This is a genomic window from Nonomuraea angiospora (assembly GCF_014873145.1).
Classification (GTDB): domain Bacteria; phylum Actinomycetota; class Actinomycetes; order Streptosporangiales; family Streptosporangiaceae; genus Nonomuraea; species Nonomuraea angiospora.
In genome coordinates, this window is the sequence record NZ_JADBEK010000001.1 from 10,362,852 (window position 1) to 10,418,842 (window position 55,991).

At 71.0% G+C, this 55,991-nt stretch carries 52 protein-coding genes (2 of these 52 cut by a window edge); 26 read left to right on the plus strand and 26 right to left on the minus strand.

Translation table 11 applies throughout. The annotated features are described in order from the left end of the window. Window positions 1-1,053, plus strand: partial view of a WD40 repeat domain-containing serine/threonine protein kinase gene (locus H4W80_RS47825; RefSeq protein ID WP_192791125.1) — the 3' end only. The gene continues 2,421 nt to the left of window position 1, outside the view; only the last 1,053 of its 3,474 coding nucleotides appear in the window; its start codon lies off the left edge, out of view; its stop codon occupies window positions 1,051-1,053. On the opposite strand, the gene H4W80_RS47830 is transcribed toward H4W80_RS47825, so the two are convergent. Continuing rightward, entirely contained in the window at window positions 1,054-1,806 is a 753-nt protein-coding gene (locus tag H4W80_RS47830; protein WP_192791126.1) for a Mut7-C RNAse domain-containing protein, read from the minus strand. On the opposite strand from H4W80_RS47830, the gene H4W80_RS47835 reads away from it, so the two are divergent. Beyond that, window positions 1,805-2,710: a TAXI family TRAP transporter solute-binding subunit gene (locus H4W80_RS47835; RefSeq protein WP_225964064.1), complete on the plus strand. Its 906-nt coding sequence runs from the start codon at window positions 1,805-1,807 to the stop codon at window positions 2,708-2,710. The two genes, H4W80_RS47830 and H4W80_RS47835, sit on opposite strands and share 2 nt — an antisense overlap. Here H4W80_RS47835 and H4W80_RS63100 read toward each other — a convergent pair. From H4W80_RS63100 to H4W80_RS47870, 7 genes are all read right to left on the minus strand, one after another. Next, window positions 2,701-4,029: a sensor histidine kinase gene (locus H4W80_RS63100; RefSeq protein WP_192791127.1), complete on the minus strand. Its 1,329-nt coding sequence runs from the start codon at window positions 4,027-4,029 to the stop codon at window positions 2,701-2,703. The two genes, H4W80_RS47835 and H4W80_RS63100, sit on opposite strands and share 10 nt — an antisense overlap. Beyond that, window positions 4,026-4,691: a response regulator transcription factor gene (locus H4W80_RS47845; RefSeq protein WP_192791128.1), complete on the minus strand. Its 666-nt coding sequence runs from the start codon at window positions 4,689-4,691 to the stop codon at window positions 4,026-4,028. The genes H4W80_RS63100 and H4W80_RS47845 overlap by 4 nt, the downstream gene beginning before the upstream one ends. A gap of 9 nt (window positions 4,692-4,700) precedes the next feature. Then, window positions 4,701-6,014 (minus strand): MFS transporter, encoded by a 1,314-nt coding sequence (locus tag H4W80_RS47850; protein ID WP_192791129.1) that lies wholly within the window; start codon window positions 6,012-6,014, stop codon window positions 4,701-4,703. A gap of 137 nt (window positions 6,015-6,151) precedes the next feature. Next, on the minus strand, window positions 6,152-8,281 hold the full coding sequence (locus tag H4W80_RS47855; protein WP_192791130.1) for a glycoside hydrolase family 6 protein: 2,130 nt from the start codon (window positions 8,279-8,281) through the stop codon (window positions 6,152-6,154). Between the two features lie 34 nt (window positions 8,282-8,315). After that, window positions 8,316-9,290: a GNAT family N-acetyltransferase gene (locus tag H4W80_RS47860; protein WP_192791131.1), complete on the minus strand. Its 975-nt coding sequence runs from the start codon at window positions 9,288-9,290 to the stop codon at window positions 8,316-8,318. A 42-nt stretch (window positions 9,291-9,332) separates the two neighbouring features. Beyond that, window positions 9,333-9,578: a DUF2630 family protein gene (locus H4W80_RS47865; protein WP_185071945.1), complete on the minus strand. Its 246-nt coding sequence runs from the start codon at window positions 9,576-9,578 to the stop codon at window positions 9,333-9,335. Window positions 9,579-9,831: 253 nt separating this feature from the next. Then, a complete protein-coding gene (locus H4W80_RS47870; RefSeq protein WP_225964065.1) occupies window positions 9,832-10,965 on the minus strand; it encodes an RNA-guided endonuclease InsQ/TnpB family protein in 1,134 nt (377 codons plus the stop codon). 366 nt (window positions 10,966-11,331) lie between these two features. Between H4W80_RS47870 and leuA the strand changes: the two genes are divergently transcribed. Beyond that, entirely contained in the window at window positions 11,332-13,038 is a 1,707-nt protein-coding gene (leuA, locus tag H4W80_RS47875) for a 2-isopropylmalate synthase (protein WP_192791133.1), read from the plus strand. A 256-nt stretch (window positions 13,039-13,294) separates the two neighbouring features. On the opposite strand, the gene H4W80_RS47880 is transcribed toward leuA, so the two are convergent. Next, on the minus strand, window positions 13,295-13,918 hold the full coding sequence (locus tag H4W80_RS47880) for a Uma2 family endonuclease (RefSeq protein ID WP_192791134.1): 624 nt from the start codon (window positions 13,916-13,918) through the stop codon (window positions 13,295-13,297). Between the two features lie 162 nt (window positions 13,919-14,080). On the opposite strand from H4W80_RS47880, the gene H4W80_RS47885 reads away from it, so the two are divergent. Genes H4W80_RS47885 through H4W80_RS47895 form a run of 3 tightly spaced genes read left to right on the plus strand, consistent with a single transcriptional unit; the run spans window position 14,081 to window position 18,414 of the window. Beyond that, window positions 14,081-15,466 carry an MDR family MFS transporter gene (locus tag H4W80_RS47885; protein WP_192791135.1) on the plus strand — a complete coding sequence of 462 codons (1,386 nt, stop codon included), beginning with the start codon at window positions 14,081-14,083 and terminating at the stop codon, window positions 15,464-15,466. Beyond that, window positions 15,463-17,817, plus strand: coding sequence for a PEP/pyruvate-binding domain-containing protein (locus H4W80_RS47890; protein WP_318787392.1), 2,355 nt, complete (start codon window positions 15,463-15,465; stop codon window positions 17,815-17,817). The genes H4W80_RS47885 and H4W80_RS47890 overlap by 4 nt, the downstream gene beginning before the upstream one ends. A 6-nt stretch (window positions 17,818-17,823) precedes the next feature. Further along, window positions 17,824-18,414, plus strand: a complete 591-nt coding sequence (locus H4W80_RS47895; RefSeq protein ID WP_192791136.1) for a TetR/AcrR family transcriptional regulator — start codon at window positions 17,824-17,826, stop codon at window positions 18,412-18,414. On the opposite strand, the gene H4W80_RS47900 is transcribed toward H4W80_RS47895, so the two are convergent. Beyond that, window positions 18,401-19,279, minus strand: a complete 879-nt coding sequence (locus tag H4W80_RS47900; RefSeq protein WP_192791137.1) for a hypothetical protein — start codon at window positions 19,277-19,279, stop codon at window positions 18,401-18,403. The genes H4W80_RS47895 and H4W80_RS47900 overlap by 14 nt on opposite strands. A gap of 163 nt (window positions 19,280-19,442) precedes the next feature. Then, window positions 19,443-20,135: a TetR/AcrR family transcriptional regulator gene (locus H4W80_RS47905; RefSeq protein ID WP_192791138.1), complete on the minus strand. Its 693-nt coding sequence runs from the start codon at window positions 20,133-20,135 to the stop codon at window positions 19,443-19,445. Between the two features lie 113 nt (window positions 20,136-20,248). Here H4W80_RS47905 and H4W80_RS47910 point away from each other — a divergent pair, with 113 nt between their 5' ends. Genes H4W80_RS47910 through H4W80_RS47920 form a run of 3 tightly spaced genes read left to right on the plus strand, consistent with a single transcriptional unit; the run spans window position 20,249 to window position 22,400 of the window. Further along, window positions 20,249-20,602 carry a YrdB family protein gene (locus H4W80_RS47910; protein ID WP_192791139.1) on the plus strand — a complete coding sequence of 118 codons (354 nt, stop codon included), beginning with the start codon at window positions 20,249-20,251 and terminating at the stop codon, window positions 20,600-20,602. 2 nt (window positions 20,603-20,604) lie between these two features. Next, window positions 20,605-21,516, plus strand: coding sequence for an NAD-dependent epimerase/dehydratase family protein (locus H4W80_RS47915; protein ID WP_192791140.1), 912 nt, complete (start codon window positions 20,605-20,607; stop codon window positions 21,514-21,516). Beyond that, window positions 21,513-22,400 carry a Gfo/Idh/MocA family protein gene (locus tag H4W80_RS47920; RefSeq protein WP_192791141.1) on the plus strand — a complete coding sequence of 296 codons (888 nt, stop codon included), beginning with the start codon at window positions 21,513-21,515 and terminating at the stop codon, window positions 22,398-22,400. The genes H4W80_RS47915 and H4W80_RS47920 overlap by 4 nt, the downstream gene beginning before the upstream one ends. Here the strand turns inward: H4W80_RS47920 and H4W80_RS47925 are convergent. Genes H4W80_RS47925 through H4W80_RS47940 form a run of 4 tightly spaced genes read right to left on the minus strand, consistent with a single transcriptional unit; the run spans window position 22,384 to window position 26,763 of the window. Continuing rightward, window positions 22,384-23,205, minus strand: a complete 822-nt coding sequence (locus H4W80_RS47925; protein WP_192791142.1) for a trypsin-like serine peptidase — start codon at window positions 23,203-23,205, stop codon at window positions 22,384-22,386. The two genes, H4W80_RS47920 and H4W80_RS47925, sit on opposite strands and share 17 nt — an antisense overlap. A gap of 57 nt (window positions 23,206-23,262) precedes the next feature. Beyond that, a complete protein-coding gene (locus H4W80_RS47930) occupies window positions 23,263-24,267 on the minus strand; it encodes an acetamidase/formamidase family protein (protein WP_192791143.1) in 1,005 nt (334 codons plus the stop codon). Next, window positions 24,267-25,631 carry an APC family permease gene (locus H4W80_RS47935; RefSeq protein ID WP_192791144.1) on the minus strand — a complete coding sequence of 455 codons (1,365 nt, stop codon included), beginning with the start codon at window positions 25,629-25,631 and terminating at the stop codon, window positions 24,267-24,269. The genes H4W80_RS47930 and H4W80_RS47935 overlap by 1 nt, the downstream gene beginning before the upstream one ends. Window positions 25,632-25,683: 52 nt before the next feature. Then, window positions 25,684-26,763 carry a substrate-binding domain-containing protein gene (locus H4W80_RS47940; RefSeq protein ID WP_318787393.1) on the minus strand — a complete coding sequence of 360 codons (1,080 nt, stop codon included), beginning with the start codon at window positions 26,761-26,763 and terminating at the stop codon, window positions 25,684-25,686. 49 nt (window positions 26,764-26,812) lie between these two features. Between H4W80_RS47940 and H4W80_RS47945 the strand changes: the two genes are divergently transcribed. Beyond that, complete coding sequence (locus H4W80_RS47945) at window positions 26,813-27,259, plus strand: MarR family winged helix-turn-helix transcriptional regulator (protein WP_192791146.1); 447 nt, start codon at window positions 26,813-26,815, stop codon at window positions 27,257-27,259. A 359-nt stretch (window positions 27,260-27,618) separates the two neighbouring features. Here the strand turns inward: H4W80_RS47945 and H4W80_RS47950 are convergent, their stop codons facing one another. Then, window positions 27,619-28,896: a Glu/Leu/Phe/Val family dehydrogenase gene (locus H4W80_RS47950; RefSeq protein WP_192791147.1), complete on the minus strand. Its 1,278-nt coding sequence runs from the start codon at window positions 28,894-28,896 to the stop codon at window positions 27,619-27,621. A 206-nt stretch (window positions 28,897-29,102) separates the two neighbouring features. On the opposite strand from H4W80_RS47950, the gene H4W80_RS47955 reads away from it, so the two are divergent. The 4 genes from H4W80_RS47955 to H4W80_RS47970 all read left to right on the plus strand — a co-directional run bounded on the left by H4W80_RS47955 (window position 29,103) and on the right by H4W80_RS47970 (window position 33,348). Continuing rightward, window positions 29,103-30,650, plus strand: a complete 1,548-nt coding sequence (locus H4W80_RS47955) for an alkaline phosphatase D family protein (protein WP_192791148.1) — start codon at window positions 29,103-29,105, stop codon at window positions 30,648-30,650. A 5-nt stretch (window positions 30,651-30,655) separates the two neighbouring features. Next, window positions 30,656-31,369 carry a class I SAM-dependent methyltransferase gene (locus H4W80_RS47960; protein WP_192791149.1) on the plus strand — a complete coding sequence of 238 codons (714 nt, stop codon included), beginning with the start codon at window positions 30,656-30,658 and terminating at the stop codon, window positions 31,367-31,369. A 91-nt stretch (window positions 31,370-31,460) separates the two neighbouring features. Beyond that, entirely contained in the window at window positions 31,461-32,039 is a 579-nt protein-coding gene (locus H4W80_RS47965; protein ID WP_318787394.1) for an RNA polymerase sigma factor, read from the plus strand. Further along, window positions 32,032-33,348 carry a CU044_5270 family protein gene (locus H4W80_RS47970; RefSeq protein WP_192791151.1) on the plus strand — a complete coding sequence of 439 codons (1,317 nt, stop codon included), beginning with the start codon at window positions 32,032-32,034 and terminating at the stop codon, window positions 33,346-33,348. The genes H4W80_RS47965 and H4W80_RS47970 overlap by 8 nt, the downstream gene beginning before the upstream one ends. Before the next feature lie 202 nt (window positions 33,349-33,550). Here H4W80_RS47970 and rocD read toward each other — a convergent pair whose 3' ends face one another. The 3 genes from rocD to H4W80_RS47985 form a co-directional block, all read right to left on the minus strand. Next, window positions 33,551-34,765: an ornithine--oxo-acid transaminase gene (gene rocD / locus H4W80_RS47975; protein WP_192791152.1), complete on the minus strand. Its 1,215-nt coding sequence runs from the start codon at window positions 34,763-34,765 to the stop codon at window positions 33,551-33,553. 2 nt (window positions 34,766-34,767) lie between these two features. Then, on the minus strand, window positions 34,768-35,565 hold the full coding sequence (ddaH, locus tag H4W80_RS47980; protein WP_192791153.1) for a dimethylargininase: 798 nt from the start codon (window positions 35,563-35,565) through the stop codon (window positions 34,768-34,770). 123 nt (window positions 35,566-35,688) lie between these two features. Then, window positions 35,689-36,174 carry an Lrp/AsnC family transcriptional regulator gene (locus H4W80_RS47985; protein ID WP_192791154.1) on the minus strand — a complete coding sequence of 162 codons (486 nt, stop codon included), beginning with the start codon at window positions 36,172-36,174 and terminating at the stop codon, window positions 35,689-35,691. Between the two features lie 91 nt (window positions 36,175-36,265). Between H4W80_RS47985 and H4W80_RS64050 the strand changes: the two genes are divergently transcribed. Beyond that, the gene (locus H4W80_RS64050; RefSeq protein WP_192791155.1) at window positions 36,266-38,611 is read left to right on the plus strand and encodes a GH1 family beta-glucosidase; all 2,346 of its coding nucleotides are present in this window, start codon (window positions 36,266-36,268) and stop codon (window positions 38,609-38,611) included. A gap of 75 nt (window positions 38,612-38,686) precedes the next feature. Next, entirely contained in the window at window positions 38,687-39,670 is a 984-nt protein-coding gene (locus tag H4W80_RS47995) for an isopenicillin N synthase family dioxygenase (protein ID WP_318787395.1), read from the plus strand. 5 nt (window positions 39,671-39,675) lie between these two features. Here H4W80_RS47995 and H4W80_RS48000 read toward each other — a convergent pair whose 3' ends face one another. Further along, on the minus strand, window positions 39,676-41,067 hold the full coding sequence (locus tag H4W80_RS48000; protein WP_192791156.1) for a glycoside hydrolase family 16 protein: 1,392 nt from the start codon (window positions 41,065-41,067) through the stop codon (window positions 39,676-39,678). 144 nt (window positions 41,068-41,211) lie between these two features. Here H4W80_RS48000 and H4W80_RS48005 point away from each other — a divergent pair, with 144 nt between their 5' ends. Then, window positions 41,212-41,394 carry a DUF397 domain-containing protein gene (locus tag H4W80_RS48005; protein WP_192791157.1) on the plus strand — a complete coding sequence of 61 codons (183 nt, stop codon included), beginning with the start codon at window positions 41,212-41,214 and terminating at the stop codon, window positions 41,392-41,394. 278 nt (window positions 41,395-41,672) lie between these two features. Then, entirely contained in the window at window positions 41,673-42,836 is a 1,164-nt protein-coding gene (locus H4W80_RS48010; RefSeq protein WP_192791158.1) for a methyltransferase domain-containing protein, read from the plus strand. A 493-nt stretch (window positions 42,837-43,329) separates the two neighbouring features. On the opposite strand, the gene H4W80_RS63105 is transcribed toward H4W80_RS48010, so the two are convergent. Next, window positions 43,330-44,052 (minus strand): DUF5941 domain-containing protein, encoded by a 723-nt coding sequence (locus H4W80_RS63105; RefSeq protein WP_192791159.1) that lies wholly within the window; start codon window positions 44,050-44,052, stop codon window positions 43,330-43,332. Further along, window positions 44,049-45,566 (minus strand): CDP-alcohol phosphatidyltransferase family protein, encoded by a 1,518-nt coding sequence (locus H4W80_RS63110; RefSeq protein ID WP_192791160.1) that lies wholly within the window; start codon window positions 45,564-45,566, stop codon window positions 44,049-44,051. The genes H4W80_RS63105 and H4W80_RS63110 overlap by 4 nt, the downstream gene beginning before the upstream one ends. 140 nt (window positions 45,567-45,706) lie before the next feature. Here H4W80_RS63110 and recO point away from each other — a divergent pair, with 140 nt between their 5' ends. From recO to H4W80_RS48040, 4 genes are all read left to right on the plus strand, one after another. Beyond that, the gene (gene recO / locus H4W80_RS48025; RefSeq protein WP_192791161.1) at window positions 45,707-46,441 is read left to right on the plus strand and encodes a DNA repair protein RecO; all 735 of its coding nucleotides are present in this window, start codon (window positions 45,707-45,709) and stop codon (window positions 46,439-46,441) included. Then, window positions 46,438-47,211 carry an isoprenyl transferase gene (locus tag H4W80_RS48030; RefSeq protein ID WP_192791162.1) on the plus strand — a complete coding sequence of 258 codons (774 nt, stop codon included), beginning with the start codon at window positions 46,438-46,440 and terminating at the stop codon, window positions 47,209-47,211. Before recO ends, H4W80_RS48030 begins: the two co-directional genes overlap by 4 nt. Before the next feature lie 111 nt (window positions 47,212-47,322). Beyond that, complete coding sequence (locus H4W80_RS48035; RefSeq protein WP_192791163.1) at window positions 47,323-48,948, plus strand: ABC transporter permease; 1,626 nt, start codon at window positions 47,323-47,325, stop codon at window positions 48,946-48,948. A gap of 42 nt (window positions 48,949-48,990) precedes the next feature. After that, the gene (locus H4W80_RS48040) at window positions 48,991-49,752 is read left to right on the plus strand and encodes a phosphotransferase family protein (RefSeq protein ID WP_192791164.1); all 762 of its coding nucleotides are present in this window, start codon (window positions 48,991-48,993) and stop codon (window positions 49,750-49,752) included. Between the two features lie 12 nt (window positions 49,753-49,764). Here H4W80_RS48040 and H4W80_RS48045 read toward each other — a convergent pair whose 3' ends face one another. Further along, window positions 49,765-50,619: an LLM class flavin-dependent oxidoreductase gene (locus H4W80_RS48045; protein WP_192791165.1), complete on the minus strand. Its 855-nt coding sequence runs from the start codon at window positions 50,617-50,619 to the stop codon at window positions 49,765-49,767. Between the two features lie 159 nt (window positions 50,620-50,778). Continuing rightward, complete coding sequence (locus tag H4W80_RS48050) at window positions 50,779-51,162, minus strand: winged helix-turn-helix transcriptional regulator (protein WP_192791166.1); 384 nt, start codon at window positions 51,160-51,162, stop codon at window positions 50,779-50,781. Between the two features lie 61 nt (window positions 51,163-51,223). Between H4W80_RS48050 and H4W80_RS48055 the strand changes: the two genes are divergently transcribed. Next, window positions 51,224-51,601, plus strand: a complete 378-nt coding sequence (locus H4W80_RS48055) for a YybH family protein (protein WP_192791167.1) — start codon at window positions 51,224-51,226, stop codon at window positions 51,599-51,601. A 39-nt stretch (window positions 51,602-51,640) separates the two neighbouring features. Here the strand turns inward: H4W80_RS48055 and H4W80_RS64055 are convergent, their stop codons facing one another. Next, window positions 51,641-52,318 (minus strand): PaaI family thioesterase, encoded by a 678-nt coding sequence (locus H4W80_RS64055; protein WP_318787396.1) that lies wholly within the window; start codon window positions 52,316-52,318, stop codon window positions 51,641-51,643. Window positions 52,319-52,681: 363 nt separating this feature from the next. Between H4W80_RS64055 and H4W80_RS48065 the strand changes: the two genes are divergently transcribed. Further along, entirely contained in the window at window positions 52,682-53,788 is a 1,107-nt protein-coding gene (locus tag H4W80_RS48065) for an alpha/beta hydrolase family protein (protein WP_318787397.1), read from the plus strand. Then, on the plus strand, window positions 53,785-54,021 hold the full coding sequence (locus H4W80_RS48070; RefSeq protein ID WP_192791169.1) for a hypothetical protein: 237 nt from the start codon (window positions 53,785-53,787) through the stop codon (window positions 54,019-54,021). Before H4W80_RS48065 ends, H4W80_RS48070 begins: the two co-directional genes overlap by 4 nt. Window positions 54,022-54,606: 585 nt before the next feature. Here H4W80_RS48070 and H4W80_RS48075 read toward each other — a convergent pair. Beyond that, window positions 54,607-55,134, minus strand: coding sequence for a CGNR zinc finger domain-containing protein (locus H4W80_RS48075; protein ID WP_318787646.1), 528 nt, complete (start codon window positions 55,132-55,134; stop codon window positions 54,607-54,609). A gap of 92 nt (window positions 55,135-55,226) precedes the next feature. On the opposite strand from H4W80_RS48075, the gene H4W80_RS48080 reads away from it, so the two are divergent. After that, a protein-coding gene (locus H4W80_RS48080; protein WP_225964067.1) for a DMT family transporter crosses the window boundary here: on the plus strand, window positions 55,227-55,991 show its 5' portion. Its footprint extends 162 nt past the window's final position; 765 of the gene's 927 nt are visible here — the first part of the coding sequence; its start codon is at window positions 55,227-55,229; its stop codon lies beyond the right edge, outside the window.

Below are 55,991 nucleotides of genomic sequence, written 5' to 3' on the forward strand. Positions count from 1 at the left end.
CGGCAGGCGCTGCGGCTGCTGGGCGACGGCGGGGCCGTCTACACGATGGACGTCTCCATGCTGTTCGACCGGTCGATCAGCGGCGGCGGCGAACAGGGCCAGGTCCTGCTCGACCCGTCGGCGCGGATCCTGGCGGCCAAGGGCCACGACGCCCTCACCCTGTGGGACACGGCGACGGGCCGCCCGCTGGCGGCCCCGATCAGGTGGCGGGGCACGGGCGCGGCCATGGCGTTCAGCGGCGACGGCCGCCGCCTGGCCTTCGTCGAGGACGACACCGTGCACGTCATCCAGGTGCCGCCGGAGGCCGCGGCCCAGGAGTTCCGGATCGCCACCAAGGGCGCGAACGGGGTCGACGCGGTCGCCTTCAGCCCGGACGGCCGCACGCTCGCGCTCTCGCCCTGGGGCGCCGGCGGCGGCCTGCCGGTGGAGCTGCACGACCTCGAACGCGGGACCTCCAGGACCGCGACGGTCCCGGGAGCGGGGCAGCTGGCCTTCCGGCCGGACGGGCGCCTGCTGCTGGCGGGCATGACACCGCGGCTCATCGACCCTCTCCGGGCCGCCGGACGGTCGCTCGCCCCCGGCGCCGGTCAGCTGGAGGGCGCCTTCGCCTTCAGCCCCGACGGCAGGCGGGTGGCGTTCTCCGGACCCGGCCGGATCACCGTCTGGGACGGGGACGTCACCACCCGGCTGGCGAGCTTCCCCGCCGTGCCGGACAGCGACGTCGCGCAGCTCGCCTGGTCGCCCGACGGGCGCACGCTGGCCGCGTACGAGGGGGGCGACCGCGTCCGCCTGTGGGACGTGCCGCACAACCACCCGCTGGGCGTGCTCTTCGACGGCCTCCAGTCGTTCCAGGCGGCAGGGAGCGGCCGGCTGGCGTTCTCGCCGGACGGCGGGAGGATCTACAGCGTCACGCCGGACGGCACGCTGCGCACGCACGAGCTCGACGGGGACCGGGTGGCCGGCGCCGTCTGCCTGCGCGCCGGACGTGGCCTCACCGCCCAGGAATGGGCCCGCCACCTGCCCGGCGTCGAGCCCTTCGCCCTCTGCCCCTAGCTAGGCGGTCCAGGCGCGGGCCGACCTGACGATCTCCTCCAGGTGGTCGCTGTGCGCGCCGCGCCAGTAGACCTGGCCGCACTCGCCGCACCGCCCGTACGCGTCGTAGTTGCGCTCCGTGCCCGCCTCCAGCAGCGACGCGATCTCCTCCTTGGCGACCGGCCGCAGCTCGCCGTTGCACGCCGTGCACCGCGTCCACGGGCGCAGCGGCGGGGTGAAGCGTTCGAGCAGGTCGCGGAGCTGGTCGGCGGGGCGGGAGCCGCGTACGTACGCGCCCAGCCACAGCGCGCGGCGGCGCAGCAGGCCGCGGTCCTGCGTGAGCAGCACCCGGTGCTCCTCGTTGGCCTGCACCACCAGCGAGGGGTCGTCCATGTCGTTGTGGTAGGCCGTGTCGATGCCGAGCAGCCGCAGCCGCCGCGCCAGCGTGCCCAGGTGCACGTCCAGCAGGAACCGCGGCTCCTCCGGCAGCGGCTGCGGGCGGGGCACCGGGTGGACCTCCACCACGTCGCCGGCCACGAGCTGGTACGACGGCGGCACCCCGCGGCCGCCGGCGACCATCGGCCCCACCTCGGTCAGCGGGATGCCGAGCGACTCGACGTGGTGACCCAGCGTTGAGGTGCCGTCCAGCGTCACCCGCTGCCACTCCTGGCGCCTGCTCACCGGCAGGAACATCGTCAGCTCTGAGGCGATGAGTAGGCGTGCGTCCCGTTCGCTCACATGTCCATTCTGGTGGACCGGATAACGTGATTTCATGCCGATATCTCGCCGCGCCTTCCTGGGGCTCGCCGCGCTGGCGGCCGGGTGCTCGGCGGCCGACGGCAGGCGGGCCGAGCTGCGGCTGGCGACCGGCGTGACGGGCGGGATCTACGAGCAGCTCGGCGACGGGCTCGCGCGGGAGCTGCGACAGGACGGGCTCATGGTGCGGGTGATGAAGACCGCGGCCAGTGTGCAGAACCTGACGATGATGACCGACGGGCGGGCCGACGTGGCGTTCGCGCTGGCCGACAGCGCCGACGACGCCGTCAGGGTGCGCCACCAGCCGGTCTCGGCGCTGGCCCGGGTTTACATGAACTACGTCCACCTGGTGGTGCGGCGGGGCTCCGGCATCGTGGCGGTCAAGGACCTGGCGGGGCGGGCGGTCTCCATCGGGCTGGAGGGCTCGGGCACGGCGGTGACCGCCACCCGCGTGCTGGCCGTGGCCGACCTGACCGAGCCCGCCGAGGTCGCCAGGCTGGGCCTGGACGAGTCGGTCAAGGCGCTGCGCGACGGGGGGATCGAGGCGTTCTTCTGGTCGGGCGGGGTGCCCACGCCGGTCCTGACCTCTCTGGAGGACATCGAGCTCGTGCCGCTGGAGCCGCTGGTGACGGTCCTGCGCCGCCGGTTCGGCCCGCTCTACGAGCACGGGCTGGTGCCCGCCGGCGTGTACGGCAGCGGCCGGCCGGTGCCGACCATCGGCACCCCCAGCTACCTGATGTGCCGGACCACGCTCCCGGACGATCTGGCGTACTCGATCACCGAGATCCTCTTCGGCGCCCGCGACCGCCTCCAGGCCCCGTCGGCGCCGGGCGGGCGGCTCGACATGCGCTACGCCATCGGCACCGGCGTCGTCCCGCTCCACCCGGGCGCCGCCCGCTACTACCGCTCCGCCTACGGCTGAGCCCTCAGGCGCAGCTCCACGACCAGACCGTGCGGTACGGCGGGCAGCAGCGCCAGCGTGGCCCCGCACGCCCTGGCCAGCTCGGCGGCGATGGCCAGGCCCAGTCCGCTGCCCGGCACGTTCGCGTGGGCCCCGGACCGCCAGAACCGCCCCAGAGCCTCCGCCCGCTCCTCCTCGCCGAGCCCGGGCCCGTCGTCCGCGACCCGCAGCACCCCGTCCTCCAGGGTGACCGTGACGGTGCCGCCCTCGGGCACGAACTTCTGGGCGTTGTCGAGCGCGATGTCCGCGACCCTGGCCGCCGCCTCCGGAACGACCGCCACTTCCGGAATTTCGGTTATGAGGTGGACGCCCTTGGCCGCGTACACCTCCCGCCACGCCCCCAGCCGGGGCGCCAGCGGGATCTCCTTGCCCTCGACGCCCGCGCCCGCCTCCACCTTCGCCAGCGCCAGCAGGTCCTCCACCAGCAGCGTCAGCCGGTCCAGCTCCGCCATCGCCTCCTCGAACTCGGCCGTGCCCTCGCCCCGCAGATGCGGCTCCAGGTTCTCCAGCCGCAGCCCCAGCACCGTGAGCGGGGTGCGCAGCTCGTGGGAGGCGTCCGCCACGAACGCCCGCTGCCGCTCCATCGCGCCGGAGACCGCGTCGGCCATGGTGTTGAAGCGCTCCTCCAGCCGCCGCAGCTCGGAGGGCCCCGCGCCGGGATGCGCCCGCGCGTCGAGCCTGCCCTGCGCGATGGCCCGCGTGGTGCGGTCGAGCTCGGTGACGGGCCGCAGGATCCAGCGGGCCAGCCGCCTGGCCGCCAGCGCCGAGTAGCCCAGCGCCACCAGCGCGCCGACCAGCAGCGCGCCCCACACCAGCGACACGTCCTGCCTGGCCCGGTCGGTGGGGGCCTCCAGCAGCACCACGCCGGACAGCTGCGCGTCCCGGCCCGCCGGTTCGGCCAGCAGCACCGTGGCCGGCCCGAACGGGCTGATCGTGGGCAGCTCCTCGGTCGTGCGGCCGGACAGCGCCAGGCGGGTGGCCTCCCGGTCGTCGGCCTCGAAGCGGCCCGCGGTGGCCAGGACGGAGCCGTCGCGGTCGCGTACGCGCACCGCCGCCCCGTAGAGCTCGGCGTAGCGGTCGATCTCGGCGATCAGCCCCGAGCGGTCGTCCTCCCTGGCCGCCTGGTCGGCCAGCTCCGCGAAGCGGGTGGCGTCGGCGCGGCGGTCGAGGAGCAGGCGGTTCGTACGGTGGGAGGCGTAGGCGAGGCCCAGCGGCACGGCCAGCGCCGCGATCAGGAAGACGATCAGCGTGGTGAACGTGACCACCAGGCGGGAGTTCACGCCGTCGAGCCCAGCCGGTAGCCGGTGCCGCGCAGCGTCTCCACCAGCCCAGGGCGGCCGGTCTTGGAGCGCAGGTTGGCCACGTGCACGTCGAGCGAGCGGGACGCCGACAGCAGCGGGTCGCCCCAGACCTCGTCGAGGATCTCCTCCCGGCCGCGCACCACGCCGGGCTCGCGCGCCAGCATCGCCAGCACGTCGAACTCCCGCCTCGTCAGCGTCACCGGCTCGCCGGCCACCGTGACCTGCCGGGACTCAAGATCGATGCGGACGTCGCCGACGCTCACCACGTCGTCGCGGGCCGGCATCGGCCTGGTGCCGCGCCGGACCACCGCCTCCATACGGGCCATCAGCTCCACCGTGCGGAACGGCTTGACCAGGTAGTCGTCGGCCCCGGACCGCAGCCCGCGCAGCACCTCGCGCTCCTCCGTGCGGGCCGTGACCACGATGAGCGGCACCGCCGACACCCGGCGCAGGCGGCGCAGCACGTCGAGGCCGTCCATGTCGGGCAGACCGAGGTCGAGCAGGACGAAATCGACGCCCCCCGCCAGGCGGAGGGCGTCGACGGCCAGCCCGGCACGGGTGACCTGATGGCCGTGCCGGGCGAGGGCCGTGGTGAGCGCGGACGCGAGCCGATCGTCGTCCTCGACCAGGAGAACTCGCATGGCCCCAGGTTAGACGCGGGCCGTGACCACATCCTCCGAAGCCTGCTCGGCGCGGGAGAGGGCGGCGTCCCTGGTCTCGCGCATGGTGAGGTAGACCACGAGCGACACGGCGGCGCAGGCGGAGACGTACCAGAAGTAGCCGGACTCGATCTTGTTGTTCTTGAACCACAGCGCCACGTACTCGGCGGTGCCGCCGAACAGGGCGTTCGCGATGGCGTAGGGGAGGGCGACGCCGAGCGCGCGCACGTTCGTCGGGAACAGCTCGGCCTTCACCACCGCGTTGATCGAGGTGTAGCCGGTGACGATGATCAGGCCGATCAGGGAGAGCACGAGCGCGCCCGCGAACCCCGTGACCCCGCCGAGCGCCGTCATCAGCGGCACCGTGCCCAGCATCGACCCGATCCCGAACGTGATCAGCAGCGGCCGGCGCCCGATCCGGTCCGACAGCCCACCGGCCAGCGGCTGCAGGCACATGAAGATGAACAGCGCGCAGAAGCTCACCAGCGTGGCCGTCTCCTTGGGCAGGCCGGCGCTGATGCTGAGGTATTTGGTGAGGTACGTGGTGTAGGTGTAGTACGCGACCGTGCCGCCCATGGTCAGCGCGATGACCAGCAGCGCCTCCTTCTTGTGGGCGAGCAGCTGCTTGATCGTGCCGCGGCCCTGGTGCTCGACCTCGCGCTCCTCCTCGTCGTACGCCTCCGTCTCCAGGAGGTTGCGGCGCAGGTAGAACACCACCGCGGCGCCCAGGGCGCCGATCACGAACGGGATGCGCCAGCCGTAGGAGTCGAGGGCCTCCGTGGACATCGTGTTCTGCAGGATGATCTGCAGGCCGAGGCCGACGAGCTGGCCGGCGGTCATGGAGACGTACTGGAAGCTCGAGGCGAAGCCGCGCCGGCCGCGCGGGGTGGCCTCGGTGAGGTACGTGGCGCTGGCCGCGTACTCGCCGCCGACCGACAGCCCCTGCAGCAGGCGGGCCACCACCAGCACCACGGCGCCGAAGTAGCCGACCGTCTCGTACGTCGGTGCGATGGCGATCAGCAGCGCGCTGGCCGACATGAGGGTGACGGTGAGCGTGAGCGCCGCCTTGCGGCCCTTCCTGTCGGCGTAGCGGCCGAGCAGCCAGCCGCCGAGCGGGCGCATGAAGAAGCCGACGGCGAAGATGGCCGCGGTGTTGAGCAGCTTCGCCGTGTTATCGCCCTCGGGGAAGAAGGACGCGGCGAAATAGACGGCGAAGCTGGTGTAGACGAACCAGTCGTACCACTCGACCAGATTGCCGACGGAGCCGCCGATCACTGCCTTCCACGGCACGCGTGCCTTGCTCACGGAGACCTCCTGTGTGGTGCCTGGGGGGAGTAGGTGCAGGCCAGAGCCTCTCCGCAGAAGGATGTTCGGACAAGGGCAGGTGGCCGAGATCTAACGTCCGCTTAACATGGGCGCAACCTCGGGCCCACCCCGGCCCCTCACAATGGCGGGTTGGCCTTCTCGGCCCTCTCCAGCGCCAGATCCGGCCACCACTCGCCGGCCTCCGGGGACACCACGCCGCGCTCGGGGTCCTTCTCCCCGCCCTCCCCGCGCCTGCACCGGCCGCTGGACGAGCCCGCCCGCGCGATCCACAGGTAGGCGTCCACCAGCTCCTCGCCCGTGTCGGTCGTGGGCCGGTCGCCGGCGCCCCGGCCCGGCGGGTTGCACCACGTCTGCGGGTCCGGGTACTTCTTCGGCGGCGGGGTCCACGAGCCCTGGCCGTTCCTGGCGGTGTCGACCACGAAGTGGGGCGTCGTCGCCGGGTCCACCTTCCCGTCCGACGGGCAGTCCTTGACGCCCGTGGCCCGCTGGACGCTGATGCAGGCCGACAGCGCCTTGCCGTACGCGACGCTCTTCTGCGTGGGCTGGTAGGCCGCCGTGTTGAGGAAGAAGCCGTCCGCCCGGTCGATGCCCGCTCTGATCAGCCGCTCGGCCATGATCGCGGTGCCCGGGTAGTAGTCCTGGCTGCCGTCGAGGTAGACGGCCGTGTTCGGGTTGGCCTTGAGGGTCTGGACGGCCTGGCGGAGGTCCCTGTAGCGCTGGTCCACCGAGCCCTGCGGGTCGCACTCCTTGACGCCGGGGACCTTGACCGTGGCGCCCGGCTCCAGGATCACCACCGCCCTGGCCTGGCCTATCGTGCTCGCTATGCCCTTGATCCACTCCTGGTACGTCGCCAGCTCGGCGGCGGTCGCCGGGCGGCACTCGCTGCCCGGCAGGGAGTTGATCAGGAACACCGGGACGCCGCCCGCCTGCCCGGCCGCGGTGACGGTGGCGTCGACCTCCGGCCTGACCTCGGGTCCCTTGAGGCGGATGGCGTGGGGGACGGCGGCCAGCCTGCTCATGAGCTCGGCGTCCTTCGGGCGGTCCTTCTTCCACTGCTCGGCCTGGCGGCTGGCGGCCGGCTCAGGCGGGGAGTAGAACGTGATCTTGCCTGGGGCTCTGAGCGGGTTCTGGGGCCTGGCCTGCTGGTCCGAGTGGGCGGACTGGGCGGTGGTCGTCTGGGCCGGGGTGCGGGCGCTCGACGAGGTGCCCAGGGTGCGCCAGGCGACGGCCACGGACGCGCCTGCCACGGCCACGGCGACGGCCGCCGCCGCGGCGAGCACCCTCCTCCGCCTGCCCGCCACCTTCGGGCCGGGGAGTAAGGGGCTGCCGGGCGGTTGGGGGTCGTCAGACGGCGCCGTCGTCACGTCGGCGCGCGCCGGGTGACCGGTCGCGTCCGTGGATGCCGGGGTGCCGCTTGCGTCCGTTCCCGCGCCGAGGTTCGCGCCCGGGTCCACCAGGCTGAGGCGGTCCATCAGGTCCTGGGCCGTCGGGCGTTCACGCGGGTTCTTCGTCAGCGAGGCGAGCACCAGATCGCGCAGCGGGCCCGAGAGGCCGTGCAGCTCAGGGGCTTCGTTGACGATGCGCAGGAGGATCGTGGGGACCGAGCCCGAGCCGAACGGCGGTTTGCCGCTCGCGGCGTAGGCGACCGTGCAGCCCCACGAGAAGATGTCCGAGGCCGGGCCGATGGTCGCGCCCGACACCTGCTCGGGCGACATGTACGACGGCGTCCCCACGATCGCGCTGCTCATCTCCGCGTCCATGAGCTGTGCGATGCCGAAGTCGATGACCTTGGGTCCCACCTGGGAGAGCAGCACGTTGGACGGCTTGAGATCGCGGTGCACGACCCCCGCCCCGTGGATGGCGCGCAGGGCCATGGCCATGGCGGCGGCCAGGCCGTCCAGCGCCGAGCCCTTCAGCGGCCCCGACTCCCGGACGGCGTCCCCCAGGCTGGGCCCCTCGACGTACTCGGTGACCAGGTACGCCACGTCCCCCTCGACGTCGGCGTCCAGGACGGGAGCGGTGCAGAAGCGGGCGACCCGCTTGGCGGCGGCCACCTCGCGGGCGAAGCGGCGCCTGAAGTCCGCGTGCGCGTCCATCCTGGCGTGGATGAGCTTGACCGCCACCCGGGTGCCGTCCGGGGCCTGGCCCAGGTAGACGACGCCCATGCCGCCCTCGCCCAGGCGGACCAGGAGCGTGTACGGCCCCACCTGGCGCGGATCCCCGTCCCTCAACGCCTCCAAGGTCATAAAGGGTCAGGTTAGCCCCCCGCCCCCGAACGGCCTACAGTTCCAGCCGCCATTCGTTCCATTCGTCGAGCAGCTCGAAGCCCATGGCCTCGTTGATGGCCAGCATGTGGGCGTTGGAGGTGGCGTTCCAGGTGATGATCCGCTCCAGGTGGGGCTCCTGCTCGTGGAGCCAGAGCAGGTTGGCGAGCTTGAGCAGCAGCCCGAGGCGGTGGCCCCGGTGCCCGGCCAGCACGGTCGTGTCCGCCTGGTGCCCCCAGCCGTCGGAGCCGCCGGCGCTGAGGTAGACCCGCGTGTATCCGGCGGGAGCCCCGTCGGACTCGCGGCGTGCGATCATCGAATAGCTGGTGAACCCGCGCTTCTTGATGCCCTCCTCGCGGTCGAGGATGCGCTCGGAGCTGAAGTCGAAGTCCTCGATGCCGGCGTCGCGCGGGGCGTCGTTCATGCCGTTCATCAGGGTCGAGAGGTCGGGGATCAGGCCGGGGTCCGCCGGGCCGGTCCAGCGTTCGAGACGGTAGCCCTCGGCGGTGGGGAGCATGCGTTCCAGGGCGTGCCAGTCGGCCTTGCGGAGATCCAGCACGCGGCGGGCCTCGGCGACCGCGACCGTCATGCCGTGGGCGAGCGCGAAGCGGGCGCCCACGCCGGTGGTCGGCGTCTCCGTGAGGAGCAGGCTTCTGCCGTGGTGGCGCAGCCTCTCCAGCGCGTGCTCGAACAGCGCCGAGCCCAGCCCCCGGCCGCGCCGCTCGGGGCGCACGACGAGGGGGAAGAGCCAGCCCATATGCGTGTTGTCGAGCTGGGAGAGCGACAGGCCGTAGCCGCCGACGACCTCCCCGTCCTCGACGACCGCCCACAGCTCGACCCGGTCGCCCGGCGAGTGCCTGGCGATGTCGTGGCGGAAGTGGGCGAGCGACATCAGGGGGCCCGGATCGTCGGAGTAGGCCACCGTGTACGCCTCGTGCAGGCCCGTGACCAGGTCGCCCGGCCGGTCGAGGTCGATGGGCTGGATCCACATGTGCCCAGCAAATCGCACGGACGACGGCCGGGGCGAGCGAATTTATTGGCGGTAGTTCTCGACCTCGTTGGCCGGGCGGGCGGCGGCGTTGTCGGGGTCCTCGCCCGCGCTCCGCCTGGCCCGGCGCTGCCTGAGCAGGTCCCAGCACTGGTCTAGCGCCGTCTCCAGCTGCTTGATGCGCTCCTGCTCCTCGTCCGTGGTCACCTCGCCTTGGGTCAGCCTGTTGCGCAGCTCGTGCTCCTCGTCGACCAGAGCACTGATCCTGGTGAGAATTTCGTCGTCCCGCATGTCTGAACTCTAGTCACCGTCACCACCTTCCGCCCCGGGGGCCCGTTCCCCGCCGCACTTCGGCTGAGGTCCTTAGGGGACGAGGCACACCTCCGATGGCGGGAGGTCGGCGCGCACCAATGACGAGGGGATCGCGCAGCTCACGGGCCTGTGGATCTTCTGACCGGCGTGCTGCACGTCAGCTTCTCGGCCTAAACTAAACGACCGAGCTTGCAGCTCCTCGCCGTCGATGGCGTCGACGGTCCGGTCCGCGTCAGGCAGCGTGACTCACTGCCCAGCCCGCCGCACCGCGTGAGGCGATGTTGCGGGCTGCGTTGACGTCGGCGTGCTCAGCGAAGCCGCACGACGTGCAGGAAAAGGTTTCCTGATCGAGCCGGTTGTTCTTGTCCACGTGCCCGCAGTGCGAGCATTGCTGGGAGGTGTAGGACGGGTCCACGTGGATCACAGCGACCCCGGCCCGGGCCGCCTTGTAGCCGATGAAGGCTCCCAGTTGCTGGAAGCTCCACGAATGCAGCGTGACCCGCTGGGGCTTGCGAAGCCGTACCCGGTCGCGGATGCCCTGGAGGTCCTCCAGAGCGATCCCTTGTCCGGTGCGTTCTGCCTCGGTCACGACTTGCTTGGCGATGACATGGTTGACGTTCGCGGCGAAGCGGGACTCCTTACGGTGGCGCCGTTTCAGCAGCCGCTTGGCCGACTCGGTGGCCTTGGTCTGCAGGCGGCGACGCAGCTCACGGTTGCGATGCCGGACCGCGTTCAGGCCCTTGCCGCTGTGCCGGACGCCGGTGCTGGTGGTGGCGATGTTGGCGATGCCCAGATCCACCCCGAGGAACCCGTCCGGCGCGATGATGGGGACGTCCGGCACGTCGACGGTGGCGTGCAGGAACCACATGTCCTCCCGCCACACCAGGTCGGACTCACCCTTGCGATGCTTGCTCAGCAGCGTGAGCTGCTGGTCGGAGCCGGTGAACGCGAGGCTGCGCAGCCGCCCGGCCGTCGTCCAGATTGACACTGTCCGATCCCCGTGCTGCCAGGACAGGCACCGGTCGTCGTATGGCTGGGCCGCCTGGGGGCGGAAGGAGATCGGTTTGCCCTCGGCTTTGACCCGCCGCGCCGATCCTGGCTTGCCCAGGTGTCCGGCGGCCAGGTTGGCATGCAGGGTGCGGTAGGCGTCGCAGACCTTCTTGATCACGTGCTGAGCGGCTTGCGCGGCCAGTCCGAAGGCGGCCTTGACGTGCTCGTAGGTGTGCTTACGCAGGTCGAAGTTACGGAAGCACTGCTGCTGGAAGGCGACCCGTGAGACGAGGTCGGCGGCCTTGTTGGCGGCGCGCAGCGTGGCCTCCAGGGCCGCCGCCTGCTCGGGTGTCGGCAGGAGCTTCACCTGCACCATCAGCCTCACAATCGAACACATTACCGTATAGCCCATGTCGCCGCGATCGGAACCGGACGTACATCGAGAACCAGAGGCGTCCCGACTGACGTTCCGAATACAAGCCCAGGTCAGGGAAGCGTTCGAGCGGCTGGAAGGATGCGTGACCTGCCTCAGCGTCCTGGTACCGGACTGAGGGCGACGCGCCGCCTTCTCAGGATCTGAGATCCGGAGCAGTGCACCGCGAGACGTCTGGTAACGTGCAGGGCATGCTGCGCGGACTGCTTCTTAGCTGCCGCGGCGGGGGCCACTGAGGCCGGCTCCCTCGCCGCGGAGCCAGTCATGCGCGTCGGCCGCTTTCTTCCGACCGACGAGGAGCCAGCAGACATGACCGCCCAGCAGCCCAGCCCTATGCCGACCCATCGCTATCAGGCGTTCGAACCCATCCGCCTGACCGACCGCACCTGGCCCGACAAGGTCATCACCAAGGCGCCCCGCTGGTGCGCGGTGGACCTGCGGGACGGCAACCAGGCCCTGATCGACCCGATGGACTCCCATCGCAAGCTGCAGATGTTCGAGCTGCTCGTACGCATGGGCTACAAGGAGATCGAGGTCGGCTTCCCGGCCGCCTCGCAGACCGACTTCGACTTCATCCGCCAGATCATCGAAGAGGGCCGCGTCCCCGACGACGTGGTCATCCAGGTGCTGACCCAGGCCAGGCCGGAGCTGATCGAGCGCACCTTCGAGGCCATCGAGGGCGCCAAGCAGGCCATCGTCCACCTGTACAACTCGACCTCCACCCTCCAGCGCCGCGTCGTGTTCGGCCTGGACAAGGAGGGCATCACCGCCATCGCCGTCGAGGGCGCCAAGCTGGTCAAGAAGCTCGCCGACGCGACCGACGTCGACGTCTACTTCCAGTACTCTCCCGAGTCGTTCACCGGCACCGAGCTCCAATACGCCGTCGAGGTGTGCGACGCGGTCAACGACGTGTGGCAGCCCACCCCCGACCGCAAGGTCATCATCAACCTGCCGGCCACGGTCGAGATGGCCACCCCCAACATCTACGCCGACCAGATCGAGTGGATGCACCGCAACCTCAAGCACCGCGACTCGATCGTCCTGTCGCTGCACCCGCACAACGACCGCGGCAGCGCCGTGGCCGCCGCCGAGCTGGGCTACATGGCGGGCGCCGACCGCATCGAGGGCTGCCTGTTCGGCAACGGCGAGCGCACCGGCAACGTCTGCCTCGTCACCCTGGGCATGAACCTGTTCTCCCAGGGCGTCGACCCCGAGATCGACTTCAGTGACATCGACGAGATCCGCCGGATCACCGAATACTGCAACCAGCTGCCCGTGCACCCGCGCCACCCGTGGGGCGGCGAGCTGGTCTACACCGCCTTCTCCGGCTCCCACCAGGACGCCATCAAGAAGGGCTTCGAGCACCTCGAGCGCGACGCGGCCGCGGCGGGCGTGCCGGTCGACGCGTTCACCTGGGCGGTGCCGTACCTGCCGATCGACCCGAAGGACATCGGCCGCACCTACGAGGCCGTCATCCGCGTCAACAGCCAGTCGGGCAAGGGCGGCGTCGCCTACATCATGAAGGCCGACCACCAGCTCGACCTGCCGCGCCGGCTGCAGATCGAGTTCTCCAAGGTGGTGCAGGCCCGCACCGACAGCGAGGGCGGCGAGATCAGCCCCACCGCGATGTACGAGATCTTCCGCGACGAATACCTGCCCAACCCGGCCAACCGCTGGGGCCGCCTCAGCCTGATGGCCCACCGCCACGAGTCCACGGTGGACGACAAGGACCGCATCGGCGCCGACGTCCGCCTCGACGGGGAGATCCGCGAGATCGCGGGCGCGGGCAACGGCCCGATCTCGGCCTTCATCGACGCCCTGGCGGGGGTCGGCATCCAGGTGCGCGTGCTCGACTACGTGGAGCACGCGATGAGCGCCGGCTCCGACGCCAAGGCCGCCTCCTACCTGGAGTGCGAGGTCGACGGCAAGGTGCTGTGGGGCGTCGGCGTCGACGCCAACACCACGACGGCCTCGCTCAAGGCCATCATCTCCGCGGTCAACCGCGCCTCGCGCTGAGCACAAGCGTCACACCGGACCCCGCATTGACCTGCCTGGCCGGTGCTTGGCATGCGCCCACAAGGCCACGCCCGAATCAACTCGACCGCGCCCCGATCAGGGAAAGCGCGGTCGAGTCGTTTCTGCCAAGGAAGGGTTCGACCTTCTACGTGCCGGGAGTACACGCGTACGTCTCGCCGTAGCGCTTCTGGGCGATGCGCATGAGCTGATCATGTCCGTGGATCCACGAACCCCGAGCGAGGTGCTCGGTAGGGCTTCAGAATTGCAGGTCCGCCCAGTCGATGGTGAGCGGCAGCGGGTTAGTGATCGCAGGGGCGGGATCGGCCTCTTTCATGAGTGTTCCCACATGTTTGTAGAGCATTGAGGCGAGGTCGAGCCGGTAGCGCTCGATGGTGGACACGCCGATCTGGTCGAGGCGCACGATCCAGTAGTGAGGAATACCGGCCTTGGCATACTCGCCAAGCTTGTCGGTTGTGTCCTGGGTTTCCGAGCCGGGTGACACGATCTCAACGACCAGCAGGGCGTGCTGCGCACGGAGTTTCTCTCCGCGCTCCCGGTCCAGGCATCGATACATCACGACGTCGGGGCGGCGGTTGAGTAGCGGTACGTCTCGCAGCCGGAGGTCGACGTCGTTGTTGACGGTGAGGCACTCATGTCCACGGCTCATCGCGTCCCTGGCGTAGCGCTCCAGGAGGTTGGCCAGCCGCCTGCCTGCGCTCTGATGATCGGGAGCAGGGGCCTCGCAGTAGACCACGTAACCGTCCACGATCTCGATCGCCCTTGCGATCTCCTCCGGGAGCTCCTCGTACTCCTCGGCTGTGACCCTGCTGGGTTGAGGACGGATGCTGTGGAGCCAGCTGTCTTCCGGCAAGGCTGTCATCGGCAACTCCTCGATCGCAGGCGGCAAGGCAAGCTTACGGAGTCCGGGGGTTGCGTGAGGCTGTTGCCCAGCAGCCTCGCCTTCGGCATTAGTGAACGTTGCGTTTCTTCAAGTTGAACCCTATGCTCCTTAGAGAACGGCTCGTTCTCTAAGGAGGGCCTCATGGGCGCCGTGCTGTCCGGCTTGATGCTGGCGATGCTGCTGGGCGCGCTCGATCAGACGATCATGGCGCCCGCGCTGCCGGCCGTGGCGGGCAGCCTGGGCGGGCTGGGCCAGATGCCCGCCGTCGTCAGCGCCTACCTCGCCGCCGCCACCGTGGTCATGCCCGTCTACGGCAAGCTTGGCGACCGGTACGGCCGCAAGCCCACCATGCAGGCCGCCATCGTCGTGTTCGTGACCGGGGCCGTGCTGTGCGCGATGGCCACGTCGATGCCCCAGTTCATCGCCTTCCGCGCCGTGCAGGGCCTGGGCGGCGGCGGGCTGATGATCGGGGCGCAGGCGATCATCGGCGAGGTGGTGAGCCCGCGCGAGCGGGGCCGCTACCTCGGGCTCATCGGGGCCATGTACGTGGTAGCCGCCGTGGGCGGGCCGCTGATCGGAGGGTTCTTCGTCGATCGGCTGAGCTGGCGGTGGATCTTCGCGATCTACCCGCCGCTCGGGGTGCTGGCGCTCGTCGTGCTGAGCGTCACCCTGCGGCTGCCGAGACCGCGCGGGCAGGCGGGTCGGGCGCCGCTCGACGTCGCCGGGGCCGTCACGCTGGCCGTCGCCGTGGTCGGGGTGGTCCTGCTGGGGCAGACCAGGAACCCCGTCTACCTCGGCGTGGCGGCCGCCGGGGCGCTGGCGTGGCTGGTCAGCGCCCGGTTCGCCAAGGACCCGATCCTGCCGCTGCGACTGTTCCGCGACCGGGCGTTCGCGGTGCCGGTGTCGATCAGCCTGCTCATCGGGTTCGCGTTGTTCGGGACGATCACGTACATGCCGGCCTACCTGCAGATCGCACTGCGCTCCAGCGCGACGGGGGCGGGGCTGCTGGTGACGGCGCTGATGGCGGGTGTGCTCGCCACGACCGTCGTGTCCGGGCGGCTGATCACGCGGACCGGGAGGTACCGGCCGTACCCGATCGTGGGCACGGCCGTGGCCGCCGCCGGGCTCGGGCTGATCGGCCTGACGGGCCGCGACCCGCTGGCGCTGGCCGGCGCGATGCTGGTGACCGGGCTGGGGGTCGGGCTCGTCATGCAGACCATGGTGCTGGCCGCCCAGAACGCCGTGGAGTACGCCGACCTGGGCACCGCCACCTCGTCGGTGACTTTCCTGCGCCAGATCGGCGCGTCCGCCGGGGTGGCGCTGGTGGGCGCGCTGATCACGCTGAGGTCGGGGATCTCCGCCACGAACCCGTCCGACGTCCCCGACAGCATGCGGGACGCTTTCGCCGCGGCCGTGCCGCCGGTTTTCGCGGCCATGGCGCCGCTGCTGGCTGTGGCGTTCTTCCTCGCGCTGGCGCTGCCGGCGCGTCCGCTTCGTACCACCGCCTACGCCGAGGAGAGATCGTGAAACTCGTCGCACCGCTGGACTCCTTCGGCCGGGGCGACCTGGCCATGGCCGGGGGCAAGGGCGCCAACCTGGGCGAGCTCGTCAGGAACGGCTTCCCCGTCCCCGGCGGCTTCGTCGTCACCACCCACGCCTACGACGTGATCGCCCAGGGGCACGGCACGCGGGCGTACTTCGAGCAGGTCGAGCTGCCCGACGAGCTGCGGGAGGCCGTCGCGGGCGCGTACGCCGCCCTCGGCGGCGGGCCCGTGGCCGTGCGCTCCAGCGCCACCGCCGAGGACCTGCCGGGGGCCGCGTTCGCCGGCCAGCAGGACACGTACCTGAACGTCGTGGGAGAGCAGGCGGTGCTCGACGCCGTACGCCGCTGCTGGGGCTCGCTCTGGACCGACCGCGCCGTCGCCTACCGCGCCCGGCTCGGCATCGACGACTCCGAGGTGCGGATCGCGGTCGTGGTGCAGAGCATGGTCGAGGCGGACCTGGCGGGCGTCATGTTCACCGCGAACCCGGTCACCGGCGACCGCGCGCAGCTCGTCGTCGACGCCAGCAGCGGGCTCGGCGAGGCAGTCGTGTCCGGCCTGGTCACGCCCGACCACTACGTGATCTCCGACGCCGGCACGGCCTTCACGCCGGGGCGCCGCGAGGTCGTCATCAGGGGCGCGGCGGACGGGGGAGTGACGCGAGAGACAGGCTCGGCCGCTCAGGAGCGCCTGCCCGACGCGGCGCTTGGGGAGCTGGTCAGGCTGGGGAAGGAGGTCGCCGCGCACTTCGGGCGGCCCCAGGACATCGAGTGGGCGTACGCGGGCGGTCGCGTCCACCTGCTGCAGGCCCGGCCCATGACCGCGCTGCCGCCGCCCCCGCTCGGGAGGCTCAACCCGGCCCAGCGTCGCGTCGCCAGCGTTCTGATGGAGTACCTCCCGGAACGGCCCTATCCGATCGACATGACGACCTGGATCCCGTACGGCCCCGTCGGGCTGATGGCCAGGGTGGCGGCCGGCTTCGGCATAGCCGGCGTGTTCGAGGGGTTCCTGCGGGAGGAGGACGGCGTCGTCTACCAGCTCGTTCCGCAGAGTCCGCGCCCCACCAGGAACCTTCCGGCCGTCCCGTTCAGCCTGCTGGCCAGGGCCAGGAAATTCGACCCCGCCCGCTGGACCGAGGACCCGCGCTTCCGCGCCTACCTCGCCGGGGTCAGGGAGCTGGCCGCCCGCGACCTGGCGGAGCTGCCGTGGGCGGAGCTCGTCCGCATGCCCAGGCAGGCCCTGGACCTGGTGGGCCCGGTGACCGGCCTGCGCGCGGACTACCTGCCCGGCACCGGGCTCGCGCTGCTGCGGCTGCTGGTGGCGGTCAAGCTGCTCGGGCGCGGCCGCCTCTTCGGCGACCTGCTGCACGGGGCGCGTACCCGCACCACCGACGCCAACCAGGCGCTGGAACGGCTGGCCGAGCTGGCCAGGCGGACGGGCGCGCTCGACGGGGGCCCGAGGCCGGCCGAGTTCGAGGAGGAGCTGCGGGCCTTCCTGGCCGAGTACGGCCACCGCGAGACCTCCAGCCCGATCCTCGTCACCACGCCCACCTGGTCCGACGCCCCCGGGACCGTCATCGACCTGATCAAGGCGCTGACCGCCGGGCCGCCCGCGCGGAAGGACGGCGACGACGCCCTCGACCGGCTGCTCCGCCACCCGTGGCTGACAGCCGGCGGCCGCGCCCGGATGCGGCGGCGGGTGGAGGCCGCCCGCGCGGGCGTCGCCTTCCGCGAGGACAGCCACTTCTACTTCATGATGCCGCAGCCCATCCTGCGCAGGTCCCTCCTGGAGATCGGCCGCCGCCTGCGCGGGCAGGGCCTGCTCGACCGGCCGGAAGACGTCTTCCACCTGCGGCTGCCGGAGCTGGAGGCCATCCGCGACGTGACCGCGACGGCTGGCGCGGACCGGGAACGGCTGCGTGAGGCGGTCCGGGCGCGGGCGGCCAAGCGGGAGGAGCTGTCGGGCGTGCGGCTGATCGACCCCGCGGCCGTCTTCCCCGTCCGCGAGACGGGGGACGCGCTGGTCACCGGCTCGCCGGCCAGCGGCGGCGTGACGACCGGGCCGGTTAAGGTGATCAGGGAGCCGAGCGAGTTCGCCAAGCTGGAGAGCGGCGACGTGCTCGTCTGCCCGTACACGAACCCGTCGTGGACGCCCCTGTTCCAGCTGGCGTCGGCCGTGGTCGTGGACGCCGGCGGCGCGGCCTCGCACGCCGCGATCGTGGCCAGGGAGTACGGCATCCCGGCCGTCATGGGCACCGGCAGGGCCACCTCCGTGCTGGCGGACGGCCAGCCGGTAACCGTGAACGGCGACACCGGTCGCGTCACCCGGGCTCTCTAAGATGCCATGGTGACCGACCACCGCAAGCTGCCGCGACGCCGGGGCGAGGCGCTGAACACCGCGATCTTCCAGGCGACGCTCGACGAGCTGGCCGAGGCCGGCTACGCCGGGCTGACCATGGAGCGCGTCGCCGAGCGGGCCAAGGCCAGCAAGGCGTCGCTCTACCGGCGCTGGCCCACCCGCATCGAGCTGGTGATGGACGCGGTCTACAACTCGCTGCCCGCCCCCGGGTCGGCGCCAGACACCGGCAACCTGCGCGACGACCTGGTAGCCATGCTCAGGATGACGTCGAAGGCGCTGTCGGGCCCGGCGGGCGAGGCCATGCGCGGGCTGCTCGGCGAGGCGCTGAGCAGCGGCTCCCCGCTGCGCGCCCTGCGCAAGGACTCCCAGAGCACCACCAGGAGGCTGATGGCGGAGGTCGTCGGCCGGGCGGTCGAGCGCGGTGAGGTCGCCCCCGAGGCCGTCACCCCGCGCCGCCTGGACGCCGGTCACGCCCTGCTGCGCCACCACTTCCTCTTCGAGGGCTCGCCCATCCCCGACGAGCTCGTCGTCGCGATCGTGGACGAGGTGCTGGTGCCGCTGTTCACGCGGGGCTGAGCTGGCCCATCACGGTCCTGCCACGCCTGATCGCGCTCCTCGCCACCAGCGCGGCCATCCACACACTCACCAGCGCGCTCGTCGTCACTGTCCCCACGAACGACCACCACACGTTCTCCCGGCCCATCACCAGCAGAATCGCGACAGGCACCCAGGCGAGCGTGTTGCAGATGGCCGCCGTCGCGAGGACCTGGCCCATGCGGCGCACCTCGGCGCCGAACGCGGTCGAGTCCGCCGCCGTCATGGGCAGCGCCAGCACCAGCGCCATGATGGGCGGGACCAGGAAACCGCCGACCATCGCCTCGCCCAGCGGTCCGGTGGGATAGCCCACGTCCAGGTACGCCATGCTGACGAAGCCGAGGCCGACCAGCCCGACAGGTATGACGAGCACCACGGCCGTCACGATCACCGTCCGCGCCGTCATCCGGGTGATCGGATCCTGTGCGGAACGCCGCCGGGCCGCGAAGCAGGCGGAGAGCAGCGGCGTCACCGAGAGCACGGCCATGGCGCCCGCCCCGGCGTGGAGCAGCCGCGCCAGGTCGTGCAACCGGCCGGCGATCGAGCCCGCGCCCGCCGCCCCGGCCCATGCGCCACGCATGCTGACCAGGTCGGCCGTGTCGCGCAGGCCAGGGTTCCACAGGAGCAGGAGCGCCGCCCCCATGCAGGCCAGGACCGCCGCGAGCGGAACCGCCAAGGTCCCGGCCCCCGGGACCCGCCGGTGGTGCAGCCACGCGTCGGCCGCGCCCGAGACCAGGTCGAGCACCGTGCGCACGCCTGCCGGGCGCGAGGCGACCAGATCGGCGACCTCCTCGCCGTAGCGCTCCCGCCACGCCTTCGGGTAGAGGCTGAGCATCGCCATTGCCATCGCGCATCATGCGAGCCCCCAAACCGCTCCCGTGCGCCTGGCCCCTGCCTGCTCGATGCGGCGCAGGGTGGCGAGCTGCTCGCCCAGCGCCGAGCGGCCGCTCTCGTGATCCGGTACGGCTTGCGTCGCTCGGCCGACTCGACCGGCTCGATCCAGCCGCGTCTTACTGAGCAAGCCCGAAGGTCGAGCCCGCCAGCCGCATCGAGTGCTCGAACGCCGCGCGCCTGTTCTCGATCGTGTTGTTGAACTGGCCGAACACCTCGAAGTTGACCCACCCGTACAGTGCGGTCCACGCGGACAGGCCGCGCCAGAGCATGTCGTCGGGCACGCCGGGCATGAGCCCGCGGAACGCCTCCGCCTCCTGCGCCAGCTCGGGCGGGGCCTGGCCGGCAGGGGGCTGGAGCGCGCCCGCGGCCCAGGCGTCGGAGACGATCCGGCCCAGCACGGTGACGTCGCGCACCCGGGCCGCGATCGTGTCCTGGGGCGCCTGGTAGCCGGGCACGGGGGAGCCGTAGAGCAGCGCGTACTCGTGCGGGTGCGCCACCGCCCAGTCGCGTACGGCGTGGCAGGCCGTCATCCACCGGCGCGGGTAGTCGTCCTGCCGGCACTCGGCGTCGGCGCGCTCAACGCTCTCGCCGAGCGCGTTGTAGCCGTCGATGATCAACGCGGTCAGCAGGTCGTCGCGGCTCGGGAAGTAGCGGTAGATGGCCGAGGAGACCATGCCCATCTCCCGGGCGACGGCCCGCAGCGACAGGCCGCCGGCGCCCTCGGTGGCGAGCTGGCGGCGCGCGATGTCGGTGATCTCCCTGGTGAGCTCGGCCCTGACGCGTTCTCTGGCGGTACGGCTGGCTGTCATGGGAGCAGGCTATCAGAGCGGTGCAAAAAAACGAGAGCACTGCTCTTGACGATCGCTGCTCTCTTGAGAGAGCATTGCTCTCGTAAGCGAATGACAGTTCACGGAGGACCGTAATGCTCGGCACAGTCAAAGGCGCCAACGCCGTCCTGATGTTCTTCCTGGAGCTCGGCGTGCTGGCCTCCGTGGGCTACTGGGGCTTCACCCTGAGCGCCGCCTGGTGGATCAAGCTGCTGGCCGGAGTGGGCGCCCCGGCGCTGTTCATCGCCGCGTGGGCGCTGTTCGGGGCCGGCGGGGGCGCCAACGCCACGTTCCCCCTCACCGGCCTGGCCCGCGCCGCGCTGGAGATCCTCTGGTTCGGTGGGGGCGCCGCCGCGCTCTACGCCTCCGGCCTGGTGACCCCCGCGGTCGTCTTCTTCGCTGTGTTCGTCGTCAACGCGGTTCTCCGCATCGTCTGGAAGCAGGTCTGATCATGGGTAAGCACGTCGTCGTGGGCTCCGGCCAGGTCGGCACGCATGTGGCGAACAAGCTTCTCGCGCAGGGACACGAGGTCACCGTCGTGACCCGCTCGGGCAGCGGTCCCGAAGGGGCCGTCAAGGTGGCCGCCGACATCTCCGACAAGGCCCGGCTGATCGAGGCGGCCAAGGGGGCCGACGTCCTCTACAACTGCGTCAACCCCCAGTACCACCGCTGGCTCACCGACTGGCCGCCGATGGCCGAGTCGTTCCTGGCCGCCGCCGAGGCGAGCGGCGCCGTCTACGTGATGCTCGGCAACCTCTACCCGTATGGGCCCGTCGACGGCCCCATGACCGAGGACCTGCCGCTCGCCTCCGCCAACCCCAAGTTCCGGGTGCGGGCGAAGATGTGGCGGGACGCGCTGGCCGCGCACGAGGCGGGCCGGATCAGGACGACCGAGGTGCGCGGCTCCGACTTCTTCGGCCCGGGCGCCAGCGACCAGTCCTACCTGGGCGACCGCTTCCTCGTGCCGCTCAGGGAGGGCAAGACCATCCAGCTCGTCTACCCCCCGGACATGCCGCACAGCTGGACCTACCTGCCCGACGTGGCGGACGCGCTGATCGTGGCCGGCGGCGACGAGCGGGCCTGGGGCCGGCCGTGGCACGTGCCCACCGGCGACCCGCTGAGCTTCCGCCAGCTGGGGGAGCGGATGGCCGCGCTGCTCGGGCGGCCCGCGCCCAAGTTCGCGCGGCTCCCGTGGCCGCTGGTCAGGGTGGCCGGCCTGTTCTCGCCCATGATCGGGGAGCTGGGCCACGTCAGATACCAGTTCACGCAGCCGTTCGTGCTCGACTCCTCGGCCTTCCAGACCACGTTCGGTGTCGCGCCTACGCCGATCGAAGTGGCGCTCAAGGCTACGCTCGAGGCGTGAAGATAGCCGTGATCGGCCTGGGTGACATCGCGGAGAAGGCCTACCTCCCCGTGCTCGCCGCCCAGCCCTCCCTCGACCTGCACCTCTGCACGCGCAACCAGGCCCGCCTGGACCGGCTCGGCGACACCTACCGGATCGCCGGGCGGTCCACGAGCGTGGACGAGGTGATCAAGGCGGGGGCCGACGCGGCGTTCGTCCACGCGGCCACCGAGGCGCACCCGCAGATCGTGGAGCCCCTGCTCAAAGCCGGGATCCACGTCTACGTCGACAAGCCGATCGCCTACACGCTCCAGGAGTCGGAGCGGCTCGTACGGCTCGCGGAGAGCGAGGGGAGGTCGCTGATGGTCGGCTTCAACCGCCGGTACGCGCCCGGATACGCCGGGCTCGCCGCCCATCCCCGGCACCTCGTCCTCATGGAGAAGAACCGCGACAACCAGCCCGACGAGCCGCGACGGGTGATCTTCGACGACTTCATCCACGTGGTGGACACCCTCAGGTTCCTCGCCCCCGGCCCGGTGACCGGCACCAGGAGCCGGATCCGCGTGAAGGACGGCCTCCTCGAGCACGTCGTCCTGGAGCTGACGGGCGACGGCTTCACCGCCATCGGCGTCATGAACCGGGCGAGCGGGGCGAGCGAGGAGACCTGCGAGGCCATGGGCGACGGCGCCAAGCGCCGCGTGGCCAACCTCGGCGACGTCGTCGACTACCGGGGCGGCGAGACGCTCGCCCGTCGCCCCGACTGGGTGCCGGTCGCCAGGCAGCGCGGCATCGAGCAGATCTGCCTCGACTTCCTCGCCGCCGTGCGCGAGGGCCGCCGGATCGCCGCCGACGACGCCCTGGCCACCCACGCCCTCTGCGAGGAGATCGTCAGCCGGGCAGCTTGAGCATCTCCTTGTCGGCCCTGGCGAACATCCGCCCGAACACCGACTCGCCCAGCCTGGTCAGCACGGTGTACCCCTGGGTGTCGGTCATCGGGCTGGAGGAGGACACAACGCCGGCCAGCGCGTCGCCGTACAGGGCGGGACCGCCGCTCCCGCCGGCGGCGGCGTGGCAGTTGCGCGTGATCATCAGCCCGGGCCCCTCGGAGAGTCCCTCGGTCGCGTCGCCCACGCACCGGTACATCTTCGTGCCCGGATAGCCCTTGCCCGCCGGATAGCCGAGCAGTTCGAGCCCGCGCAGCTTCGTGCCCCTGGTGGTGGGCATCGGCCGCACGCCCTTGCCGGTGACGGCCTCCAGCGGGCGCTCGCGGCGCTCCACACCGACCAAGCCGACGTCGTACGGCAGCAGACTCGCCGAGTACGGCTCGGTGCGCCACTTGGCCGGCACCCACACGCGCACGGCGGGCCAGACCCCCAGCTTCGGTTGCCCCAGGTCGTAGCCGGGCAGGAAGGTCACCTGCTGGAGCGAGCGGCCGTGCTGGTAGAGGCAGTGCGCCGCGGTGACCACCAGGCTGCGGCTGCGCGAGCCGATCACCGTGCCCCCGCACAGCACGTTCGCCCGCGTCACGGCGTCACGGCCGAGCAGGACGCCCGTGAGCCGCCGCGCCCCCGTGTAGGGGCGCGGGACCGGCGCGTAGCCCAGGCGGTCGCCGTCGGGGGTCAGGACGCTCGGGACGGGGACGTTACGTTGCGGCACCTCGGCGACGGCGGTGGGGTCGAGCAGGACCAGAGACAGCACCAACCTGAGCACACTCCCACCTTAAGGCGACGATGATCAGTGCTCTGACCTGCGACATCAATCTTTACCTCAACTTGTGTACCGAGAGCCCAGCGCGCGCAGCCGGGCGTGCGCCGACTCGTAGACGGCCGGCCGGCCCAGATACGCCTTGGGCAGTTTCGCGACCATCGTGTAGTTGGTGTCGCAGACGTTGCCGACGGGCGCCTGCCCGGCCTGGCTGACGAGCTGGTAGGCGTCCAGCGTGTCCAGGCCGGTCAGCTCCGACGTCCAGGTGACCAGATCGTGCTGGCTGATCCGGTACGCGTCCTCCAGCGGCCTGGCCGAACCGGTGGACATCAGGTGCAGATCGTCCTCCAGTCGCGGCCACGGCGTCGCCACCCCCTTGATCAGCTCGACCGCGACCACGGTGTTCATGGCCGACTCCACGGCGGTGCCGCAGACCTCACCGTGCCCCTGCAGCCCGTGGCCGTCGCCGATCGAGAACATCCCGCCCTCGACGTTGACGCCCAGGTAGACGGTGACGCCCGCGCGCAGCTCCGGGGTGTCCATGTTGCCGCCGTGCGCGTCCGGGGTGATCGTCATGCGGGCCTCGTTCGCGGCGGGGGCCACGCCGACCGTGCCGTGCATCGGGTCGAGCGGCAGCGCCACGCTGAAGTCGCTGTTGCGGGCGTGGTAGACGGCCACGCCCTGGTCGAGGTCGATGTCGTACCGCCAGACCCGCTCCTCCAGCGGCGGCTGCAGCATGGCCGTGGTGTGGGTGCCGGTCAGCGCGCCGAAGTGGGGGAACGTCGTCGACACCGCCCAGTCCCTGGCCGGGGTGATTCTCACGAAGTGCAGGGCCAGCGTGTCGCCGGGCTCGGCGCCCTCGACGTGAAAGGGGCCCGTCACCGGGTTCAGGTAGGGGAACTCGCACACCTGCGACGGCAGGTCGTCCACAGTCCGCACGCGGCCGCCGAAGCAGTCCTCGGTGTAGAGCTCCAGGATCGTGCCCGGCCGCACCTTGCCCACGGCCGAGCGTCCCCCGAAGGTGTAGCTCAGGTCCTCCGGGGAGGGGCGGTAGGAGACGACGTTCATCAAACCTCCGAGGGGAGTGCGGGCCGGCGGCCGAGGGCGTACGAGATGCCGAGGACGAGGAGGCCGACGGCCAGCCAGATGCCGCCGGCCCACTGGGCGTAGACGCTCTGGTTGAGGACGACGGCCACCAGGACGACGATGCCGGCCACGGGCACGACCAGGTGCGCGAGCCAGTTGCGGCTGCGCCGCCTGATGACGTAGTGGACGACGACGGAGACGTGCAGCAGCAGGAACGCGGCCATGGCGCCGAAGTTGACCAGCGAGCTCAGCTCGCCGATGCCGGTCGGCCGCGTGCTCATGTAGACACCGATGATCAGCGAGAGCGCGGCCACCACGAGGGTCGCGTTGACCGGCACCTTGTGCCTGGGGTCCACCTTCGCGAGGAACGAGGGGAGCTGGCGGTCGCGGCCCATCGCGAACAGCAGGCGCGAGGTGGCCGCCTGCGCCACCAGCGAGTTGGCGAACCCCCACGCGACGGCGGTGGCCACGGCCGTCAGCACCGACAACCAGTGCCCGCCGGCGAACTCCGCGGTGGTGTAGAACGCGCTGCCCGCCGGGTCGTCCTTCGCGATCAGAACGTCCCGGCCGGGGGTGAGGAGCGCGGCGACCCAGGTCTGCGCCACGAACAGCACCGCGGCCAGCCCCAGCGCGGCCACCATGGAGCGGCCGAGCCGGCGGGCGTCCTCGCGGTTCTCCTCCGCCAGCGTGGAGATGCCGTCGAAGCCGAGGAACGACAGCACGGCCACGGACGCGGCGGCCAGGACCACGCTCCAGCTGAATCCGGCGGAGTCGAAGAACGGGGTCAGCGCGCCGGTCTGCGCCTTGCCCTGGGCCAGCGCGACGCCGCCGACCACCAGGAAGATCGCCAGCACCGCGAGCTCGGCCACCAGCATGATCCGAGTGATCCTGGCGGTCATCTGGATGCCGAGGTAGTTCACGACCGTGTTGAGCGCGACGAACGCCACCAGCCACAGCCAGACGGGCACGGCGGGCACGAACGAGTTCATGGCCACGCCGGCCACCAGGTAGAGCAGCGAGGGCACGAGCACGTAGTCGAGCAGGATCGACCACCCGGCGATGAACCCGACGGGGGCGGCGATTCCCCGGCCCGCGTACGTGTAGACCGAGCCGGCCATGGGGAACGCGCGGGCCATCTGCGCGTACGACAGTGCCGTGAACGCCATCGCGACCAGGCCGATGATGTACGCGAGCGCCACCATCCCGTGGGAGACGGCGAAGACGTGGCCGAAGATGCCGAACGGGGCGATCGGCACCATGAAGATCAAGCCATAGATCATCAGGTCGGCGAAGCCTAAGGAACGCCGGAGTTCCTGGCGGTAGCCGAACTGCTCGACTGTGCTCATGCACGGCTCCTAGCTGCGTGGGGGGCGATTCGCACCCTAGGGCCAAAGCTTTCTACTGAAAAGGTTTCTCTAGAAAGAATCCCAGGCCGTCCGCCCTGGCCAGGTGCACGGGATGGCGCACCTGGCGGCCGATCAGCGTGAGCGTGCCCCGGGCGCTGGTGATCTCGGTGCCGTCGGCGACCGCGTCGAGCGCCGGCACGGCCAGCGACCCCGCCCGCGCCGCCAGCGCGGCCAGCATCGCCACGGCCTCGTAGCAGCCGTGGCCGTGGGCGTTCAGCATGGGGGCGTCCGCGCCGAACCTGGCCGCGTACCGCTCGGCGAAGTCGAGACCGGCGTCGGTGGACAGGTCGCGGAAGTAGCCCATGGACGCGTACAGCTCGCCGGTGACGTCCCCGCCGGCGCCCAGCAGGCCGTGCTCCTCCAGCGCCCCGCACAGCCGGGCCGCGCCGAGCCCGGCGGCCGCGTACGCGCGGTTGAACGCCATGAGGTCGCTGCCGATCAGCGTCAGCAGGATGGCGTCGGGCCGCGCGTCCGCCACCCGGTCGAGGAGGCTGACGGCCCCGCCGTACGGGACGAAGCTCTCGCCCACCACGCTCGCGCCCCGGGCGCGCAGCCGCCTGCGGGCGCCGGCGTGCACCAGGCGCGGCCAGACGTAGTCGTTGCCCAGCAGGTACCAGCGGCGGGCCCGGCGCGTGCCGGCCAGCCACTCGATGCCCGGCGCGAGCTGCCTGCCGGGGGTCTCGCCGAGGAAGTAGACGCCCGGCGCGTGGCCGCCGCCCTCGTACGGGGGCGCGTAGACGAACGGCACCCGCCCGGCGATCGCGGCCACGACCTTCACCCGCACGTCGCTCGCGTGGGCGCCCGCGACGGCCTGCACCGTCCGCGAGCCGACCAGCCCGGCCACCTCGGCCGCCACCTGGCGCGCGGGCCGGCCGCCGTCGATGAGCACCAGCTCGACCGGCCTGCCCAGCACGCCGCCCCCGGCGTTGACCTCCTCGGCGGCCAGCACCGCGCAGTTGATCGCGCACGGGCCCATCAGGCCGAGCACCCCCGACACGGGCACGACCAGGCCGATCCTGATCGACTCCGACGGTATGAGCCGCGCTTCCAACGGATCGACGGTCGCCGCCACGCCGACGAGTATCCTCCGTTCTAGCTCTCCGATGAAAGGACCTTTCTCCATGACCACCCCTGGGCTCGGGTCCTCACTCGCGTACCTCCTGAGTCGCGCGGAGCGCAGCGTCAACCGCGGGCTGGCCGCGGTGCTGGCCGGCGAGGACGTCACGGTCGAGCAGTGGCGCATCATGCGGGCGCTGGCCGACGGGCGCGGCGACTCGATGGGCGAGCTGGCGGAGGCGGTGCTGATGCCGCACCCGACGCTGACCAAGGCGATCGACCGGCTGATCGACCGGGCGCTGGTCTACCGCGGGCCGTCCAAGGGGGACCGGCGGCGGGTGGCGGTGTTCGTCTCGGACCGGGGGGCGGAGCTGCTCGCGCGGGTGGACGGGGCGGTGGCCGAGCATCACGGGCTGATCGCGGGGGCCTTCGGGAGGGAGCGTACGGAGCAGCTCATGCGCGACCTGGAGAGGCTGATGGAGGCCCTCGACTACGCCGAACTCCGCGTCTGACCCGCCTGCCGGCACTTTCCCCAAGGAGACCTCAGCCACGGTCGGCGGAGTCGTCTCGCCGTCGCGGGGCGCACCGCCGACGTGGGCTGGGGTCCCTTGGAGGAGAGAGGCGAGGGGCGAGTGATGGGGCGCGCCGCTGATGCGGGCGGGGTCCTTTGGAGGAGAGGGGCGGGGGTCGGGCGGCGAGCCGGTGCCGTCGTCGGCGGGCTGCTGGGCGATGCGCGCTTCCGCGCTTCCCCCAAAGGGACCTCAGCCACGGTCGGCGGGTCCCTCGCGGGTGGTGAGGTGCTTCGGGGGAGGGGTGGGCGCGCGGTGGTGGCGCGCCCACCGTTGGTTCAGCCGGTGGGACTGAGGTGTGGTTACGGGTAGAGGCCGCGGAGCTGGTGGGCCTCGACGACGCGGCCCACGCCGATGACGTGCGCCGCCTGCCGGAGCGTCAGGCCGCGTTCGGCCGCCACCGACTTCACCTCGGCGAACGCCTCCAGCATCAGCTCGCGCAGCTTGAGCTCGACCTCCTCGGCGCTCCACGAGTAGGCCTGCAGGTTCTGCACCCACTCGAGGTAGGACACGATCACCCCGCCCGCGTTGGCGAGGATGTCGGGCACCACCGTGGTGCCGTTGGCCGTCAGGATCTCGTCGGCCTCGGGCGTGGTGGGGCCGTTCGCGCCCTCCACGATCAGCCGGGCGCGGATCCGGGGCGCGTTGGCCTCGGTGATCGCGCCTTCGAGGGCCGCCGGGACGAGGATGTCCACGTCCAGCTCCAGCAGCTCGTCATGGGTCAGCGCGTCGGCCTCGCGGAAGCCGCGCACGCCCCCGGCCTCGGCCGCGTACGCGACCAGGGCGGGGATGTCGAGGCCGCCGCGCGCGTACACGGCTCCCGTGGCGTCCGAGACGGCCACCACCTTGCAACCCGCGTCGGCCAGGAACTGCGCGGCCGGCGCGCCCACCTTGCCGAAGCCCTGCACGGCGACGGTGCTGCCGGCGGGCGAGCGGCCGAGCGCGGCCAGCGCCGCGATCTGCACGCCGCGCGAGGTGGCGGAGACGCGTCCGTGCGAGCCGCCCAGCGTCTTCGGCTTGCCGGTGACGACGCCGGGCACCGGGAAGCCGGTGTGGACGCTGTAGGTGTCCATGATCCAGGCCATGGTCTGCGCGTCGGTGCCGACGTCCGGAGCCGGGATGTCCTGCTCTGGGCCGATCAGCGGCATGACCTCGTTGACGTAGCGGCGGGTCATGCGCTCCCGCTCGCGCTCGGTGAGCGTGGACGGATCCACGGCCACGCCGCCCTTGGCGCCGCCGTACGGGATGCCGACCAGTGCGCACTTCCACGTCATCCACATCGCGAGCGCGGTGACCTCGTGGATGTCGGTGTCCGGATGAAACCGGAGCCCGCCCTTGGCGGGTCCCCGCGAGACGTTGTGCTGGACGCGGAAGCCCTGCACGACGTCCATGCGGCCGTTCTCGCGCCGGACCGGGACCGAGACGGTCAGCGACCGCCGGGGCGTGGCCAGCATCGTGCGGAGCCCGTCGTCGAGTCCGAGCTGCTCGGCGGCCTGGTCGAGCTGGTGGAGTGCGGAATCGAGGGCCTGACGGCCCGGGGTGATCAGGGCCGGCGTCTTTGACGGCACCATGATGCTCATGGAAGAGAATCCTCCTGCTATGACGCCCTTTTTAAAGCAGGAAGCGCCGTTGCCTCCCACTTTGGGCGTGTTGTCTCGATCATCCTAAGGCGGAGGGTTTGACCTTGCCTAGCAGTCGATGAAATCCCGAGGTGCTGTGGACCGTGCCACTCTGGCAGGCTTGCGTCCGGTCAGTGTGCCGAATCGTGAATATCTCGGGGAGTGAGATGCCCGCACTCGTGATGGGGCCGATGCTGCGATACGTGGACTCGGTCAGCGCCTCGATCTGGGTGGAGACCGCCGAGCCCTGCACGGTCACCATCGAGGCGGACGGCAGGTCTTACCGGTCGCCTACCTTCACCGTGCACGGTCACCACTACGCGATCGTGGATCTCGTTGAACTCTCCCAGGATATCGGGTCGTATTCGGTGAGGCTCGACGGGGAGCAGGTATGGCCTCTGGCGGGTCGCCCGCCGAGCCGGATCCGGCTGCTGCCCGCCGACGGGGTGCGCAAGCTGGCGTTCGGCTCGTGCCGCACCAGCGTCCCGCATGACATGGCGCACGTCCTCACCCACGGCGACGACGTCCTGCGCGCGTACGGCGAGCACCTCCCCACGGCCGACGACGACGAGTGGCCCGACCTGCTGGTGCTCCTCGGCGACCAGGTCTACGCCGACAACCCCTCGCCCGCGATGCTCGAATACATCCGCGACCGCAGGAGCACGGAGCCGCAGGGGGAGATCGCCGACTTCGAGGAGTACGCCGAGCTCTACCGCCTGGCCTGGACCGACGAGGAGATCCGCTGGCTGCTGTCCACCGTCCCGTCCGCGATGATCTTCGACGACCACGACCTGCGTGACGACTGGAACACCTCCCAGCCGTGGCGCGAGCAGATGGCCGCCGTGCCGTGGTGGCAGCGGCGCGTCGTCGCGGGGCTGGGGGCGTACTGGATCTATCAGCACCTGGGCAACCTCTCGCCGGCCGAGCGCGCGGAGGACCCGCTGCTGCGCAAGCTGATGGACGGCGACGGCGGCGCGGCCCTGGACGAGTTCGCGGAGAAGGCCGACGCCGAGCCGAGCAGCAACCGCTGGAGCTACGCCCGCGACCTCGGCAGCGCCCGCCTGATCATGGTGGACACCAGGTGCGCCAGGCAGCTCACGCCCGGCGACCGCCGCATGCTCGACCCGGGGGAGTGGGCCTGGCTGGAGGAGCAGGTCGCCGCCCCGGCCGAGCGGCTGATCATCGGCTCGTCGATCCCGTTCCTCCTCCCCGAGGGCGTCCACGGCGTGCAGAACTGGAACGAGGCCCTGTGCGACGGCAAGTGGGGCCCTCTGGCGCGGCGGTGGTCGGAGAAGTTCCGGCAGGCCATCGACCTGGAGCACTGGGCGGCGTTCCGGCGTTCGTTCGAGGACCTGTCGAGGCTGCTGGTGAAGACCGGCAAGCCCGTGCTGATCCTCTCGGGCGACGTCCACTACTCCTACCTGGCCAAGGCCGGCGCCGGGCAGATCTACCAGATCGTCTGCTCGCCGATCCGCAACCCGCTCAGCCGCATGCTGCGCTGGGCCAACGTGTTCACCCAGTTCTCGATCGCCACGCTGGTCGGCGGCCTGCTGGCGCGGCTGGCGGGCATCCCGAAGCCGCCGTTCAGGTGGCGGGTCACGAACGGGCCCTGGTTCCAGAACGCGGTGGCCACGCTGACCCTGCCCGACGAGGTCACCTGGTACGAGTCCGTCGGCGATGCGGTCAGGCCGATCGACTCCGTCCGCCTACGCTGAAGCGCATGCACAAGGATGATTACGCCGCCGCCGTGCCGTTCTACGACCTCTGGCACGAGGACGGGCACGTCCCGATGGTGCGGGAGCTGCTTCCCCTGCTGCTGCAGGGGGTGCGGCGGAGCGTGCTCGAGATCGGCGCGGGCACCGGCCTGATCACCGAGCTGATCGCCAGGGAGACGCCGGCCGAGATCTACGCCCTGGAGCCGTCGCTGGGCATGCGCTCGGTCCTGCTCTCCCGCCTGGCGTCCGACCCCTCGACGCTGCGTCGGGTGACCGTGCTGCCCTATGGGGCGCTCGACGTGGAGGTGGACGAACCGGTCGAGGCGATCGTGATGATCTCCGTCCTGCAGAGCTTCGACGCGGAGGAACGGGCCGCGCTGTGGGAGGTGCTGGCCAGGCAGCTGGAGCCGGGCGGGCGGCTGGTGTTCAACTGGCGGGAGCGGTCCGCGCCGGTGCCGGGCGATCTCGAGGTCATGGGGTCGTACCAGGTCGGCAGGCACGCGTACGAGGTGGCCGGGCAGGTGCTGGAGGCCGAGGGGGAGAGCGTCACCACGCGCTTCGTCTACCGGGTCAGGCAGCACGGCGTGTCCATCAGCGAGGACGAGGTGGTCCTCACCAACCACTGGCCCGCCCGCGAACGGCTGGTCTCGGAGCTGGAGAGCGCGGGCTTCACCCCGGAGCCGGCTCCGGAGGGGATGGAGGTGTGGCGCCTGCCGTAGCCGCGAGAAAGGTGGAACCGCCCTCCGGCGTGCGGTCAACAACAGGGTGACCGCATGAGAGAGGACCGGCAGAGTGGTGGGTGTTCAGGATGTGCCTGAGACGCTGGATGACTCGACGCTGATCGGGCATTCGCTGGCGGACCCGGAGAGCTTCGCGGCGCTGTTCGACCGGCACGCCGACGAGATCCACAGGTACGCGGCCCGGCGTCTCGGGAGCGAGCTGGCCGACGACGTGACGGGGGAGGTGTTCCTCGTCGCGTTCCGCCGGCGGGCGCGTTACGACCGCTCGTGGCCCGATGCCAGGCCATGGTTGTACGGCATCGCGACCAAGGTCGTCGCCCAGCACCGCAGGGCCGAACGGCGGCGCACCGCCGCCATGGCCAAGGTGAACGTGGAGCGCCCCGGCACCTTCGACGACCGCAGCGCGGATCGGGTGACCGCCGAGCAGCTCCAGCCCAAACTGGCCAGGGCGCTCACCCGGCTCAGCGCGGGCGAGCGCGACCTGCTGCTGCTCGTGGCGTGGGCGGACCTGACGTACGAGGACGCGGCGCTCGCGCTCGGCGTGCCGGTCGGCACCGTCAGGTCCAGGCTGCACCGGCTCCGCGTCAAGGTGCGCAGGGCTCTCGGCGGCACCGATCCCTTCGCAGCAGAGGAGCCCCAGCATGGATGAGGACGAGATCCGCATGTTCGCCGACGGCCGGCCCGCCGTGCCGCCGTACGGGGCCGAGGCGAGGGCCACGGCGCGGGAACGGCTGCTGGCGCAGGCGCGTGACGGGGGCCGCTTTCGCCTGCCCTGGTTCGGCTGGCAGGCCGCGGCCGCGTTCGGGGTCACGGTCGCCCTGGTCGGCGGGGTGGCCGTGGCCCTGTCGAACCAGGGCCAAGGGGGCACCGGCCCCGCCACTGCCGTGACCCAGTCGGCCGCCGTCTCGTCGTCCGACGAGCTGGCTCCCCGCCCCGGCCAGTTCATCCTGATCGAGTCCGACACCATGTACCGGTCGATGTCGGCCGACCAGAGCGGTAAGACCACCCGCCACCTCTACCGGACCCACAGGAAGATCTGGCAGTCGGTGGACGGGAGCGCGAACGGCCTGCTGCTGATCGAGGGTCGCGAGCCCCGGCCGTGGCCGGGCGAGCAACTGCCGGCGGACGCCAGGAACTGGCAGGGCTCCGACTGGCACGTGCTGCAGTCCTGCCCCTCCCAGCTGGGCGAGAACCGCACCGACTACACCTACCTGAGCACGCTGCCGACGGACGTCGCCGGGATGCGGGCGCGCCTCTACAAGATGCCCGCGGCGGCGGCCGAGGCCAAGGGCGACGAGAGCGACCGGGCCGCCTTCGACCACCTGACGGACCTGGTCAGGGAGACGTACCTGCCGAAGGCGCAGCGCGACGCCCTCTTCGAGGCGGCCAGGTCGATCCCCGGCGTCGAGGTGGCCGAGGGGGTGGAGGACTCGGCGGGCCGCAAGGGGGTGGCGCTCGGACGGGTCAACCCCCAGGGGATCCTCAGCCAGGCCATCTTCGACCCGGCGACGCACGTGTTCATGGGGGAGCGGGAGACGGTCGTGGACGACCGGCTCGCCCGGGCTCCCAAGGGCAGCGTGCTGGCGCTGACCGCCCAGTTGAAGGTGTCGGTGGTGGACGTGCTGCCGCAGGCGACGCCCTCCGGCAAGGCGCAGGCGGCGGCCTGCGCCCCGTCCAGCGCCGAGCCCAGCGCGGGAAGCTCGGCCGCGCCGGAGCAGAGCGACGGGACCGTCTCGGAGCCGGTGCCGACCCTGACGGTCTCACTGGAGGCGACGAGCGACCCGTCCGCGGGGGAGCCGGTGCAGACGATCACCGTGACGCCGACGCAGGCGCCGGCACCGAAGCCGACGGCCAGCGTGGAGCCGTCGCAGGGGGCGGTATCGAAGCCGACGGCCAGCGTTCAGCCGTCGAAGGGCCCGGAGCAGGCGACCGCGAAGGCGTCCCCGGCCGGCGAATGACCACCCGGGCGGGTAACCGGGCGCCGTGACGGCGCCCGGCCCCGTGAACCGGAGAAGCGTCTCCCTGGACAGGGCCCGGCCACGTGCGGTGGTTGGGCCCTCCCGTGCTCCGCCGTAAAAGATCCTGAAAAGCAGGGCCACGTGCGGTGGCTGGGCCCTCCCGTGCTCCGCCGTAAAAGATCCTTGAAACCCCGGACGGCGCTCAGGCGGTGTTCAGCTCGTAAAGGGCGTCGGCGAGCTGGTTGACGGCCCACACCAGGTCTTCCTCGGAGACCACGATCGGCGGGGCGAGGCGGATCGTGGAGCCGTGGGTGTCCTTGGCGAGGACGCTCCGCGCCATCAGCGCCTTCGACACCTCGCGCCCCGTCGCGAGCTCCGGGTCGATGTCCACGCCGGCCCACAGCCCGCGCCCGCGCACCTCCACGACCCCCTTGCCGATCAGCTCGCGCAGCCGGGCGTGCAGCACCTCGCCGAGCTTGGCGGCCCTGGCCTGGAACTCGCCGGTGTTGAGCAGCTCGATGACCGCGATGCCCACCGCGCACGCCAGCGGGTTGCCGCCGAACGTGGACCCGTGCTGGCCGGGCTGGATGATCCCGAGCACGTCGCGGTTGGCGGCGATGGCCGAGACCGGTACGACGCCGCCGCCGAGTGCCTTGCCCAGGACGTAGATGTCGGGCACGACCCCTTCGTAGTCGCACGCGAACGTCTGCCCGGTGCGCCCCAGCCCCGACTGCACCTCGTCGGCGATCATCAGGATGCCCTGCGCGGTGCAGAGCTCCCGGATCTCGCTCAGGTACCCGTCCGGCGGCACGAGCACCCCGGCCTCGCCCTGGATCGGCTCGACCAGCACCGCGACCGTGTTCGGGTCGACGGCCTGCCTGATCGCCTCGGCGGAGCCGTACGGCACGAGCCGGAAGCCCGGCGTGTAAGGCCCGAAGTTGTCGTGTGCCTCCGGATCGGTGGAGAAGCTCACGATCGTGGTCGTGCGGCCGTGGAAGTTGCCTTCCATCACGATGATGTTCGCCTGGTCGGGTTCGACGCCCTTGACCTCGTAGCCCCATTTGCGGGCCACCTTGATGGCCGTCTCGACGGCCTCGGCGCCGGTGTTCATGGGCAGGATCAGGTCCTTGCCCGTCAGGTCGCCGAGCCCGGCGCAGAACTGCGCGAACTGGTCGTGGTAGAAAGCGCGGCTGGTCAGGGTCAGGTTGTCGAGCTGGTCGCGGGCGGCCTCGATGATCTTCGGGTGGCCGTGGCCGAAGTTGAGCGAGGAATAGCCGGACAGGCAGTCCAGATATCGCTTGCCCTCCACGTCGGTGACCCAGGCGCCGTGCGCCTCGTGGATCACGACGGGAAGCGGATGATAGTTGTGCGCGCTGCGGCGCTCGCTCATCTCGATGAGCTCTGCGCTGGTGGTCATGGTCAGTTCTCCCCCCTGATCTCCAGTGTGCAGCACTTGGGTCCGCCGCCTGCCTTGCGCAGCTCTGACAGGTCCACGGGGATGACCTCGTAGCCGCGCCGCTTGAGCTCCAGCTGCAGGTTCGACGCCTCGGCGTTGATGATGACGTTCCTGCCGTCGCTGACCGCGTTCAAACCGAGCACCTCGGCGTCGTCGGCGGTCGCGATCAACGCGTCCGGGAACATCTTGCGCAGCACCTTCCTGCTGCCCTCGGAGAACGCCTCCGGGTAGTACGCGACATTGCGCCCGTCGAGCGGGAACAGCGCCGTGTCCAGGTGGTAGAAGCGCGGGTCCACCAACGTCAGGGAGATCACCGGGCGGCCCAGGAACTCCTGTGCCTCCTGGTGCGCCACCACGTCCGTGCGGAAGCCCGTGCCGGCCAGGATGACGTCGTCGAGCGTGAGGAAGTCGCCCTCGCCCTCGTTGACGTGCAGCGGCTCGCGCGCCGGGTAGCCGCGCTCGGTGAACCACCGCAGGTAGGCGGGGCCCTCGGGGCCGCGCTCGGCGTGGGCGAACCGGGCGCCGTAGACGCGGCCGTCCACGACCAGCGCGCCGTTGGCGGCGAAGACCATGTCGGGCAGCCCCTCGATCGGGTCGATCAGGCTGACCTGGTGCCCGAGCTCCTCGTACGCCGCCTTCAGGCCCTCCCACTGCCGGACCGCCAGGTCGCGGTCCGCACCGGCCTCGGGGTCCATCCACGGGTTGATCGCGTACTCGACCGTGAAGTAGTCCGGACGGCACATCAGGAAGTGTTTGGGCATGCAGGTCTCCGTCGAGGTTTATGGGTGGATGTCCTTTTCGAAGGGACGGAGACAGCCTAAGAATGCATGTTTATGCAGGCCAAGTGTTTGGCATTGCGTGTTCGCGCAGGTCTGTTGCGTCTTTCAGAGCTGGGCAGGCGATCCGTTGCGCGGCTCCGGAACGGTGGTGCCGGGAGGTGCGTCCACGAGCCGCGAGAGCACGATGGAGCTCTTGGTCCGCACCACGAACGACTCCGCCGCGATGCGCTCGATCACCCGCTCCACGTGGCGCACGTCCGTGGCCCTGATGTGCAGCAGCGCGTCCGCCTCGCCCGTGATCGTGGCCGCCCCCACCACCTCGGGGAACTTCGCCACGGCCAGCGCGATGTCCGACGGCTTGGTCTTGCCCTGGCAGAACAGCTCCACGTACGCCTCGGTCGTCCAGCCGAGCGCCTGCGGCGCCACCCTCGCGCTGAACCCGGTGATCGCCCCCGTCTCGCGCAACCGGTCCACCCGGCGCTTGACCGCCGACGCGCTCAGCCCCACCTGGTGTCCGATGTCCGCGAAGGTCGCGCGGGCGTCCTCAACGAGCGCCGCGATGATGTCACGATCGAGCCGGTCCAGTTCCACGGGCTCTGTATACCGCCTGGCCAGGCTGGCGCGCGACGAGCGGCACGCGGGAGACTAAGCGGGCAGACAGTCATCGGAGGGTTCCGCCAGAATGAGCACCGCAAGCTTCCCCGAGGGTTTCGTGTGGGGAGTCTCTACCTCGGCCTTTCAAATCGAGGGCGCCACGTCCGCCGGCGGCCGGGGGCCGTCCATCTGGGACGTCTTCTCCGCCGACCGCGCCGAGGCCTGCGACCATTACCACCGCTATCCCGAAGACGTGCGGTTGATGAAAGACCTGGGAATGGCCGCCTACCGGTTCTCGGTGAGCTGGCCGCGGGTTTTCCCCGACGCCTCGGGAAAGGTGAACGAGGCCGGCCTCGACTTTTACGACCGGCTGACCGACGCGCTTCTCGCGGCCGGCATCACGCCTTATGCGACCCTTTATCACTGGGATCTGCCGCAGGCGGTGGAGGAGCTCGGCGGCTGGCCGTCCCGCGACACCGCCCGCCGTTTCGCCGACTACGCCGCCGCCGTGCACGGCCGGCTCGGCGACCGGGTCGACACCTGGTTCACGCTGAACGAGCCCTGGGTGGCGGCCTTCCTGGGATACGGCGACGGAAGCCACGCGCCGGGCCGCAAATCGCCCGCCGAGGCGTTCCAGAGCGCCCACCACATGATGCTGGCGCACGGGCTGGCCACGCAGGCCCTGCGCTCCGGTGGGGCGGCCCGGGTCGGGACGGTGCTCAACATCTCGCCCGTCCTGACGCCCGCCCAGGTCAGCGACTTCGACAGGCAGCTGTCGGAGGAGGACGCCGAGGCCGTGGCCAGGATCGACGCCCTGGCCAACCGGCAGTTTCTGGAGCCGATGCTGCGCGGCTCCTACCCCGCCGAGATCCTGCCCATCATCGAACGCAACGGCGGCCTCGGCCACATCCGCGACGGCGACCTCGACCTCATCGCCCAGCCCCTCGACCTGCTCGGCATCAATTACTACTCGCCTTCCGTGGTGCAGGCCCAGCCCAGCGAGCCCGCCGCCCCGGCCTATCCGGGAAGCGAGGGCGTGCTGTTCTGCACGATTCCGACGGCGGTCACCGCGATGGGCTGGCCGATCGTGCCCAATTGCCTTTCGCTGGTGCTGCGGCGCCTTTCCGCGGAATATCCGGAGCTCGATCTGATGGTCACCGAGAATGGCGCCGACTTCGTCGACGTGGTGACCGGGGACGGCATTCACGACGTCGAGCGCATCAGTTTCGTCGAGGAGCACCTGCGGGCCCTGCTGGCGGCCGTCGAGGACGGCGCCCGCGTTCGCGGATATCTCGTCTGGACCCTGCTCGACAATTTTGAGTGGACCGAGGGTTACCAGCGGAAGTTCGGCCTCGTGCACGTCGATTTCGCCACCCAGAAACGGCGGCCCAAGGACAGCGCGCTGTGGTACCGCGACGTCATCCGGCGCAACGGCCTCACCGAGACCCGGCCCAAGCGGCCCACCCTGGAGACCGTCGCCGCCCGCTCCGGCGTCTCCCGCGCCACCGTCTCGCGGGTGGTCAACGGCGAGGCGTCGGTGAGCCCCGAGGTTCGCACGGCGGTGATGCGGGCCGTCAAGGAGCTCGGCTACGTGCCCAACGCCGCCGCCCGCAGCCTGGTCACCCGGCGGACCAACGCCATCGCCCTCGTCCTGTCCGTCCCCAGGCAGGGGGACGCGCTGACGGCCGCCGTCGTCCAGTACGTCACCAGCATGCTGGAGGGTGCGGGCAAGCAGATCACGCTCATGCTGGCCGACACGGCCGAGAGCCACCGGCGCATCGTCCAGCAGGCGGAGGCCCGGCTGGTGGACGGCGTCGTCCTGCTGCCGCCCGACCGGGGCGACACGCTGGCCGAGCGGCTCTCGCGTACGGACGTGCCGATCGTGCTCCTCGGCAAGCCGGCCGTCGCCTCGCTGGTGCCGTACGTGGACGTGGACAACGCCGGCGGCGCCGCCTCCGCCACCGAGCACCTCCTCGCGGGCGGGCGCCGTCGCATCGGCATGATCTGCGGCCCGATGGACCTGGTCGCCGTCCAGGACCGCCTGGCCGGGCACCGGGCGGCGCTGCAGCGGGCGGGCGCGCAGCCGTTACTGGCCCTGGCCGACCTCACCCGCGCCTCGGGCGCGGCGGCGGCCCGGCAGCTCCTCGGCGACGAGCCGGCGCTGGACGCCGTGTTCGCCGCCACCGACCAGCTCGCCATCGGGGCGCTGCAGGCCGCGCGGGAGCTGGGCCGCCGGGTGCCCGAGGACCTGGCGATCGTGGGCTTCGACGACATCGACGCCGCCTCGGCCACCACGCCGGGGCTGACCACCGTGCGGGTTCCGCTGGCGGAGCAGGCGCTGGCCGTCGCCCGGCTGCTGCTGTCGCGGCTGGAGGGCCGTCACACCACCTCCGTGGTGCTGCCGACCCGGCTCGTGGTCAGGGAGTCGAGCTGAGCCGCGCGGGCTGAGGGCGCGTGGCCGGGGCGCTGGGAGCGGGTACGGGGAGAGGGCGGATGCCAAAATGACGGCGTGAGCGAATTGCCGGTGATCGACGTCTCGCCCCTCCTCACCTCCGGCCGGGCCGCCTCCGACCGGGCCGCCGCTGACCGGGCCGCCGCTGACCTCGCCAAGCGCGTCGTGGCGGAGGCGATCGGCGAGGCGTGCCGGGACAGCGGCTTCTTCTACGTCTCCGGCCACGGCGTGCCGCCGGAGCTCCCGCGCCGGCTCGACGCCGCCGGCAGGCGCTTCTTCGCCCTGCCCGAAGCGGTGAAGGCCGAGATCTCCATGGAACGGGGAGGCAAGGCCTGGCGCGGCTTCTTCCCGGTCGGCGGGGAGCTGACCTCGGGGCGGCCCGACCTGAAGGAGGGCATCTACTTCGGCGCCGAGGAGCCGCCGGGCCCGCTGCCGCTGCACGGCCCGAACCTGTTCCCCGCCCAGGTGCCCGAGCTCCGCGACGCCGTGCTCGACTACCTCGGCACGATGACCGCGCTAGCCCAGGCCGTCATGTCGGGGATCGCCCTGAGCCTCGGCCTGGACGAGGACTACTTCCGTTCCGGCTACACGGCCCAGCCGACCGTGCTTTTCCGGATATTTCATTATCCGCCCGCCCCGCCGGACGACCCCGACACCTGGGGCGTCGGCGAGCACACCGACTACGGCCTGCTGACCCTCCTCCTCCAGGACGCCAACGGCGGCCTCCAGGTGCGCACCCCGCGCGGCTGGACCGAGGCCCCGCCCCTGGAGAACACCTTCGTCTGCAACATCGGCGACATGCTCGACAAGCTCACCGGCGGCCACTACCGCTCGACCCCGCACCGGGTGCGCAACCGCAGCGGCAACGAGCGCCTGAGCTTCCCGTTCTTCTTCGACCCCGGCTGGGACAGCGAGGTACCGCCGCTGCCGTACGCCTCCGGCCACCGCTGGGACGGCCAGGTCGACTTCACCGGCACCTATGGCGAGTACCTGCTGTCCAAGGTCTCCAAGGTCTTCCCACGCCTCTTCGAGCGGCTCTGAGCGCCTCAGCTGGTCGAGAACGTGAACCAGTTGACGTTGACGAAGTCCGCGGGCTGACCGCTGCTGAAGGTCAGATAGACGGTGTGCGTGCCGGTCACGCCCGAGATGTTGGCCGGCACCGTACGCCAGCTCTGCCACCCGCCCGTGTTGGCGAGGGCGAAGTCCCCGATGGGAGCGGCGGTGGGGCTGTCCAGCCGGACCTGCACCAGCCCGCTCACCCCGGCCGCCGCCCCGGACGCCACCCTGGCCCTGAACTGGCGGGCGGCCTCCGTCCCGAAGTTCACGCCGTCGAACCGGAGCCAGTCGCCGTTGGCGATCGCTCCGACGTTCTGGCCGCCGCCGGTGTCCGTGGTGGTCTCGACGATGGTGCCCGACTGCGCCTGGTACTGCTCGGCCTGGATCGTCGAACGGGCGTCCACGCCTCCGGGCGGGTTGGTCGGAGGGGTGCCGCTGCCGCTCTGCCACACCGCCACGTAGTCGACCAGCATCGGCCGCCCCGGCACGGTCGCCGCCGTGGGCGTCTGGCCGCCGAGCGCGTTGGGGAACGCCCCGCCCATCGCCACGTTGAGCAGCAGGAAGTAGCCCGCGTGCCCCGTCATGTTGGACCAGGTCGCCGCGTCGAACTGCGACTGGCTCACGCTGTGGAACTGCTGCCCGTCCACGTACCACCGCAGCTGGTTGGGGCTCACGCTGCGGTCCCACTCGAAGCGGTAGGTGTGGAAGGCCGCCTGGCACGTCGAGCCGGGGCAGGCGCGGTTGGCGCCGAGGCCGGTGGTCTCCTGGCACGGCCCGCCCGGGTTGACGCCGCAGTGGAGCACGCCCCAGACGGCGTTGATGCCGTTGACGTTCTCCATGATGTCGAACTCGCCGATCCCCGGCCAGTTCCAGTAGTTGCCCCGGTACGGAGCGCCGAGCGCCCAGAACGCCGGCCAGTAGCCCAGCGCGGCGTCGCCGGTCACGTTCGGCATCTGGATGCGTCCCTCGATGCGCAGGATCCGGCCGTCGGCGGGCTTGAAGTCGGCCCGCCTGGTCTCGACGCGCGCCGAGGTCCACTCACCCGAGCCGCTGCGCTGCGGCGTGATGCGGAGGTTGCCCGTGCCGTCGAGGCTGAGGTTGGAGGTGCTGGACGTGTAGTTCTGGATCTCTCCGGTGCCCCAGTTGGCCGGGCCGCCGGGGTAGGAGTGCCCCGTGTCGACGATCCAGTTGGCCGACGAGGGCGGCGTGTTGGCGGCGCCGTCGAAGTCGTCCGACCAGACCAGCGACCAGCCGGAGGGGGTGGGCGGGACGGCGGCCGAGGCGCTGACGGCCACGTTGACGAGCAGGCCGCTGAGCGCCGCGAGCGCCACGGCCACCGCCGCCAGTCGGCGCCGGCGCCGGTGCCGGAGGGCTGTTGTCATCGTTGCTCCCTGGGGGGTGGGGGGCTTGAGAGAGAGCGCTCTCTGGGCCGATGTCAGCACAGTCCTTACCTGCTGTCAACGCCGAGTCCTTGTAGGGAGCGCTCTCCTGTAGAAGTCCCACCGCGCTCGCGCCGCGGCCGGCGGATGTGCAAGGCCCGCGCGTCGGGCGACAACGGTGGTGACTGCGTCGAGGTGGCCCCGCTCTCCGGAGGCCGCGTCGCCATGCGGGACAGCAAGGACAAAGATGCGGGGCCCGTCCTCGTGTTCACCGGGTCGGAGTGGGCGGCCTTCAGGGACGGGATGAGCAAGGGCGAGTTCGACTTCTAGCCGGATCGACAAAGGGGGCGGGGCGCCTGCCGGTGGACCACGTCATCGACCCCACGTGGGGTGGACGGCGAGGTAGTGAGCCTTGTCGGAACAGCCACTTGCCCATACCGATACGTAGTCTTATGGTCACGCTGAGAAGTCGCTTTGATGATGGGAGGCCCCGGCGTGGGCAAGCACGAAGGTGACAAGAAGAAGGACAAGCCCTTCAAACCGGAGCCGGTCAAGCCTCAGCAAGGTGACAAAAACCCAAGTGGCGGCCAGCACGGCGGCAGTAAGAAGTGACACCGCAGAACGTTGGGCAGCGGATCGAGCAGATGATCTCGGAAATTCCGCCGGCCGCTCAACGTACTGAACGCATCTTCGACGCGATGCGGGCTGTGCCCCGCCATCCCTTCATTCCCGGGTATGCGCAAGCTCTTCTCGGCGCCGCAGAGGTCGAGCAGATCATCGACCGTGACGCCGACCCGGAAACATGGTGGAACGCCGTCTACAGCGATTCCGTGATCGTCACCCAGGTCAGCGACGGGGCAGGCGAGATCATGCCGGGCTCGAACGACCCCACCTCCTCGGCATCCGCGCCCAGCACGGTCGCGGACCTGCTGGGATGGCTGGATCCGGTGCCAGGACAGAGCGTGCTGGAGGTCGGCACCGGCACCGGCTGGACCGCCGCGTTGCTGTCGCATCTCGTCGGCGAGCACGGGGCGGTGACGACGATCGAGGTGGACGAGGCCGTCGCCGAGCAGGCGGCCAAGAACGTGGCCGCGGCCGGAGCCCAGCCACACATGATCATTGGTGACGGCGCGAAGGGCTGCCCGGACCGTGCGCCGTTCGACCGGGTTCACGTCACGTGTGGCGTCCGCATCGTGCCCTATGCCTGGCTCGAGCAGACCAGGCCTGGCGGCGTGATCGTGCTGCCGTACTGCCCGGGACTCGGAAACGGACACGGGCTGCGGCTCACCGTGATGCCGGACGGCATCGCCCATGGCCGGTTCCCGGGGTTCGCGGCGTACATGATGATGCGCTCCCAGCGCCCGCCCGATGCCATCCCGGACGACGGTAACGGCCAGGACCTCACCACCCGGATCGACCCGCGCACGATCGCTTATGCTCCCGCAGGCGCGTTGCTCGCGATGGCCGCCCTCACGGGCTTGCAGGTCACCTTCAAGGAGGAGGGCGAGCAGCTCTTTCTATGGGTGATGGACCAGAGCGATCCTGGCGTCTGGACGCTGATCACCTACGCGCCCGGTCATCAGGAATATGAGGTGTACCAGCTCGGCGACCGTCCCCTGTGGGACGAGGTCACAGACGCCTACTTCCGCTGGGTGAGCTGGGGAGAGCCAGGCCGCGACAGATTCGGCATGACCGTCACACCCGGCGGGCAGCGGATCTGGCTCGATTCCCCAGGGCGCGCGATTCAGCGCCCATTGCCACACGGAAGATAGGTTGCCCCAAATCAGGCGCTGAGGCCGAGATCCAATCCGTCGTGCTCGCCCTGCCAAGCGCGACGTTGACCTGGTCGCCGGCCGAGCCGCTGTCGGTCGTCCAGATCATCGAGATGCCTAAGCATGATCCAGCGGCTCGACCGTCAGCGGTCTTACGTCGTGGGCAGCACGAGGAACAAAAGCGTGCCGGACCCGACCAGCAGTTCTGGCCTGATCGCGGAATGGGGCGGCAGCCTACGGCAGGTCGTCGGGTTGCCGTTCAGCGGTGTTGCGTCCTGGCCGATGGGTGGCCGGAGGCGGGTTGGTCTGGGTGGGTGTCAGCCAGCCCACCGCCTCGTCGGTCAAGGGGTGGGCTGCGCGATGGCGCCGCAGGCGCGGGGGTTGCGCCGGAAGGCGCCCCCATAAGAACGCCTGAGCCCCGAGCGCGAAGCGCTCCCTCAGGGAAGCCCTTCGTGCTCGGGGCGGGTGTCGGCAGGCCGGGCCGCGGGTGGGGTCAGCCCTTCTCGGCCTCGCCGGTGGCCTGTTCGAGCTGGTCCTCGGGGGAGGCCTCGAGGTCCTGCTCGGCGTCGGCGCCCGCCTGGGCGGAGGCCTTGTCGAGGCGGACCCAGCTCGTCACGCTCTCCACCGCGAACAGCACGAAGAGGTACGCCGTCAGCACCGCCAGCACGGGCGTCAGGATGCCGAGCGCGGCGCCCAGGCCGATGACCAGCAGGCGCAGCTCCCAGCCCAGCCCCGCGTGGAACACCCAGGCGGGCGGCCAGATGCTCTGCCGGGTCCGGTAGACGGTGTCGTACGTGTGGTAGCCCACGACGTAGACGAGCACGAACAGCAGCCACTTGGGCGCGTCCGCGGCCAGGCCGATGGCGATCATGGCGAGGAACTCGGTGCCGCGCAGCAGCGGCGGGGTGAGCCAGTCGAAGCGGCCCAGGTGGTCGCGCGGCGTGGTCGGCAGCACGAGCAGCAGCGTGGTCGCGACGGGCAGGAGCAGGATCGGGCCGCCCTGGTCGAGCAGACCGGTCACCAGGAAGGCGACGACGGCCAGGAGGGCCACGAGCGTGGCGGGGACGGGGGGCAGGCCCTTGCCGAGCTTGCCGGTGAGGGCGTGCGCGAGCGGGCCGTCGTCACGGTAGGCGAGCAGGCGGGCGGTCTGGATGCGACGGCGTTCCTCGTCGGGGTCCGGCGTGGGGGTGGCCATGGCCTGCGGTTGGGTGATCATACGAGCGACCTCATGAGGCGTCCGGTGAGCGTGTAGGCGGCGGCGACGGAGCCCCAGATCACCAGGGTGATGAAGGTGATCCGGGCGTCGAAGAGGGCGGCGGTGATCGCGATGGCCGCGAACCGCTCGCCGATGGGGAAGACGATCATCTTGCGGGCCCAGTGGACGGCGCGGAACTTGCCGGCCTTGGTCCACATCTTGAGCACGCCCCGCAGACCCTGGCTGCGCTCGACCTTGCGGCGCGTGAGGGCCTGACGCAGGTCGCGGTCGTCGGGCGCGTCCAGTGCCAGCGTGGGCAGCGGGGACGGGGGTTTGCGGCGGTTGGCGACGCCGAAGGAGAAGTCGAGCAGGTGGCGTACGGACTGCAGGCCGATCGCGGCCAGCGCCAGGATCCAGATGTCGTCACTGTTGCCGGAGACGACCCAGCCGACGGCGAGCCCGGCGAAGACCACGTACTCCTTGAACCGGTCGAACGTGGCGTCCAGCCAGGCCCCCAGCACGCCGAACTTGCGCGCGTAGCGGGCCACCTGCCCGTCCACGCAGTCGAACACGAACGCGAAGTAGATCAGCACGCCGCCCAGCACCATCCACGGCCGGTCGCCGGTGGCGAAGCAGGCCGCGGCGGCCACGCCGAGCGCGATCGAGATCAGCGTCACCTGGTTGGGGGTCAGCCCGCGCCGGGCCGCCCAGCGGGCGATGAAGCGGGAGTAGGTGGAGACGAAGTACGTGGTGAAGAAGCCGTCGGCGCCCTTGACCGCGTTGTTGAGCCTGGCCCGGTCCTCGTTCATGCCGGACATCTCGGCGCCGGCCTCGTTGACCTCTTCCTGGGTCGTGACCCGGCGGTAGAACAGGTCGCGCCGGCCCCTGATGCCGACCGACACGCCGTTGCGCACCAGGCCGAACACGATCAGCTGCACCAGGTCGTCGTCCTCGCCGAACGTGCCGGCCATCGCGGCCAGCTCGCGGCAGGTCTGCGCCAGCACGGGCGCGTTGCGCGCGCTCACGTGCAGCGGGCCGAGCAGGATGGCGTTGGGCCTGGTCACGGCGTGGCGCGCGGTGCCCACCGAGACCACGCGCGACTTGCCGACGCGCGAGCGGATGGGCAGCCCCTCGAGGCGGCCGAGGCCGATCTCGGGCTCGGCCTCGTCGATGGGGACGGCGTCCTCCTGCGCCTCCTGCTCCTCCTCTGTCACCTCCGGCCGCGGCTCTTTGGCGACCAGCGCCAGCGCGCCGCGCTTGGCCTTGGTGATCTGGTAGATCAGCTCGTCGTGGACGACGGAGTTTTCCGGGATGATGAAGAGGTTCTCCGTCGCGGTCTCCGCGACGTCGGCCAGCGCGCGCAGGGCGGCGGCCACGTCGCCTGACTCGATCGTGGCGAGCCGCGGATCCAGGGAAGTGAGCTGGCTGCGCAGGCGTTCGGCCACGGTGGGATTGCCGGGCAGCGCGGCCAGCCTCAGGCCGGTCGGAGAGGTGTCGGGGCCGGGCGAGGCGCCCAGCAGGACCACGCGGGTCATGACTCCCTTTCGAGGCGGTAGCGGGGGGTTGAACAACGGGTAATCCGGGGACAGACGTCAAAGTCTAGTGAGGGTGACGTAAAGTCGCGTCACCAGAGCATGCCCGTAACGTCGCTTCGGTGCGGCCGTAAGATGTCCGAGTGAGTCTCTACCGTGACGAAGGCGTAGTTCTACGCACACAAAAGCTCGGTGAGGCCGACCGCATCGTCACCATCCTGGCCAAGCGTACGGGCAAGATCAGGGCAGTGGCGAGGGGCGTGCGCCGCACGAAGTCCCGCTTCGGCGCCAGGCTGGAGCCGTTCACGCACGTCGACCTGCAGCTCCACGTCGGCCGTACGCTCGACGTCGTCACGCAGGCGGAGACCCTCAGACCTTACGGCGAGGCGCTGACCGCCGACTATCCCCGCTACACCGCGGGCAGCGCGATGCTGGAGACCGCCGACCGGCTGACGCACGGGGAGAAGGAGCCGGCGCTGCGGCAGTTCCTGCTGCTGGTGGGCGGGCTGCGCACGCTGGCCGAGCGCGAGCACGAGGCCCGGCTGGTCCTGGACGCGTACTTCCTGCGCTCGCTGGCGGTGGCCGGCTACGCTCCCGCGCTCGACGCGTGCGCCAAGTGCCGGGCACCGGCGATCAGGGCGTTCGCCATCGTCGCGGGGGGCGTGGTGTGCGGGGCGTGCCGGCCGGCCGGCTCGGCCGTGCCCGCGGGGGAGACCATCGGGCTCATGACGGCGCTGCTGCGTGGCGACTGGGCCACCGCCGACGCCTCGGAGCAGCGCCACCGGAGTGAGTGCAGCGGGCTCGTTGCCGCATATCTGCAATGGCACCTCGAACACGGAATACGCTCTCTCCGACACGTCGAAAGGGAGCCTGTGTGAACGTACGACCTCCGACCCCGCATCCGTCGGGCGCGACGCCCCCGCCGATCCCGCGCGACCTGGTGCCCAAGCACGTCGCGATCATCATGGACGGCAACGGCCGCTGGGCCAAGGCTCGCGGCCTGCCCCGCATCGAGGGGCACAAAGCGGGCGAGTCCTCGCTGTTCGACGTCATCGAAGGGGCGCTCGAGCTGGGCGTGCCCTATCTGAGCGCGTTCGCGTTCTCCACGGAGAACTGGCGGCGGTCGCCCGACGAGGTCCGCTTCCTCATGGGGTTCAACCGTGACGTGATCCGGCGGCGGCGCGACGAGCTCAACGCCATGGGCGTGCGCGTCCGGTGGGCGGGCAAGCCGGGGCGGCTGTGGAAGAGCGTCATCTCGGAGCTGCAGGCGGCCGAGGAGATGACGGTCGGCAACAGCAAGCTGACGTTGCAGTTCTGCGTCAACTACGGCGGGCAGGCCGAGATCGTCGAGGCGGCGGTCAGGCTGGCCGAGGACATCGCGGCCGGGCGGGTCAAGCCGTCCAAGGTCAACGAGAAGGTGTTCGCGCGTTACCTGGACGAGCCGGAGATCCCCGAGGTGGATCTGTTCGTGCGCTCGTCGGGGGAGCAGCGCTTCTCGAACTTCCTGCTGTGGCAGTCCGCCTACGCCGAGATGGTCTTCCTCGACCGGCTGTGGCCCGACTTCGACCGCAGGGATCTGTGGGAGGCCTGCGAGGTCTTCGCCAAGCGCGACAGGCGCTACGGCGGGGCGCTTCCCAACCCGGTCTGACCTGCCCCGATCTCGGGATCGGGGCCCAGGGCTGGCTGTCGCCTATACGCGGGTATAGCCTGCTGTTCACCGGAACAGTTGGCTGTACTTGTGAGTAGGAGCTGATGCCGGATGGCTGACGCACGAAACGGCCGGCCGGGCGCCCTGGCGGGCACCGGCCACCTCGTCCGCCTGGCGCTGCGCCGCGAGCGGGGCATCGCGCCCTGGTGGATCCTCCTGATCGTGGCCCTGGCCCTGGCGCTGGTGTCCTACGTCAACCGGGCCATGGGCACGTACGAGCTGAAGCTCACCTACGTCGAACTCGCCGCCAGGAACGTCTTCCTGCGCGCGCTCGGCGGCGGCCTCATCGAGCCGCGGCTGGAGGTGATCGCGACGTGGCGCAGCGGCGGGTTCCTGTACGTGGCGAGCGCGCTCGCGGCCCTCATGTCGGTCGTGCGCCACACGCGCAGGGAGGAGGACGAGGGCAGGGCCGAGCTGGTCCGCGCCGGCATGGTGAGCCGCCACGCGCCGCTGACCGCCGCCCTGCTGGTGGCCGGCGGGATCAGCCTGGCCGGCGGGGTGCTGACCGGGGCCGTGCTCGTCGGCATGGGGTTCGAGCCCGTCGGGACCATCGCCTACGGGGCCGCGATCACGGTCGCGGGCTGGGTGTTCGGCGCCGTCGCCGCGGTGGCCGCGCAGCTCGCGCGCAGCGCCCGTACGGCCACCGCGATCAGCCTGGCCGCGCTCGGCGCCGCCTACGTGATGCGGTACGCCGGTGACGCGACCGGACAGTACTGGCTGAAGGCGCTGTCGCCGATCGGCTGGAGCCACCTGGTGCGGGCGTACCAGGACGAGCGGTGGTGGCTGCTCGGGGTGTCGGTGCTGGTCAGCGTGGTCCTGTACGCGGTCGCGTACCGGCTGCTCGACCGCCGCGACCTCGGCGAGGGCCTGCTGCCCGAGCGCCTGGGCCGGGCGTCGGCGCCGGAGCTGCGCGGCCCGATCAGCCTGGCCTGGCGGCTGCACCGCGCCCTGCTGGCCAAGTGGGCGGCCGGGGTCGCGTGCTTCGCCGCGGCCGGAGCCGCGCTCAGCCCGCTCGCCCAGGACCTGCTCTCGCGGCCGAGCCTCGTGGTGCGGAGCATCACGAACCTCCTCGGAGTGTCCGACACCGGCATCGCGCTGGGCGCGTACTCGTGGTACCTGATCCTCGTCATCGCCTACGCCGTCGCGCTCTACCCGGTGCTCATGACGGTGCGGCTGCGTTCGGAGGAGACCTCGGGCCGCGCGGAGACCGTACAGTCCACTCCGCTGACCCGCCTGCGCTGGGCGGCCGGTCACCTGGTCGTGACCGGGCTCGGCACGGCGGCGCTGATGGCCGTCGCCGGGCTCGTGTTCGGCGCGCTGTACTCGCTGCTCGTCGGCGATCTCGCCCACGACCTGCCCCGCTTCCTGGCGGGGGCGCTGAGCGCCGTGCCGGCGGCCTGGTGCGTGGGGGCGGTCTGCGTGCTCGCGTACGGGCTGCTGCCGAGGGCGAGCGTGGCGATCTCCTGGACCGTCTGGCTGCTGACCGCCGGGCTCGGCAAGGTCGTCAGCCCCCTGTACGGGCTGTGGCACGGGACCCCGCTGGAGCCGTTCCACTACATCCCCAACCCGATGCTCGGAACGCCCTTCGACGTGCGCCCCGCCCTCGCGCTGACGGCGCTCACCGCGCTGCTCGTCGGCGGCGCCCTCACGGCTCTGCGCCGCCGCGACTTCGGCTGAATGGCCTAGCATGTCGTCCCACTCGACAAGATCGGAGAGCGCATGGGCGGCCATTCCATCGAGTTGCGGTCCGACGTGGTGATCAAGCGATACCGGTCGTCGGGCTACGGCGAGCCCGAACGCGAATGGCGCGCCCTGGAGCTGCTGGGCGAGCACGATCCCGGCCTGGCCCCGGCGCCGGTGACCGCCGAGCTGGCGGCCGACCCGCCGACCGTGGTGATGTCGCGCCTGGACGGCACGACGGTGAGCGGCGAGATCGCGGGGAAACTCGTCGACGCCCTGGCCGAGGCCATCACCGGCGTCCAGCGCTCGATCCCGTCCGGGGTGCTCGACCGGGTGCCGGCGCGTGCCGGGCACCCGGTCCATCTCCTTTCGACCGTACGCGAATGGGCGGCGGCGGCCACCCCCGAACCCGCGACCGCCGAAGCCCTCCGCGCGGCCACGGACTGGGTGGCCGGGCCGGGCCTGGAGGCGAGGTTCGCGCAGCCGGGCACGCCGGTGTTCGGCACCGGTGACGGGAACCTGTCCAATTACCTGTGGGACGGCACCCGGGTCCGGGTCGTCGACTTCGAGTACTCCGGGCGCAGCGACCTCGCGTTCGAGCTGGCCGAGGTCACCGAGCACATCTCGGTCTGGGAGAACGATCCGGCCGGGTTGACCGCCGTGCTCGACCGGTTCGAGCTGACCGCCGAGGAGGCGGCCAGGCTCATGGAGTGCCGGCGCCTGCTCGCGCTCTACTGGCTGCTGCGCTGCCGCGGGGAGATCCGGCCCGCGCAGGCGGACCGGATGCTGGCCCTGCTGTAGGGCTTCTTTTGATCAAAGGGCGCTGACCACGTCCGCCAGCCGGTCCACCTGGCCCGGGTCGCTGCCGTAGCAGTAGAGCATGACCTCCTCCACGCCGAGCTCCGCATACTGTGCGACGCACTCGCGGATCTGCCCGGGCGTGGTGAGCATCCCGGAGACCATCCGCTCCGCCATGCCGGTGAACTCGTAATAGGCGCCCATCGCCGTACGGGCGTCGGTGACGACGTCCTCGGAGCCGAGCGCGACGTTCACCTGGGCGACGATGCGGGGCTCGCCGGAGCGCCCGGCTTCCCGCCAGAACTGCCGGACCGTGTCGATGAGCCCGCCGGCCCACGACGGCGCGGCGGCGGCGAGGAACCCGTCGCCCCAGCGCGCGACCCGCGCCAGCGCGGCCGGCTGGAAGCCGCCGAAGAGCACCTCGGGCCCGCCCGGCCGGGCGGGGAGCGGCCCGATCATGCCGGCGCCGTCACCGTACGGCTCGCCGGACCACAGCCGCCGCATGACGGCCATCTGCTCGTCGAGCCGCCGTCCCCGGGTGCGGAGGTCGGTGCCCGCGACGAGGTGATCGTCCTCGCGGCCGCCCACGCCGAGCCCCAGCACCAGCCGCCCGCCGGACATCCGGTCCAGGGTCGCGGCCTGCTTGGCCAGCAGGGCGGGCTCGCGCAGGGGCGCGAGCAGGACTTCGGTCTGGACGCGTACGCGGGTGGTGGCCCCGGCGACGAGGGCGAGGGCGATCAGCGGCTCGGGGTTGTCGTAGACGAGGCGGTCGAGGAGACCGAGGGTGGTGAAGGGGCCGGCATCAGCGCGCCGGGCCCAGTCGAGGAGCGCGGCGGGGTCGCTGATGGGCAGGCCAAGGCCGACGTTCATGAAGTACCTCCGTGAAGGGGCATGCGGAATCGATGCCGCCCCTCCAGGACCTCCACGATGGGGGAGGCAGGGCTCCCGTTCTGCGGCGAACTTCTGGGGAGCTCCTGATCAGAGTGATCCTCACTCTAGGGCAACCCCGCCGCTCGGGCAAAGCCGCGCTCACCCGCGATTGCTCTCGGCAGGATCCTGCTGGGCGCCCCAGTCCCAGAGCGCCTGGAGGACGGGCCCGAGGCGGCGCCCGTGCGGGGTGAGCCGATAGTGCGTACGGGGCGGCCACCCGGACCTCCGGCGGCGTTCGACCACCCCTGCCTCGGCGAGCTGCGCCAGCCGATCGGACAGCACCTTGTCCGACAACTCCGGCAGCGCCCGGCGAAGCTCCGTGAACCCCCGCTCACCCCGCAGCAGCTCGCGGATCACGAGGGTCGTCCACCGCCCGCGCAGCGCCGCGAGCGCGATCTCCACCGGACACGACGGATCCGGCTCGATGACCTCGGCCCGAGGATCGTCGGGCAGACCGGGGTGGCCAACCGTTTGGTGAGTCACGAGGGCGCCTCCTAGCGTTTCCGCGTCCACCCGATTTCTACCTGCTGTTAGGACGTGCAGGATGCGCCAACTCGCCGAACGCCCCGAGGACGTGCCCGCCGTGTTCGCCGACCGCTTCAACACCGGCGACCCGGCGGCCGTGGCCGAGGTCTACGAGGGTGGGGCGGTGTTCGTCCCCGAGCCCGGCTCCCCGCTGACCGGCCCGCAGGCCCAGGCCGCCAACGCCCGATTCATGGCCCTCGGGCTGCCGATCACCGTCCGGCCGCGGCATGTCTACACCGCGGACGACACGGCCCTGCTGATCGTGGACTGGGTCATCGACGGCATGGACCGGGACGGGCAGCAGGTCCACATCGAGGGCACCGCCACCGACGTCGCCCGCCGCGGAAGGGACGGGCGCTGGCGGTACGTCATCGACAACCCTTTCGGCGTGGCATGACGGCGGCGATCTACTGGCCTTGGTCCCGGCGGTCGGGAATCAAGGGGCCGGCTGCTCGGATCTGTGGTTCACGCACATCAGCGTCTGCTGGCCCGTCGCGACGAGCGTCCGGTGCTCGTCCTGGACGCCGAACACCTCCAGCGTGCACACGGTCAGCGTTCGTCCGGCTTTCAGGACCATCCCCACGGCCTCGAGATGATCGCCTTCGGCGGGCGCCAGGAGATTGATCTTGTACTCCACGGTGAGCACCGAGGTGTTCTCCGGGAACAGCGTGAACGCCGCATACCCGCCTGCGCTGTCCGCGATGGCGCTGGTGGCTCCCGCGTGGATGTAGCCGTGCTGCTGGGTGACCTCCGGCCGGTTGGGGAGCACGATGTGCACACATCCTGGTGCGATGTGGACTATGCGGGCACCGAGATGGCGCATCAGCCCCTGCCGTTCAAAGCTGCTCCTGATGCGCGCCTGCACTTCGGGGCTTGCCTGCTGTTCCGTCTGGTCTCTCATGTCTCCCTGCCGGTCGGTGTCATCGCGAATGTCGACCCGCGTACCGGGCTGGATCTGGTCGAGGGTCGATCCGTGGCGGGTCTCAGCCGTAAGCCTGGATGCCAGTACGTCCGTACCGTGCTCGGCCCGGCGCCGTTCGGGCAGATCGAACCCGTCAGGGGCGCTGAGCAGGCCCGAGAGGTGGCGGGGTGTCACCGCGTGGCCCGGAATCACACCGAGTCGTCCCGCCGTGCGCGGCGGGACCGGCGGACTGTCGCCGCCGCACCTTGGAATCGCACCAATTCACCTATATCACCCGACACCCGTCAAGATCAACGAGGTCGGCCAGCCCCGCAGAGCTCCCCCCTCGCCACAAGCCGCCTGATCCACTCCGCGCGCCGTTGGATCATATGTACGGGCCTGACGAAACGCCTGGAATCAGTCGAAAGTACGGCTGGGAAACAGCGGCCACTGTCCCTTCGGTCGATGCCCGCGCCGAGCCCAAGCCACAAGATCAACCCCATGCCACATGACAACACCTGCCCGGCACGGAGAAGACCGGCGCTTCTGGCCACTGTCGCAGGGCTGCTCGCCCTCGTGGCCTCCGCCTTCTCAGCGCCGGCCCCCGCCGCTGCAGCGGCGATCAGCACGCCGTTCCTGCCCAAGCCGACCGGCCCCCACCAGGTCGGCACGACATCCCTGCACCTGACCGACACCTCCCGCCCCGACCCGTGGATTCCCACGGCCAAGACGAGGGAGCTCATGATCTCCCTGTGGTACCCGACGGCGGCACGCGACGGGCAGCGTGCGCCGTACGTCACACCCAAGGAGTCGGCGCTGCTCCTGAAAGGCTCGGGGATAAAGGAACTGGAGAACATACCGCCAGATGGGCTGAGCCGGACACGGACGAACGCCTTCGTCGACGCCGAGCCGGCGGGACGCCGCCACAGCTTGCCGCTCGTGGTGATGTCGCCCGGCTTCACCTGGCCTCGCAGTTCGCTCACGGGCCTGGGCGAGGATCTGGCGAGCAGAGGCTACGTGGTGGCGAGCATCGATCACACCTACGAGAACTTCGCCACCACCTTCCCCGACGGGCGGGTCACCACCTGCGCCGCCTGCGAGAACGTCAACGCCGACGACTTCGGTCAAAAGGTGATCCGGAACCGGGCGGTCGACATCTCCTTCGTGCTCGACCAGCTGATCGGTTCACACCCCAAGTGGAAGGGCGCCTCCCTGATCAATCCCGCCCGGGTCGCGATGGCGGGCCAGTCCATCGGAGGGGCTGCCGCCCCGGAGACCATGCTGAAGGACTCCCGGGTGCGCGCCGGGATCAACATGGACGGCAGCATGTTCCTCCCGATCCCCAAGAGCGGACTCGCGCGACCGTTCATGCTGATGGGCGCCCCCGCAGGCGACAGCACGTGGAAACGTGACTGGGAGCACCTGACCGGGTGGAAACGCTGGCTGGTGGTGAAGGGGGCGGTGCACCCGTCCTTCACTGACTACGACATGCTGCTTCGGCAACTCGGCGTAGACCTCGGCGGCGACCTGAAGGGAACCCGCTCGTTGGACATCACTCGTAAGTTCGTCCGGGCCTTCCTCGACCTGCATTTGCGAGGCAGGCCACAACCTGTGCTCGACAAGCCCTCTCCGCGCTACCCCGAGGTCCAATTCTGCTCACCGCCGGCGAAGAGCTGTCAATGAGAACGCGCCAAGCCTGTGGTTCTGTGGAGGTCTTCGCCCGCCACTATCGCCGCCTGTGCGACGACCCGGACGCGTCGCGCCACCTGTCGTTCGAGGTCAGCCTGCAGGATTTGGCCCTGCGCGACCCCGAACTGGCGCCCAAACTCGCCGCCTCCGTCCGGGCCCACGAGGAACGCCTGACTACGCTGCTGCCCGGCAGAACGCACAAGGGGGCCGCCGTCACCCCGCGGTAGGCAGAGCGCCTGGCCACGGCGCTGCGCGCGCTTCCGGTCGGCCTCAGCCAGGGCGTCATCCTGGGCCTCTCCGACGCCGCCCCCGGGGTTATTTCGCCGCCGCCTGCGCACTGGTCACCCCAGACGTGCTCGGACCGCCCTGTCGGCGACTCTGGCAAGATCCAGCGATGTTAATCTTCGGACACCCGACTACGACTTGAACATTTTGGAGCATCAAGCCCTGCCTTGACGGCGAATTCGGCTTGGGTCAGGCCGCCTTCCGCTATCAGTTGACGTACTCGTGCTGGCGTGTCCCCGGCCATGGATGAATCTCATGTTCTGGTTGCGGAAATCGCAATCCGATTCCTGCTGTGCCCGTCGGGGTGCCGTTGTCGAGGTTCGGTGAGCGGGGTCGCGTCCGAGGGGTGCGGGGACCGGCAGGTCCCCGCTTGGGGGTGTGGGGGCTTGCCCCCACAGGGCGCTGCCCGAGCGCTCCATCGCGCGTAGCGCGCCTCAGTGCGAGGACCGAGCCGTTCCCCCCAGGGTTACCCGAGCTCCCCCCGGGACCCCCGAGCTTCCCCCGGGAGTCCCGGGCTTTCCGTGAGGTCAGGCGCGGCGGCGGGCGCGGTAGGCGGCTACGTGCATGCGGTTGCCGCACGTGCGGCTGTCGCAGTAGACGCGGGACCGGTTGCGGGACTCGTCGACGAAGACGCGGTCGCAGTCGGGGGCCGAGCAGGTGCGCAGGCGTTCGACCTCGCCCTCCACCAGCAAATGGGCCAGGGCGACGCCGCAGTCGGCCGCCACGTGCTCCGCCAGGGTGGAGTCCGCGGCGAAGTAGTGCACGTGCAGCGGGTGGCCGTCGTGCTCGGTCAGCCGGGGCGTGATGCGCGTCTCGGCGAGCAGGGCGTTCAGGGTGCGGACCGCCGTGGGCTGGTCGGGGGCGGTGAAGACGCGGTGGAACGCCTCCCGTACGATCCGCACCTGGCCCAGGTCGCGGGGCGTCAGCTTGGTGACGCCGCTGATCTGGCGGGACTCCACGAACGCCTGCAATTCGGCCAGGCCGGCCAGGCCCTCGTCGCCCCCGGTGGAGGGCGAGGTGTTGACCAGCTCGACAACGGTGGCCAAAGAATGCACCATGTCATGGCCAAACGGCATGTTGACTCCTGTCCGCGCCGGGTTCTAGCGTGGTCGCACTGTATCTCCTGCATGGCCGTACGGGGGTTTCTATGAGTGCACATCGCCGTATCGTGCTGATCGCGATCGTCGGTGCACTGATCATCTCCACCTCCGCCCCCTTGGTTCGGCTCTCAGGTGTATCGCCTGCCACGTCCGCGTTGTTCCGTTGCGCGTACGCCGTGCCGCCCATGATCGTGCTGGCCTGGCTGGAGCGGCGCAGGCTCGGGCCGCTGCCGCGGAAGGGGATGGTGCTGGCGTGGCTGGCGGGCGTGGTGTTCGCGCTCGATCTGCTGTTCTGGCATCACGCGATCGACTACGTGGGCGCGGGGCTGGCCACCGTGCTGGGGAATCTGCAGGTGTTCCTGGTGGCGTTCGCGGCCTGGGCGCTGTTCGGGGAGCGGCCGTCCTCCCGGTTGATGGTCGCGACGCCGGTCGTGTTCGCGGGGGTGGTGCTCATCTCCGGGGTGTTCGACAGCGCCGCCTACGGGCGCGATCCGGTCATGGGAGTGCTGGCCGGGATCGCCACGTCCATCTCGTACGCGGCGTTCCTGCTGCTCATGAAGGCCGGGCCGGCGCGGTCGGTGGGGCCGCTGGCGCACGCGACGGTGGTCGCCACCGTGGCCATCGCCCTGCTGAGCCCGCTCTTCGGCGGCGCCGACCTCATGCCGAGCTGGCCGGCGCACGGGTGGCTGCTGCTGCTCGCGCTGGGGCCGCAGGTGCTGGGATGGTCGCTGATCACGTTCTCGCTGCCGCGTCAGCCGGCCGCGCTCACCGCGTTGCTGCTGCTCGTCCAGCCCATGACGACGGTCGCGCTG

What these genes read in the sequence shown, in the direction of transcription:
- H4W80_RS47835 (WP_225964064.1), top strand. Translation starts at nt 1,805, where the DNA reads ATGCCGATATCTCGCCGCGCCTTCCTGGGGCTCGCCGCGCTGGCGGCC.
- H4W80_RS47830 (WP_192791126.1), bottom strand. Translation starts at nt 1,806, where the DNA reads ATGAAATCACGTTATCCGGTCCACCAGAATGGACATGTGAGCGAACGG.
- H4W80_RS47845 (WP_192791128.1), bottom strand. Translation starts at nt 4,691, where the DNA reads ATGCGAGTTCTCCTGGTCGAGGACGACGATCGGCTCGCGTCCGCGCTC.
- H4W80_RS47855 (WP_192791130.1), bottom strand. Translation starts at nt 8,281, where the DNA reads ATGACCTTGGAGGCGTTGAGGGACGGGGATCCGCGCCAGGTGGGGCCG.
- H4W80_RS47860 (WP_192791131.1), bottom strand. Translation starts at nt 9,290, where the DNA reads ATGTGGATCCAGCCCATCGACCTCGACCGGCCGGGCGACCTGGTCACG.
- H4W80_RS47865 (WP_185071945.1), bottom strand. Translation starts at nt 9,578, where the DNA reads ATGCGGGACGACGAAATTCTCACCAGGATCAGTGCTCTGGTCGACGAG.
- H4W80_RS47870 (WP_225964065.1), bottom strand. Translation starts at nt 10,965, where the DNA reads ATGGTGCAGGTGAAGCTCCTGCCGACACCCGAGCAGGCGGCGGCCCTG.
- leuA (WP_192791133.1), top strand. Translation starts at nt 11,332, where the DNA reads ATGACCGCCCAGCAGCCCAGCCCTATGCCGACCCATCGCTATCAGGCG.
- H4W80_RS47880 (WP_192791134.1), bottom strand. Translation starts at nt 13,918, where the DNA reads ATGACAGCCTTGCCGGAAGACAGCTGGCTCCACAGCATCCGTCCTCAA.
- H4W80_RS47885 (WP_192791135.1), top strand. Translation starts at nt 14,081, where the DNA reads ATGGGCGCCGTGCTGTCCGGCTTGATGCTGGCGATGCTGCTGGGCGCG.
- H4W80_RS47895 (WP_192791136.1), top strand. Translation starts at nt 17,824, where the DNA reads ATGGTGACCGACCACCGCAAGCTGCCGCGACGCCGGGGCGAGGCGCTG.
- H4W80_RS47900 (WP_192791137.1), bottom strand. Translation starts at nt 19,279, where the DNA reads ATGGCAATGGCGATGCTCAGCCTCTACCCGAAGGCGTGGCGGGAGCGC.
- H4W80_RS47905 (WP_192791138.1), bottom strand. Translation starts at nt 20,135, where the DNA reads ATGACAGCCAGCCGTACCGCCAGAGAACGCGTCAGGGCCGAGCTCACC.
- H4W80_RS47910 (WP_192791139.1), top strand. Translation starts at nt 20,249, where the DNA reads ATGCTCGGCACAGTCAAAGGCGCCAACGCCGTCCTGATGTTCTTCCTG.
- H4W80_RS47915 (WP_192791140.1), top strand. Translation starts at nt 20,605, where the DNA reads ATGGGTAAGCACGTCGTCGTGGGCTCCGGCCAGGTCGGCACGCATGTG.
- H4W80_RS47930 (WP_192791143.1), bottom strand. Translation starts at nt 24,267, where the DNA reads ATGAACGTCGTCTCCTACCGCCCCTCCCCGGAGGACCTGAGCTACACC.
- H4W80_RS47935 (WP_192791144.1), bottom strand. Translation starts at nt 25,631, where the DNA reads ATGAGCACAGTCGAGCAGTTCGGCTACCGCCAGGAACTCCGGCGTTCC.
- H4W80_RS47945 (WP_192791146.1), top strand. Translation starts at nt 26,813, where the DNA reads ATGACCACCCCTGGGCTCGGGTCCTCACTCGCGTACCTCCTGAGTCGC.
- H4W80_RS47950 (WP_192791147.1), bottom strand. Translation starts at nt 28,896, where the DNA reads ATGAGCATCATGGTGCCGTCAAAGACGCCGGCCCTGATCACCCCGGGC.
- H4W80_RS47955 (WP_192791148.1), top strand. Translation starts at nt 29,103, where the DNA reads ATGCCCGCACTCGTGATGGGGCCGATGCTGCGATACGTGGACTCGGTC.
- H4W80_RS47960 (WP_192791149.1), top strand. Translation starts at nt 30,656, where the DNA reads ATGCACAAGGATGATTACGCCGCCGCCGTGCCGTTCTACGACCTCTGG.
- H4W80_RS47970 (WP_192791151.1), top strand. Translation starts at nt 32,032, where the DNA reads ATGGATGAGGACGAGATCCGCATGTTCGCCGACGGCCGGCCCGCCGTG.
- rocD (WP_192791152.1), bottom strand. Translation starts at nt 34,765, where the DNA reads ATGACCACCAGCGCAGAGCTCATCGAGATGAGCGAGCGCCGCAGCGCG.
- ddaH (WP_192791153.1), bottom strand. Translation starts at nt 35,565, where the DNA reads ATGCCCAAACACTTCCTGATGTGCCGTCCGGACTACTTCACGGTCGAG.
- H4W80_RS64050 (WP_192791155.1), top strand. Translation starts at nt 36,266, where the DNA reads ATGAGCACCGCAAGCTTCCCCGAGGGTTTCGTGTGGGGAGTCTCTACC.
- H4W80_RS48000 (WP_192791156.1), bottom strand. Translation starts at nt 41,067, where the DNA reads ATGACAACAGCCCTCCGGCACCGGCGCCGGCGCCGACTGGCGGCGGTG.
- H4W80_RS48005 (WP_192791157.1), top strand. Translation starts at nt 41,212, where the DNA reads ATGTGCAAGGCCCGCGCGTCGGGCGACAACGGTGGTGACTGCGTCGAG.
- H4W80_RS63105 (WP_192791159.1), bottom strand. Translation starts at nt 44,052, where the DNA reads ATGATCACCCAACCGCAGGCCATGGCCACCCCCACGCCGGACCCCGAC.
- H4W80_RS63110 (WP_192791160.1), bottom strand. Translation starts at nt 45,566, where the DNA reads ATGACCCGCGTGGTCCTGCTGGGCGCCTCGCCCGGCCCCGACACCTCT.
- H4W80_RS48035 (WP_192791163.1), top strand. Translation starts at nt 47,323, where the DNA reads ATGGCTGACGCACGAAACGGCCGGCCGGGCGCCCTGGCGGGCACCGGC.
- H4W80_RS48040 (WP_192791164.1), top strand. Translation starts at nt 48,991, where the DNA reads ATGGGCGGCCATTCCATCGAGTTGCGGTCCGACGTGGTGATCAAGCGA.
- H4W80_RS48045 (WP_192791165.1), bottom strand. Translation starts at nt 50,619, where the DNA reads ATGAACGTCGGCCTTGGCCTGCCCATCAGCGACCCCGCCGCGCTCCTC.
- H4W80_RS48055 (WP_192791167.1), top strand. Translation starts at nt 51,224, where the DNA reads ATGCGCCAACTCGCCGAACGCCCCGAGGACGTGCCCGCCGTGTTCGCC.
- H4W80_RS48070 (WP_192791169.1), top strand. Translation starts at nt 53,785, where the DNA reads ATGAGAACGCGCCAAGCCTGTGGTTCTGTGGAGGTCTTCGCCCGCCAC.